At 62.5% G+C, this 56627-nt stretch carries 52 protein-coding genes, 1 tRNA gene and 1 pseudogene (1 of these 54 running past the window's edge); 20 read left to right on the forward strand and 34 right to left on the reverse strand.

From position 1 onward, the window contains the following. Positions 1-441 precede the first annotated feature (441 nt). The 6 genes from VB618_RS16795 to VB618_RS16820 all read right to left on the reverse strand — a co-directional run bounded on the left by VB618_RS16795 (position 442) and on the right by VB618_RS16820 (position 8804). Positions 442-3681, reverse strand: coding sequence for a hypothetical protein (locus VB618_RS16795; RefSeq protein WP_329797878.1), 3240 nt, complete (start codon positions 3679-3681; stop codon positions 442-444). 624 nt (positions 3682-4305) lie between these two features. After that, positions 4306-5895 (reverse strand): recombinase family protein, encoded by a 1590-nt coding sequence (locus tag VB618_RS16800; protein ID WP_329797879.1) that lies wholly within the window; start codon positions 5893-5895, stop codon positions 4306-4308. Further along, the gene (locus VB618_RS16805; protein ID WP_442931834.1) at positions 5892-6050 is read right to left on the reverse strand and encodes a DUF2924 domain-containing protein; all 159 of its coding nucleotides are present in this window, start codon (positions 6048-6050) and stop codon (positions 5892-5894) included. Before VB618_RS16805 ends, VB618_RS16800 begins: the two co-directional genes overlap by 4 nt. After that, positions 6047-6445 carry a DUF2924 domain-containing protein gene (locus VB618_RS16810; protein WP_329797880.1) on the reverse strand — a complete coding sequence of 133 codons (399 nt, stop codon included), beginning with the start codon at positions 6443-6445 and terminating at the stop codon, positions 6047-6049. Before VB618_RS16810 ends, VB618_RS16805 begins: the two co-directional genes overlap by 4 nt. After that, the gene (locus tag VB618_RS16815) at positions 6445-6978 is read right to left on the reverse strand and encodes a DUF3489 domain-containing protein (protein ID WP_329797881.1); all 534 of its coding nucleotides are present in this window, start codon (positions 6976-6978) and stop codon (positions 6445-6447) included. Before VB618_RS16815 ends, VB618_RS16810 begins: the two co-directional genes overlap by 1 nt. A 734-nt stretch (positions 6979-7712) precedes the next feature. Then, complete coding sequence (locus VB618_RS16820) at positions 7713-8804, reverse strand: ComEC/Rec2 family competence protein (protein WP_329797882.1); 1092 nt, start codon at positions 8802-8804, stop codon at positions 7713-7715. Between the two features lie 75 nt (positions 8805-8879). Between VB618_RS16820 and VB618_RS16825 the strand changes: the two genes are divergently transcribed. Then, positions 8880-9635 (forward strand): hypothetical protein, encoded by a 756-nt coding sequence (locus VB618_RS16825; RefSeq protein WP_329797883.1) that lies wholly within the window; start codon positions 8880-8882, stop codon positions 9633-9635. Between the two features lie 560 nt (positions 9636-10195). Here the strand turns inward: VB618_RS16825 and VB618_RS16830 are convergent. The 3 genes and pseudogenes from VB618_RS16830 to VB618_RS19835 form a co-directional block, all read right to left on the reverse strand. Next, positions 10196-11209 carry an LPD7 domain-containing protein gene (locus tag VB618_RS16830; RefSeq protein ID WP_329797884.1) on the reverse strand — a complete coding sequence of 338 codons (1014 nt, stop codon included), beginning with the start codon at positions 11207-11209 and terminating at the stop codon, positions 10196-10198. Between the two features lie 74 nt (positions 11210-11283). Then, entirely contained in the window at positions 11284-11550 is a 267-nt protein-coding gene (locus VB618_RS16835) for a hypothetical protein (RefSeq protein ID WP_329797885.1), read from the reverse strand. A 490-nt stretch (positions 11551-12040) separates the two neighbouring features. Continuing rightward, a pseudogene (locus VB618_RS19835) lies at positions 12041-12415 on the reverse strand (relaxase/mobilization nuclease domain-containing protein); the annotation flags it as partial. Positions 12416-12453: 38 nt separating this feature from the next. On the opposite strand from VB618_RS19835, the gene VB618_RS16845 reads away from it, so the two are divergent. The 4 genes from VB618_RS16845 (at position 12454) to VB618_RS16860 (ending at position 14604) form a co-directional block, all read left to right on the forward strand. Next, entirely contained in the window at positions 12454-12615 is a 162-nt protein-coding gene (locus tag VB618_RS16845; RefSeq protein WP_329797887.1) for a hypothetical protein, read from the forward strand. Between the two features lie 272 nt (positions 12616-12887). After that, on the forward strand, positions 12888-13220 hold the full coding sequence (locus tag VB618_RS16850; RefSeq protein ID WP_329797888.1) for a hypothetical protein: 333 nt from the start codon (positions 12888-12890) through the stop codon (positions 13218-13220). A gap of 204 nt (positions 13221-13424) precedes the next feature. After that, positions 13425-14156 (forward strand): DUF1223 domain-containing protein, encoded by a 732-nt coding sequence (locus VB618_RS16855; RefSeq protein WP_329797889.1) that lies wholly within the window; start codon positions 13425-13427, stop codon positions 14154-14156. A gap of 79 nt (positions 14157-14235) precedes the next feature. Beyond that, positions 14236-14604: a hypothetical protein gene (locus VB618_RS16860; protein ID WP_329797890.1), complete on the forward strand. Its 369-nt coding sequence runs from the start codon at positions 14236-14238 to the stop codon at positions 14602-14604. A gap of 192 nt (positions 14605-14796) precedes the next feature. Here VB618_RS16860 and VB618_RS16865 read toward each other — a convergent pair whose 3' ends face one another. Then, a complete protein-coding gene (locus VB618_RS16865) occupies positions 14797-15270 on the reverse strand; it encodes a c-type cytochrome (protein ID WP_329797891.1) in 474 nt (157 codons plus the stop codon). A gap of 96 nt (positions 15271-15366) precedes the next feature. Further along, positions 15367-16122 (reverse strand): DsbA family protein, encoded by a 756-nt coding sequence (locus tag VB618_RS16870; protein WP_329797892.1) that lies wholly within the window; start codon positions 16120-16122, stop codon positions 15367-15369. Between the two features lie 325 nt (positions 16123-16447). Here VB618_RS16870 and VB618_RS16875 point away from each other — a divergent pair, with 325 nt between their 5' ends. Together VB618_RS16875 and VB618_RS16880 are read left to right on the forward strand one after the other, a co-directional pair. Further along, positions 16448-17797 carry an Nramp family divalent metal transporter gene (locus VB618_RS16875; RefSeq protein WP_329797894.1) on the forward strand — a complete coding sequence of 450 codons (1350 nt, stop codon included), beginning with the start codon at positions 16448-16450 and terminating at the stop codon, positions 17795-17797. 26 nt (positions 17798-17823) lie between these two features. Further along, positions 17824-18270 carry a Fur family transcriptional regulator gene (locus VB618_RS16880; RefSeq protein ID WP_329797895.1) on the forward strand — a complete coding sequence of 149 codons (447 nt, stop codon included), beginning with the start codon at positions 17824-17826 and terminating at the stop codon, positions 18268-18270. Positions 18271-18299: 29 nt separating this feature from the next. Here VB618_RS16880 and VB618_RS16885 read toward each other — a convergent pair whose 3' ends face one another. The 6 genes from VB618_RS16885 to VB618_RS16910 form a co-directional block, all read right to left on the reverse strand. After that, positions 18300-19025 carry a cytochrome c biogenesis CcdA family protein gene (locus tag VB618_RS16885; RefSeq protein ID WP_329797896.1) on the reverse strand — a complete coding sequence of 242 codons (726 nt, stop codon included), beginning with the start codon at positions 19023-19025 and terminating at the stop codon, positions 18300-18302. A 78-nt stretch (positions 19026-19103) separates the two neighbouring features. Next, entirely contained in the window at positions 19104-19766 is a 663-nt protein-coding gene (locus tag VB618_RS16890; RefSeq protein ID WP_329797898.1) for a DsbA family protein, read from the reverse strand. After that, a complete protein-coding gene (locus tag VB618_RS16895) occupies positions 19759-20235 on the reverse strand; it encodes a disulfide bond formation protein B (protein ID WP_442931835.1) in 477 nt (158 codons plus the stop codon). Before VB618_RS16895 ends, VB618_RS16890 begins: the two co-directional genes overlap by 8 nt. A gap of 3 nt (positions 20236-20238) precedes the next feature. Next, positions 20239-20871, reverse strand: coding sequence for an SCO family protein (locus VB618_RS16900; protein ID WP_329797899.1), 633 nt, complete (start codon positions 20869-20871; stop codon positions 20239-20241). A 9-nt stretch (positions 20872-20880) separates the two neighbouring features. Then, positions 20881-21384, reverse strand: coding sequence for a copper chaperone PCu(A)C (locus VB618_RS16905; RefSeq protein WP_329797900.1), 504 nt, complete (start codon positions 21382-21384; stop codon positions 20881-20883). A gap of 190 nt (positions 21385-21574) precedes the next feature. After that, on the reverse strand, positions 21575-21958 hold the full coding sequence (locus VB618_RS16910) for a hypothetical protein (RefSeq protein WP_329797901.1): 384 nt from the start codon (positions 21956-21958) through the stop codon (positions 21575-21577). A gap of 213 nt (positions 21959-22171) precedes the next feature. On the opposite strand from VB618_RS16910, the gene VB618_RS16915 reads away from it, so the two are divergent. The 3 genes from VB618_RS16915 (at position 22172) to VB618_RS16925 (ending at position 23841) form a co-directional block, all read left to right on the forward strand. Next, a complete protein-coding gene (locus VB618_RS16915) occupies positions 22172-22687 on the forward strand; it encodes a hypothetical protein (protein ID WP_329797902.1) in 516 nt (171 codons plus the stop codon). 122 nt (positions 22688-22809) lie between these two features. After that, positions 22810-23475, forward strand: coding sequence for a transglutaminase-like cysteine peptidase (locus VB618_RS16920; protein WP_329797903.1), 666 nt, complete (start codon positions 22810-22812; stop codon positions 23473-23475). Between the two features lie 192 nt (positions 23476-23667). After that, complete coding sequence (locus tag VB618_RS16925) at positions 23668-23841, forward strand: hypothetical protein (RefSeq protein WP_329797904.1); 174 nt, start codon at positions 23668-23670, stop codon at positions 23839-23841. Positions 23842-23955: 114 nt separating this feature from the next. On the opposite strand, the gene VB618_RS16930 is transcribed toward VB618_RS16925, so the two are convergent. The 4 genes from VB618_RS16930 to VB618_RS16945 form a co-directional block, all read right to left on the reverse strand. Then, positions 23956-25125 (reverse strand): murein L,D-transpeptidase family protein, encoded by a 1170-nt coding sequence (locus tag VB618_RS16930; protein ID WP_329797905.1) that lies wholly within the window; start codon positions 25123-25125, stop codon positions 23956-23958. Positions 25126-25304: 179 nt separating this feature from the next. After that, positions 25305-25958 carry a methyltransferase family protein gene (locus VB618_RS16935; RefSeq protein ID WP_329797906.1) on the reverse strand — a complete coding sequence of 218 codons (654 nt, stop codon included), beginning with the start codon at positions 25956-25958 and terminating at the stop codon, positions 25305-25307. After that, entirely contained in the window at positions 25955-26443 is a 489-nt protein-coding gene (gene lspA, locus VB618_RS16940) for a signal peptidase II (RefSeq protein ID WP_329797907.1), read from the reverse strand. The genes VB618_RS16935 and lspA overlap by 4 nt, the downstream gene beginning before the upstream one ends. Further along, positions 26443-28713, reverse strand: a complete 2271-nt coding sequence (locus VB618_RS16945) for a heavy metal translocating P-type ATPase (RefSeq protein ID WP_329797908.1) — start codon at positions 28711-28713, stop codon at positions 26443-26445. Before VB618_RS16945 ends, lspA begins: the two co-directional genes overlap by 1 nt. A gap of 92 nt (positions 28714-28805) precedes the next feature. Here VB618_RS16945 and VB618_RS16950 point away from each other — a divergent pair, with 92 nt between their 5' ends. Continuing rightward, a complete protein-coding gene (locus VB618_RS16950) occupies positions 28806-29222 on the forward strand; it encodes a MerR family transcriptional regulator (RefSeq protein ID WP_329797909.1) in 417 nt (138 codons plus the stop codon). Positions 29223-29410: 188 nt separating this feature from the next. Here the strand turns inward: VB618_RS16950 and VB618_RS16955 are convergent, their stop codons facing one another. From VB618_RS16955 to VB618_RS16970, 4 genes are all read right to left on the reverse strand, one after another. Further along, positions 29411-30301: a hypothetical protein gene (locus VB618_RS16955; protein ID WP_329797910.1), complete on the reverse strand. Its 891-nt coding sequence runs from the start codon at positions 30299-30301 to the stop codon at positions 29411-29413. Between the two features lie 744 nt (positions 30302-31045). Beyond that, positions 31046-32458, reverse strand: coding sequence for a DNA cytosine methyltransferase (locus VB618_RS16960; protein ID WP_329797911.1), 1413 nt, complete (start codon positions 32456-32458; stop codon positions 31046-31048). Positions 32459-32628: 170 nt separating this feature from the next. After that, the gene (locus VB618_RS16965) at positions 32629-34119 is read right to left on the reverse strand and encodes a hypothetical protein (protein ID WP_329797912.1); all 1491 of its coding nucleotides are present in this window, start codon (positions 34117-34119) and stop codon (positions 32629-32631) included. A gap of 256 nt (positions 34120-34375) precedes the next feature. After that, positions 34376-34451, reverse strand: a tRNA-Ile gene (locus tag VB618_RS16970). 223 nt (positions 34452-34674) lie between these two features. Between VB618_RS16970 and VB618_RS16975 the strand changes: the two genes are divergently transcribed. Continuing rightward, a complete protein-coding gene (locus VB618_RS16975; RefSeq protein ID WP_329797913.1) occupies positions 34675-35661 on the forward strand; it encodes a glutathione S-transferase family protein in 987 nt (328 codons plus the stop codon). Here VB618_RS16975 and VB618_RS16980 read toward each other — a convergent pair. Next, complete coding sequence (locus VB618_RS16980) at positions 35649-36824, reverse strand: adenylate/guanylate cyclase domain-containing protein (RefSeq protein ID WP_329797914.1); 1176 nt, start codon at positions 36822-36824, stop codon at positions 35649-35651. The two genes, VB618_RS16975 and VB618_RS16980, sit on opposite strands and share 13 nt — an antisense overlap. A gap of 171 nt (positions 36825-36995) precedes the next feature. Here VB618_RS16980 and VB618_RS16985 point away from each other — a divergent pair, with 171 nt between their 5' ends. From VB618_RS16985 to VB618_RS16995, 3 genes are all read left to right on the forward strand, one after another. Then, complete coding sequence (locus VB618_RS16985) at positions 36996-37616, forward strand: TIGR02466 family protein (protein WP_329797915.1); 621 nt, start codon at positions 36996-36998, stop codon at positions 37614-37616. Between the two features lie 85 nt (positions 37617-37701). Beyond that, positions 37702-38757 carry a bifunctional transcriptional activator/DNA repair enzyme AdaA gene (locus VB618_RS16990; RefSeq protein WP_329798076.1) on the forward strand — a complete coding sequence of 352 codons (1056 nt, stop codon included), beginning with the start codon at positions 37702-37704 and terminating at the stop codon, positions 38755-38757. Positions 38758-38765: 8 nt separating this feature from the next. Further along, entirely contained in the window at positions 38766-39530 is a 765-nt protein-coding gene (locus VB618_RS16995; protein ID WP_329797916.1) for an isocitrate lyase/PEP mutase family protein, read from the forward strand. 11 nt (positions 39531-39541) lie between these two features. Here VB618_RS16995 and VB618_RS17000 read toward each other — a convergent pair whose 3' ends face one another. After that, positions 39542-40765: an MFS transporter gene (locus tag VB618_RS17000; protein ID WP_442931837.1), complete on the reverse strand. Its 1224-nt coding sequence runs from the start codon at positions 40763-40765 to the stop codon at positions 39542-39544. A 275-nt stretch (positions 40766-41040) separates the two neighbouring features. On the opposite strand from VB618_RS17000, the gene VB618_RS17005 reads away from it, so the two are divergent. After that, positions 41041-42246: a CAP domain-containing protein gene (locus VB618_RS17005; RefSeq protein WP_329797917.1), complete on the forward strand. Its 1206-nt coding sequence runs from the start codon at positions 41041-41043 to the stop codon at positions 42244-42246. Positions 42247-42316: 70 nt separating this feature from the next. On the opposite strand, the gene VB618_RS17010 is transcribed toward VB618_RS17005, so the two are convergent. Next, positions 42317-43585, reverse strand: a complete 1269-nt coding sequence (locus VB618_RS17010) for a dicarboxylate/amino acid:cation symporter (protein WP_329797918.1) — start codon at positions 43583-43585, stop codon at positions 42317-42319. Between the two features lie 196 nt (positions 43586-43781). On the opposite strand from VB618_RS17010, the gene VB618_RS17015 reads away from it, so the two are divergent. Further along, on the forward strand, positions 43782-44870 hold the full coding sequence (locus VB618_RS17015; protein WP_329797919.1) for a serine hydrolase domain-containing protein: 1089 nt from the start codon (positions 43782-43784) through the stop codon (positions 44868-44870). Between the two features lie 56 nt (positions 44871-44926). On the opposite strand, the gene VB618_RS17020 is transcribed toward VB618_RS17015, so the two are convergent. The 3 genes from VB618_RS17020 to dnaG all read right to left on the reverse strand — a co-directional run bounded on the left by VB618_RS17020 (position 44927) and on the right by dnaG (position 49602). Next, a complete protein-coding gene (locus VB618_RS17020) occupies positions 44927-45418 on the reverse strand; it encodes a DUF1801 domain-containing protein (RefSeq protein WP_442931838.1) in 492 nt (163 codons plus the stop codon). Between the two features lie 92 nt (positions 45419-45510). Continuing rightward, on the reverse strand, positions 45511-47514 hold the full coding sequence (gene rpoD, locus VB618_RS17025; RefSeq protein WP_329797922.1) for an RNA polymerase sigma factor RpoD: 2004 nt from the start codon (positions 47512-47514) through the stop codon (positions 45511-45513). A 195-nt stretch (positions 47515-47709) separates the two neighbouring features. Next, a complete protein-coding gene (gene dnaG, locus VB618_RS17030; protein WP_329797923.1) occupies positions 47710-49602 on the reverse strand; it encodes a DNA primase in 1893 nt (630 codons plus the stop codon). Between the two features lie 219 nt (positions 49603-49821). On the opposite strand from dnaG, the gene VB618_RS17035 reads away from it, so the two are divergent. Next, positions 49822-51960 carry a M10 family metallopeptidase C-terminal domain-containing protein gene (locus VB618_RS17035; RefSeq protein ID WP_329797924.1) on the forward strand — a complete coding sequence of 713 codons (2139 nt, stop codon included), beginning with the start codon at positions 49822-49824 and terminating at the stop codon, positions 51958-51960. A gap of 256 nt (positions 51961-52216) precedes the next feature. Here VB618_RS17035 and VB618_RS17040 read toward each other — a convergent pair whose 3' ends face one another. Continuing rightward, on the reverse strand, positions 52217-54385 hold the full coding sequence (locus VB618_RS17040; RefSeq protein WP_329797925.1) for a PAS domain-containing sensor histidine kinase: 2169 nt from the start codon (positions 54383-54385) through the stop codon (positions 52217-52219). Positions 54386-54666: 281 nt separating this feature from the next. Beyond that, entirely contained in the window at positions 54667-54963 is a 297-nt protein-coding gene (locus VB618_RS17045) for a hypothetical protein (protein ID WP_329797926.1), read from the reverse strand. A 112-nt stretch (positions 54964-55075) separates the two neighbouring features. Between VB618_RS17045 and VB618_RS17050 the strand changes: the two genes are divergently transcribed. Next, positions 55076-55840 carry an invasion associated locus B family protein gene (locus VB618_RS17050; protein WP_329797927.1) on the forward strand — a complete coding sequence of 255 codons (765 nt, stop codon included), beginning with the start codon at positions 55076-55078 and terminating at the stop codon, positions 55838-55840. 68 nt (positions 55841-55908) lie between these two features. Here VB618_RS17050 and VB618_RS17055 read toward each other — a convergent pair whose 3' ends face one another. Next, positions 55909-56343: an Lrp/AsnC family transcriptional regulator gene (locus VB618_RS17055; protein WP_329797928.1), complete on the reverse strand. Its 435-nt coding sequence runs from the start codon at positions 56341-56343 to the stop codon at positions 55909-55911. A gap of 116 nt (positions 56344-56459) precedes the next feature. On the opposite strand from VB618_RS17055, the gene VB618_RS17060 reads away from it, so the two are divergent. Continuing rightward, on the forward strand, positions 56460-56627 hold the 5' portion of the coding sequence (locus tag VB618_RS17060; protein WP_329797929.1) for a cysteine hydrolase family protein. Its footprint extends 465 nt past the window's final position; 168 of the gene's 633 nt are visible here — the first part of the coding sequence; it begins with the start codon at positions 56460-56462; its stop codon lies beyond the right edge, outside the window.

Below are 56627 nucleotides of genomic sequence, written 5' to 3' on the forward strand. Positions count from 1 at the left end.
GATGCCGACGGCACCGGCTCATCCGCTCAGATCCAGATCGCCACCCTCTCCAAAAACCTCAAGATGACCCACAAGGACTTCTTCGTCATCTAAGCAACAGGACCGAAGCTCAGGCGAGAGCCCCTGGGCCTGCGGTCTCGTGAGGCCCTGCCAGACACTCCCCTGGCAGGGCTTTTCATTATGCTATCCCAATAAGAGTTGCTGCTTGTTCCTGTCCCATTGCTCAAGCACAACGGCGTAGGATTGTAGCATGATCGGCAGAGATGCCGCGCTCAACCATCACCTCCACGAGATTTCTTAAGCTGCGATTTTAGGCTGAAGTAGAAACGGTACGATCTCGATCTCCTAGAAACTAGCTTCGCCGCCATCTTATCAGCGTCAAAGACGAGAGTGCCGCCCAGCTTTCACCGGGCGGCACATGCTTGATACGTTCTCGTCCGTTTAGATGACGAAGAAGTCGTCGAACTTGAGGGTCGTCTTGTTGTTGATTGTGGCGATCTTCACCTGGACCGAACCGCCGGTACCATCCTTGTCATAGTACAGCGCACCCGTCTTCTTGTCGTAGACAATCCGATCCTCTCGGTCTTGAGCCCTTTTGCCCTCTACGAACATGTCGGACTTGAACTTCTTTGGACGAGCTGCCGTGCCGGAGCCTAACTTGGTGAAAATCGCATTATCGAGATGGAACGTGTCATCCTTGGACTTGAAGTCGTAGATCTTGTCCACGTTCTTGGTCTTGTTCAACCGCGTATCGAACACGAAGGTGTCCCGGCCTGTGCCGCCATAGAGCTTATCGTTGCCGAGCATGCCGTAAATCATGTCGTTGCCGCCATTGCCCTTCAGGGTGTTCGCGACTGCATTGCCTTTCAGGACGTTGTTGCCATTCGTCCCCTGCACATTGAAGGTGAAGCCATCCGCCACGGTGATGTTGAACGAGCCGCGCAGGTTGTTCGGGTCAAGCTGAACGGACGTCACGACCGTGTTGTTGCCGAGATAGTCTTCGACCACGTCCCCAACGTTGTCGACAACGTAGACGTCGTCCCCTGCTCCACCCATCATCGTATCAGCACCGACACCGCCATCGATCCAGTTACCGGCCGCATTGCCGGTGATCCTGTTGTTGAGCTCGTTGCCAGTCAACATAAGAGCAGCGCCGCCAGTACCCTCCAGATCTTGGAGATTGGCGCCGAGGGTATAATGCGTATCGGTGAAGACCTTGTCATTGCCTGCATTGGCCCCTTCGATGATTACGTCCCCGGCGCTGACATAGTAGACATCGTCGCCATTGCCGCCCTGCAGAACGTTGGCGGCGCCGTTGCCGATAAGCGTGTCCCCAAACTGCGAGCCGATGACGTTCTCGACCTCCGCGTAGGTATCGTCTTGTGCCTCGCTGCCGGAGCCGCTGCCGGTGGCGAGATCGACCTTCACGGCACCCCCGGCGGCCGAGTAATCGACCGTGTCGATTCCGCCTCCGCCATTCAGCACATTAGCCTTGGCATCGCCGATCAGCGTATCATTGAAGTTAGAGCCAATGGCATTCTCAATACTCACATAGGTGTCACCCTTAGTGATACCCTGAGCATGCCCGCCCGATCCAGACTTGGCCGCGAGGTTCACGACGACACCAGCATTTGAGCCTGCATACGAGACGGTGTCGTTTCCATCGCCGCCTTGGAGGGTATCTGCTCCTGCACGGCCTTCGAGAATATTGTCCAGATTATTACCAATGAGGATGTCATTGCCAGATCCGCTGATCAGGCCCTCGATCCCGTTGTAAGTATCCCCTACCGCCTCTTCTGTATTCGGACTTGGGTTCGTCTGGCTCGAGTTTACTAACGATACTGTCACGCCCGTTGTCGTGTTCTGGTAGGAAGCGAAATCGGTGCCGGCGCCACCTACAAAATCATCGGCACCCCCGCCGCCTTGAAGGGTGTCGCTGCCATCGCCACCATCCAAATAATCGTGAGCTGATCCGCCAATCAGCGAGTCGTCGCCCTTAAGACCCCTGAACTCGTTGTATTTGTTCCAACCAATTAAGGTATCGGCATAGTTGCTTCCAGAGAAAGCATTGATGTTTATGAAAACGTCATCTTTCGCTTCGCCAGTGCTTTTATTTTCGAGCAGATCAAGTGTGATGCCGACACCAGCTTCCGAATACTCGAAAGTCACACTATTAAAGCCGCCGCCGCCGTCGAGCGTATCGCCCACAGCACCTGCACCGCCATAGAGCCAATCATTGCCTTCAAAGCCAAAAATGTAATTTTTGCCAGCGTTACCACCTAAGACATCATCGCTACCTGTGCCATGCAATCTCTCGATGGATTCGTACTTATCACCGGCAGCATCACCTGTGTTGACGAAATCACCACCCAGACTCGCGGCAAGTCCCGCGCTACCAAAGTAGTCGGCAATATCGTTGCCTGAACCGCCGTTGAGAAGATCTGCATCTGCGCCGCCGTTGAGGATATCGTCTCCAGCATCGCCGTAGAGTTTATCATTACCGCCGAAGCCATACAAACTGTCGACGCCATGTTCGGAGCCGTAGTAAATATCGGCCCGCTCTGTTCCTTCGACTGTGACAGGAGCAATCCGCGGATCGACGATTGAAGTCATAATAGTTGACCCGCCCTTAGTAGGGTCATGCCACGTGATGGCCAGACGCCCATCTGCCATTTCAGAAATTGCGGGTGCTTTCTGTTGCGAAAACTCTTCTAACTTTAAATCGTTGATGAGAATTTTGCCGCCCAGAGGCAGAGTCCCGTCTGCATTAATGATTTGTACGAATATGTCGCCGAGATCGTCTCTACCATTCGGATTCGGCCTGGGAACTTTTTCGCTGAATATGACAGCAACTCTCCCACCCCTTAGTGCAGTTGCACCGACGAAGTCATCCTGGTTCAGTCCTTGAGATGTGATCTGAACACCGGTGTCGCTGATGGTGTCGAACTTTGCTCTGATAGTTGATCCGTCATTATAAATAACAACGAAATTACCTGTTGGAATGCCCGCATCATTTTTAAGAGCGACGACATCGGACCGCATTCCTGTGGCTTTTAGATCAACTTCGGTGAGGCTGGTACCACTGAGAGACATCACACGGTAATATTGCTTATTGCTTATAGAATAGCTGACCACAAACTGGTCGTCGCCTATGGCAGCAACATCGACGTATTTAGCAGTCGAAACAACTCCAACCGATTTCGCAGCGAGGATGATGCCATCTTCATTATGCACCGATAACTGAATGCCGCTACTTGTAGGGTAAGCTGTGACGAAACCACCATCCACCTTGTTTGCAACTGCAGGCCGGTCCCAATCACTTAGGGACTGCTTTGTCGCTAGGGTCTGCGTCTGTTGAACCGTCCCATCCGCTTTGAAGACACGGGATTTGACACTCCACTCATTCGCGCCGGCAGACTCCTGCCAACTCACGACAAAGTCGCCATCCGAACCGTAAGCTTGAATTTCTGAATCGTACTGTTTGTTGCCTGCTGTATCGACAGCCACTCTTGCGCCGTCCATTTGACCGGCGCCATCATATCGTTGGAGATAAATCCGACCTTCCAGCGAATCTGTCCAAGACACGACATAACCACCGTTCGGCAGATATGTAATATTGCTTTTAGCTAAACCGGACTTTGCAGAGACAACGCTCTCGTCGCGCCAAATCTTAAACGTCATATTTTATCCTTCTCTTGACAATTGGATTCCGATCCGCCTCTGGTCGAATCGGAATGCCAGCCCTCGTAGAGAATGAAATGGCACAAATGACGTTGCGTCTCCCTATCTGAACAACTAGGAAGATGCCGAGTAATGGTCTCTTATTGGATCGATGTGCGCTGGCGCACTCATTCCGCTGACTAAGTGGTACTTAGCCGGCCCCGCGATAGACGCTTTGTGGGAGGAGCAGCACAGAATTAAATTAGAGCGGATGGTTCATATTGTCGCGCTAAGCCTTTCGTTAGTCGCAACGTGCGAATTGAGCATCAACCGAACCCACATCGTGCCGTTCTGGCTCATGCACTCAAAGGCATACTATCGATCATGCTGTTCAAAGATCTATTTCTAGTGCTTTGCACCCTTCAGGAAGGCGCCTTAGATCTCGGCCGAGAATACATGTAAGCCTTGGCTCACCTCACGAGTGCATACTTCCAGTTGAACCTACGGCGATAGGTATTCAAAGATAATCAAAGTCCGACCTGACTGATCCAACGACTAGACGCGCAGCCCTTTCCGTTCACCCCAAATCACCGAAATGCTCCTGGGAATTTCGCACGGCGGGTGAGAGCCTGACCTCAGGCCTTCCTAAGGGGAGGCTCCAATCAGAGACCTTTGTTGCTCGGTCCAAGCGAGCGGAGCATCGATGAGTCTCGACAGCCCCGCTCCGTATGGCAGGCGGCCCTCGACGGCTGCCTTGACAATGGCCGGTGAGAGAAAAGCAAGATTAATCGTCATGCGCACGGACCGCTCGCTGCAAGCCTTCCGTGCTGCGATCGCATGTGTGTCCTTCACATCGCCACTGAGCAAATCATTCAGCCACTGCCTTGCCTTCGCAATAGCTTCAACAAGCCGTGCCCGCGTTTCCGACCGAAGGGGCCGCGTCGCACTAGTGGCTTCCACACCAATAATCTCACGCCGACACCGACGTGAGACCGGCGACCAAGGCACAATGATAGGTGCAAATTGTTCTTCGCCTTCTGATGCCCGGCGCACAATCTCAATCGTACCCCGCCTCACGATCACCCTATCGATGAGGGTTGCCATGAGTTCTGCACCACTAGCGTGATCTCTGTCTCCGTTGTTCTGAGAACATGCGCTGTTTCCGTCAGCGATGGCCTTCAGAACCATAGCCTCAAGATCAGGTGCTGGCACCCGCGAGACAGAGCCCGCTTCATCTTTACGTCCCTGCTGCAGGGCCGCCGAGGTGTAGTAGCGATAGCGCGCTCCACCCTTGTTGGATGTGGTCGGCGTCATGCGGTTGCCGCGGTCATCGAAGAGGAGTCCGACCAGAAGGGAGGATCGGTTGATGCGCGGCGTGCCCCGGTTGTGGGCTTTCACTGAGAGTTCATCTTGAACGGCGTCGAACAGGTGGCGCGACACAATCGGCTCCTGCTCGCCAGGATAGTGCTGCCCTTTGTGGATCACCTCACCGACGTAAGTTCGGTTGCGCAGCAGATAGGCCAGCGGCCCCTTCGTGAAAGCAATCCCGCCACGGATCGAGCCATCCCGTCGGCGGGACACCTTGGTGACGATGCCGCGCTCGCGCAGATCCCGAGCCAGAGCGGTCAGACACTTCAGCTCCAGGTATCGGCTGAAGATCAGACGCACCTGCTCGGCCTCGGGCTCATGCACGACGAGCTTCTTGTCTTTCACTTGGTAGCCGAGCGGCACTGGGCCGCCCATGCGCATGCCCTTCTTCTTGCTGGCCGCGATTTTGTCCCGGATGCGCTCGCCGGTGACCTCACGCTCGAACTGCGCGAACGACAGCAGCACGTTCAGGGTCAGCCGACCCATGCTGGACGTCGTATTGAAGCTCTGGGTGACGGACACGAACGAGACCTGGTGCCCGTCAAAGAGCTCAACCAGCTTGGCGAAGTCAGCCAGGGAGCGGGTCAGTCGATCGACCTTGTAGACGACGATGACATCAACCTGCCCCTGGCGAATGGCCGCGAGCAGCTGCTGGAGCGCAGGCCTGTTCATTGACCCGCCTGAGAAGCCGCCATCATCATAGCGGGCCGGCAGCAGCGTCCAGCCCTCATGCTTCTGGCTGGTGATGTAGGCCTCACAGGCTTCCCGCTGCGCATCCAGCGAGTTGAACTCCTGCTCGAGCCCATACTCTGTCGAAACCCGGGTGTAGACCGCACAGCGCAGCCGCTTCGCGGCTTTTGTTGTCATAGGTTCTCCCCGCCTGCCCGGCCCCTCTCCAGCTTGTCGCGAAGGCCAAAGAAGCGAGGTCCGTTCCAGCGCGTGCCGGTGATCAGGCGAGCAACTTCGGACAGGCTGCTGTAGGTAATTCCCTGCCATGCAAAGCCCTCCTGTGTGACCGTCACGCGATGCATGGTTCCGTTGAACTCGCGGGCGAGGAGCGTGCCGGGTTTGAGCCCGGTGTTTGTGGGTACGGGTGGAATGGTGGAGGCGCTTTGACATTCTGCCTCCCGTGCTCTGCCTTGCGCTTTGCACTCTCACGAGCAGTACGGTTGAGATACCGCACTGTCTCGCGATCAAGATCACCGTAGGCGCGCGCCTGCAGCCGATAGGCGAGCAGGCGCAGCAGAAGAGGTCGAGACAGCTGAGGTGGCTGAGTGCGCAGAAGCTTGCGCCAACACACCCGCAGGTCCTGAAGGTGAAGAGTGCTCAACTCAGCAAGCTGTTGATCGACACTGATCTGGCAAGCGGCGTCAGCAGCGGTTTGCCGATGATCGGGAGATTTGAAGTAGGTGTCCATCAGCACACCTCCTCGGCAGCAGTGTCGACCCGGTAGATGGATCCAGCCGTGCTGATTGCTCGTGTGAGATGATAACCCTTTCTGCGCAGGCCCGTGAGGGCAGCCCGGGTGGTGTGGGGCAGCCAGCCTGTGGCGGCCATCATGTCGTTGATGGTGGCCCCCTGTTCCCGGCTCACGAGCTGCAGCAGAAGGTCCTGCTTGGTGCCTGCTCTTGGGGCAGCCTGATGTTGAGGTGGGATGGCAGGCTGATCATCGGGTGTAGCCTCATGGTCGGACTGCTCAGTCGGATCAAGGCCGAGTGCCGCCAGACCAGCGGCCGTGATCCGCAGCCCGATGAGTTGGCCTGCCTCATCTATGCGCCAATGTGGCTGCTGAGCGGAGACGAGCCGCTCCTCGACCAGTCTCCGGCGGATCAGGGATGCCAAGGCACTCTGGACCGCCCTGCCCTTCGGCGTTGCAGGCGGGGTGACGAGGTGTTCCGCGTGCTGAGCGGCAGCGCTGAGCAGGACGAGTTGGGTATCGGTGAGGGTCATAGAGGATCCTTGTGGTGTTACGACGGTCTTCGCCGTCACCACCGCAGCCCCGCGTGCGGCCAAAAGCCTGCGGGGCACCGAATCCCTTGGGCTCACCGGCCTGTCAGGACACCCCCATCACTGCTTGGAGGGCAGCTGAAGTCCAGTCGGAGATACAGGAATGTTGCTTCGACTGGCTGGCTCATCCCCAAGCCAAGATCGATTCGGCTCGGCGGTGCGAACCCCAGTCTTTAAAATCAGCGAACCAGTCTCTGAGCGTGGGCCAACTATGAGCTGGAAAGGGCAATTGTCAGCTGGGAGAATTAGGCCAGACACGGCCCACAGGAGGACCCAGATTATTTACTGGAGACTCGGGTCTGTGCCAGCTGATCTCAACTAAGCCTTTGATATCAGGCCTGTCTCTGGCACCATCTGGAAACAGCGCGGGATCGGGAGAATGGGTGGTGGGCCCGGCAGGACTTAAACCTTCTCACCCTGCAAGTACCTGACGAACCAAGAGGTTTTTTCTGAGGCCGGCTCATGTTTGAGTCGAATGTGACCAGGAATGTGTACGAACCCATCCAAGGCATTGTCAACGGTTGACGGTTGACACTACCTCCAGCGCAGCAACCAAGCGAGGGAAAGCTCTCGCGCCTGACGAGATTGCTACCTCTTGGAGAGGCGCTACGCTCTCGTACTCCGTACCTGCCATCCGGTCCGCTGACATCGACCTGAGGCAGGTGAAGTCGGGCCGTTCAGTCATACTCCTCGACCGAAGGCGCCATCTGGAGTGTCGGCGCGGTGGTCCACCCTTGCCGATCTTGCATTCCATGGACGAAACGGGTCGTATTCCCACGCGTCACAGTTGGATTGAGGCCGCGTCTCACCAACGCGTTGACGACGACCTGTCGAGGATGGGTGGGATCATTGGCACCAGCCGATATTATACATCCTGCTGGATGAAACTGGCCTGGCAGAAGCACAGGACCGACAAGCCGATTAAGAACGCCTGGTGACACATTATTTCGGCTCCCATGGTGGGGCACCTGGAATAGGCTCAGGGAGTGGCCGAGCGGTAGCCCAACGGCGTCGGCATAATTGGCTGCTGCCGTCAGGCCCACAATACCCGCATCGGCTGTGAGCAGAATCGGTCCCGCTCCAAGATCCCCGTACAGCACGACGGAGCTTTCGTTCTCCGCTGCCGTCGTGCCGGCCTCGCGAAGCGTCTCGGTCCACCAATCCTCTTGTACCGCGTAGCGGATTGCTTGACTGAAGCGTCGGCCAACTCCCGAAATGAGGTGGCCGAGTGCTGCAAGGATCCCTCCGTCGTATTGCGGAGTGTCGCGGAACTGAGGAAGCAGTCCGTCGTACATCGCCAGCGTTGGCGAGAGCACTGTAAACGGCCCGATCCGGGCACCCTGAAATGGTCCATCGATCTGGGTGCCCTGAGCCGTAGCCAAGTTAATCAACTCCTCGACCACCGGGTACGCTCGCCGCAGGGCATTAGCCAGGTTTTCGACCTTCCACCGATCACTCCGGAAGAGATGAATAATCCTTGCGGCATGAAAGTGCGGGACGTGGAGCCAGAGTTGGCCAACGCTCATTTCCGATAGAATAACCCGAAGACCACTTATGTGATCGTTATCGGGATGTGTACTGACCACGTAGTCGACGTGATTGGTTCCGTAGAAACTACGAATGTGATCACGGACCTCTTCTCCGGTTGCTTGATACCCGCCATCAATCACCATTACTCGCCAGGCAGATCGGTCCCAGTATCGGAGCGTAATCGCGTCCCCGGATCGTTCGCCGTCGCCGACTGGGTGAAACTCTATTTCGTAAGGCATCGATACTCCCAACACTGGAGAACATCTATATAGAGGGCCGGTTGGCTGATTTCGCTGGGGCAGCATATGCAGGCTGTGGATACCTATGACTACCGAGCGCGGCACCTTCCCGTTGTCTTGGCGGGACTGCCCGTGCTCTGGACATTGGCGATTGTCATCGTGGACTTTGGCTTGTCGCTTTCTTGGCCGCTCTTAACCGCCTCAGGCGTCACAGCAGCCGTATTCATGCTGTTTGGACGCTTCGCCCGGGCCAAGGGCCGTGAGGTTCAAGTGAACCTGTCCAAGGATTGGGGTGGCATGCCCGCGACGGCAATGCTGCGGCATCGTGATACCCGCTTGAATCCGCATACGAAGGCTCTCTACCACGAACGCATACGGGCGCTCGGGCAGCCATTCAGGATGCCGACCCGTGAGGAAGAGGACGTCGACCCAGCCTCCGCCGACAACCTCTACGGAGCTGCGGTGGATGAACTGAGGCGGCGTGCCAAGGCCGGGGACAACAAGGCCGTTGCCCGCGAAAATGTCGGATATGGATTTGCCAGAAACCTTTACGGCCTCAAACCCTACGCCCTTGGACTCGCCGGGCTGTGCTTCATAGCCCTTGCTGCCTTGGCGCTGTGGCGTTCTGGTGGCGCCTTGGCCGCGGTGCGTCCTATCGATGCCCTCGCACTTGCCGCACTGGTCGGCTATGCAGGGGTGTTCGCATTGATCGTAACACCATCATTCGTCCGGCATCATGCCGAAGGATATTCTGCGGCGCTTCTCGAAACGGCCGCAACTCTGCCAGCACGTCCCCGCCGCACAAAGTCGAAATCGACAGATCCCGCATGAGGGAGCCGATCGTCAATGCAGAAAGAAACGCGCGTAATTATAAGCCTGTAAGTCGGAGGCTCCGGGTCGGCTCGGACTCAGGAAGTCGGACTCCGCTCATCCAGAATGTCCGCTAGTCAGGAGACTACGTGGGCCAGTGCCGCGTCGTGTTGGCCACCCGGCAAGCCTGCCAGGCGGCGGTCGGTCTCCGGAAGGGTTGGCTGCCATCGCAGCGATGATCCGCCGTCCGGACTCCCGCCATCGCCGGAGGCAATCGCTTGGTCGGACGCGCACGGCGGCAGCAAGGCGGGACCAGCCGTCTGCCTCGATCGTCTCGAAAAAGGCTTGCAAGGCCACATCGGCAGCGACGCCAATGCGGTTGCCAAGGACCGGGCACCACAGGGCACCCGGCTTGCGCAGACACCGTCGGTACTGGGCCGTGCTGGCCGTCCGTTCGTCGCAGTACAGCCACGCGCCCAAGGCGGGCTCGTAGCGTACCCACTCGGCAGCGGGAACACGTCCGGCCGCTCTTTCGATCACGTACCGCCGCAGCAGCAGGGCCTCCGCATCCCACATACCCATTATTCCAGCACCGGTGCCAAGTCATTGGTGGCCGGATGAGGGTCGGACTTGAGAGGCTCGGACAAAGTGGACTGATTGCGCTTGGCATTGCGGTGCTCAATCCTGGCCAGCTCCTCGCGCCCGAGAGTGCGGAAACGCGAAAGCTCCGGGACGACATCTGCCGTCTCTGATGTCGCGAGTTCAGCGCGCTGGTCGTCATCCAGGTAGCTTGTAACAAAGGCCCGGAGTTCGGGCGGCAGCCTGCCAAGCCCAGCGGGGTCGCCCTGCGCCGCAGCACGCAAGGATTCAGCCTCGCGGGTGCCGACCCGCACTAGGCTCATGGTCTGGGTGTGCACTTCAGTGGTCGCCTGTTCCCGCTCCCACATCCGCCGTACCGAGTCGGACGGCTTACATCCTTCAAGTTGGACGCCGTGACGTTGCGCCTCGATCCAGATGCGATCCTGGTCCCGTTGTGACCATCTGCCTGTCAGTTCTGCGGCCCCACCCCAGGCTTCCTTCGCCTTGATAATAGTCGCACGGATCGCTTCATCGGAGACTGGGCCATGGATTTCCATGTGATCGCCTGTGTCCCTGATCCGGGAGGTCCCGGCCTGCACCCAACAGCCGTCCGGTGCGGCGGTAGCCGAGTAGCCCCGATCCTGCCACCAGTGGACCAGCGCCTCAGCCTGTATCTCGGTCAGGCGTTCGCGGCGCGGAGCATCAGGGCTGCGAGCGATCGTGGTGGTTCGCTCCAGGCGCTGGGTTTCCCAATCACCCGCTTCAGCAAGTGCAGCCGCTAGGGCATCTGCGCGGCCGCGTGTACCCCACGTCCGGACGATTTTGCCGGACCCGTCGATCTCGCACCAGCCGCCATCCCGCAGCAGAATGCGTGTTGTAGGCTGGCCAGGTGAAGGCTGCTTGATCATATGCAGGTCATCGCGCCACGCCGACGCATCGAACCCCTGTGGAGCAGCGTCGGCGAGGAGCTGTGCTTTGAAATCCAGTGCCCGCGCCGTCTTGAATCCTCGTGCCATGCTGTCCTCCCTCAGTGAATCGAGTTCATTGTGTGCCCTATGGCTGCCGGCGGCGAGCGCGGCTGCTTGAATCGTCAGATTGCCGATGTCGAGGCGGCCGAGGGCGGCGGCAGCGATCCGCGCGCGAACGCGGTGTCGAGCCGAGCGAGGATTTCGGATTGATGCCGCAAGACGTCCAGGGTCGAGGTAAGGAGGGCCTTGATCTCGTCCAGCGGGCTGCCCTCGGTCGGCTCCTCCTCGAGGAGTGACAGCAGCGGGTGCAGTCGAAGCACGTCCTCGCGCGTTGCTTGCTGTTCCTGGAACAGGTCGCGGGGTGTCAACGGAGCGGGTTTGTCGGTCATCTCGAACCTCCTCGATGGTGGGAACGGCGAGCCCGGCGAGCCGGGCGCGGACAGCGGCTGCCGTGATGCGGTCGCCGTCCCTCCGGGCGGCGGCCGACAGGCTGCGTGTAAGGGAATGGATTGATCCAGAACGGTCGACCAGGACAGGACCACGGTCGCCTTGGGCGAGCCGCAGGTTCATCATCTGCAAGGCCGCCGCGAAGCCGTGGCCGTTGTCGCTGGAGCGCCACGCGGCCAGTGTGCGGGTCCTCACCTCGGCGAGTGGGACCGCAGTACGTTCGGCCTGAGCGCGTTCGCGTGGGGTAGACTCGGCAATGCGAGGGTGGCCGGCAAGCAGTCCAGCCGCCTCCATCGCTTCGGCGACGTCGGCGCGGCCGTCCCTCCGCAATGCCGTCGCCACAGCTCTGTTGTGTTTGCCTTTCGTCCACGGCAAGCCACGCTCAAATTCCACGAGGCGAGATACTTTCTCTCTGCGCGCATGGTCGTGCCGCAAGTCGACAGTACGACCGTCCGGCCGAACCAGACTCCAGACCACGTGCCAGTGGGTGCGGCCGGCTTTTTCGTGGCGCACGCCGCACCGCGGAGAGTCTTCAAGTCCGAATTCCCGTTCGTAGTGCCTCATGAAAGCTTGCATCACCGCTTCCGGATCGTCGCAACCGGGCGGTGGATCAATGTGAACGTGATGCACAGGGCGATCGGTACGGCCGTGTGCGGCCGATGCAACCAATTCGCGGAGCTGCTCAGGGAGATCGGCGGCGGCGAGGTCGCGCGGCTCCATGACCTCGACATGCTGCCCACCCTTCCGCGACAGGAGATGACGAGCGAGAGCCGGGCCGCCTAGGCCCCGGGTCGCGCCGGCAATCATGATTTCCCCTCACCGTGTGCGCTCGCTGCGGCGCTGATATGACGTCGCAGGGCACTCGCGACTTCGACGAGCTGGGCCTGCAAGGACCGCAAGTCCCGCAGTACCAGTTCGGCATCCCCGTGGGCTGGATGTCCAGCCTCACGAAGCGCCCTCGCGAGTTGGATCGTCGCCCCGGAGCAAATGCCGACGGCACCGACTAGGCGCGCAACTACTGTCACATCCTCCGGTGGGATCGTAGTGGGCCTACGCCTTGGAGACGGCGGCAGTGAATGGATTTCACTATGAGCCGGGAGCGCACGAACAAGAACTGCGCGGACCCAGCCGGTCGGACTAATCCCCTCCGCCGTTGCAACGGCTTCCAAAGCCGCCGCATGATCGGGAATGAGACGGACATGGATCGCGCGGAGCGTCACGCTGCTGTCCTCTTTCCCTGCTCTGCACCGCGCGCTCGATGGGCTTGGAGCCAAAGCGCATGCACTTCCTTCCATCGGGCCTGAGCCGCATCACGTCTGGCTTCACTGACAAAACCGAGAAGGAAGTGATGCTCGGCAATCATCGCCTCATCGATGGCCTCTCTCATGAGGCCATCAAGAACCTCAATATCGGCGTCACACATCATTGCTTGTTCCTTTTACTGGCCGGATCGGCTGCCGTGGGGTCAACGGGGAGGCATGCCTCCCCTTGCCAGTTTGGGGATCTGCGGAGCGGATATCACCATGGCTGGCTATCCTACGGTGACTGCCGGCGAAGAACGGCACAAGCCATGGTGATATCGATAGCCGCCATCGTTCCTTCATCAGCGTGACGCTTGGCTGGAAGGATGCTTATAGCGCGAGCACCGCCCTGACTCTGATCTGCCATTGGGGCAGGCCCGTTCAAGGGCCGTGAGTTAAATTGGTTGAAAACCTCGCCCCAGATCGGGAGGAGTTGGTGAGGTTGACAAAGGCAGCGGGCCTTGATCGAGGGAACGTGACTTCCCTGAATTCCGCGCGGCGTGTTGAGTGACGGCATGCGACACCGACTGAAATCCTGGCTCGGCCTTCTCCCCTTCGCCTCAATCCTCATGGCGGCGCCTGCCACGGCCTCGCCGGAGCCGCACGCGGTCCTCGAGCTCTTCGTGAGCCAGGGCTGCTCGGCCTGCCGGCCCGCGAACGAGCTCATGGCGGAACTGGCCCGCGATCCAGGCCTCGTCGTGCTGAGTCTGCCCGTGAACTACTGGGACTACATGGGCTGGAAGGACACCCTGGCCGATCCACAGTTCACCGTGCGGCAGAAGGGGTACGCGCTCGCACGGGGCGTCCGCCGCGTCTACACGCCCGAACTGGTTGTCAGCGGCTTCCTGTCCTCCGTCGGCTCCGCGCGGGACCAGGTCATGGGCGCGATCCACCATGCCACCCACGGCCAGGCTCCCGTTCCCGTCGACGTGCGTGAGGAGGACGGCATGATCATGGTCGACGTCGGCGAGGGTGCCGGGGACGCCACGGCCTGGCTGTTGCCCGTCCGGCGGAAGATCGAGGTGCCGATTCATCGCGGGGAGAACGCAGGCAAGACGGAGACGTACGTGAACGTCGTCCGAGGGCTGATCTTCCTCGGGCCCTGGTCGGGGGCCCCGGCCAGCTTCCGGGTGCCGCTGGAGGCCATCGCGGTGCAGGAAGCCGATGCCTACGTGGTGCTGCTCCAGCAGTCGCAGGACGAAAAGCCCGGCCGGATCATTGGCGCGGCCAAGGGGTCGGGCCTGTAGGACTGCCGGTCACCACATTGGGAGTTGCCGGAATCCGCGAACGGCGCGAACTTGCGCGGAGTCATTCCGGAGGAACGCCATGAGAAAGCTCACCCTGGCCATTGCCGCAGCGGCTGGCTTCGTCGCCGCCCCGGCCCTCGCCTGCCCGATGCACCAGGCCGCGGCCCAGACCACGGGATCGACCGCCACGGCCGGCCCGATGATGTGCGGCACGCCGACGGCCACAGCCCAGGCCCAGCAGCCGGGTCAGACCACCCAGCCCGCTCAGCCGGGCCAGTCCGCAGGCGGCATGTGCCCGTGCTGCCGGAACATGGCCATGATGCAGCCCCAACAGCCGGGGGGCATGCAGGACATGCCCGGGATGCGGAGCATGCCCGACATGCAGCAGGGTGCGCCCACAAGTCCTCCGGCACCATCCCCGTCACCCGAGACGCCCAGGCGGAATTGATCCTCTGGGATTTCACCACGCCTGATCGAGCATTGCGACTGGCCGGGCTGAGCGGCCATGGCGGATCCGGTGGGCACGGACCTAGCGCGACGGCGTCAACGGCCTGCCTCGATCCGCGGTCCCCGCCTGATGCAGGACGGCCGTCGGGATGGCTCATGACGGGGCCATGCAGTGCGGACTACCGGGCACGGCCTAGTATCCTCGCTCGCCTCCCGGGGTTCGGAACCTTTCATGGCAGGCGAGACAGTGGCGCCGCACCACGGTGAATTGCTGACGCAGTGCGGGCAGGGTCCTTGTGCCTGCGGCCTCGACGAGCCTTTCTGTGGCGGCATCGTAGGCCCGGGTTAACTGCTGGAAGCCGTCCCGCTGTGTCCAGATCTCCGGACGGGCATAGGTGTGGCCCTGGTCGCTGCCGGGCGGGAACATGGCGTGGAGGTCGTGCGCGAGCGCATGGATGCGCTCCGCCCGGGCACGAAGGTCCGCATCATCCGGCGATGATGCCTTCAGGGCCCGGTCGAGGGCCTTGGCCTGGGCTGCGGTGTCCTCCATGGCCTTCATCCGCGCGGCCACGATCCCGGTCGCCTTCTCGTGGGCGACCGCTGTCCCGGCGACGAGCAGTGAGAGTGCCGCGAGCCTGAGGCGGAACCTTGTGGACGTGGCGGCCATGCGGGGGAACCTGGGTATGGGGAACGACCTTGCCCGAAAGTCACGTAGGCCAAGCCGTGGTGCCTTCAATGCCTGCCTGGCGCTGCCCGCCCAGCCCTATTTTCGCGTGTTCGCGATGACCTGCCTCAAGGGTTCGGCCCCGACCGCGCCGGCAATGACCTCGTTGCCGATGACGAAGCCGGGCGTGCCGTTGATCCCCAGCCGTTCCCCAAGCGTCATGTTCTCCTGGAGCGTGGCATCGATCTCGTTGTTTTGCAGGTCCTTTTCCAGGCGGGCCATGTCGAGGCCCATCTCCTTGGCCACGGCCTTGGCGGATTCCCCATTGGCCTGCCCGCGTCTCTCCATCAGCCTGGTGTGGAACTCGTAGGCCTTGTCGCCAGAGAGCTGGGACTTGGCCGCCAGTGCGACGCGGCTGGCCTCAACCGACCCTGGGCCGAGCACTGGGAAATCCTTGATCACCACCCGCAGCTTGGGATCGGCCTTGATGAGCGCCTTCACGTCGGCGACGGCCCGCTTGCAGTAGCCGCAGTTGTAGTCGAGGAACTCGACCATGGTGACGTCGCCCTGCGGGTTGCCGATCACGAAATCGCGGGGCGAGTTCTCGAGCTTGGCACGCTCGGAGGTCAGGACCTCCGCCCGGCCCGCCTGCTCGGCCTCCTGCTGCCGCTGCTGAAGCTCGGTGAAGGCCTCCTGCAACACCTCCGGGTTCTTGAGGAGATATTCCCGGATGACGCCTCCGATGGCGTCGCGCTGCTCCGGCGTGAAGGTAGCCGGCTGGGCCACCGCCTCCAGGGGTAGGACGAGCGCGGCGAGGAGCGCAACGCGTCGCATGACAGGGGCATTCAAGGGCATGGCAGGAGATCCTTGCGTTCGGGCCGTCCCGCTCGCGAGTCCGCGATGGGCGCGTCACCCACGTGCCGACTGCAAGCTCCCCGAGGACTACCGCTTCGGATCCGCGCTGTCGATCATGAGACCTGGCCTCCGACCCTGCGGAACGCCGTGCAGGCGGCATGCGGGGTTGGCCGACCCCCGGGATAGGCCGGAGGCCCGGAGCCGATCCAGTGAACGCCACGTCGCAGGTTCATCCAGCCGCCGCGGAGGTCACACTTCACAACCGGGGCGAACTGTGCCATTTTCTTGCAAATCACTTGCAACTGCAATAACGCCGGAGTTGACCATGGACGCCCGAGCCCCCGATCTTGACGACGGACTGACGGGCTGGCGCCAGCCGCGGCGGGACGCACCACTCTCGGAGGTCTATCGCACGGTGGCGGTGCCCCGGATCGGGGGCAACCTGCGCAAGCTTGCCGCGTTCGTGGGCCCGGGGTACCTCGTCTCCGTGGGCTACATGGACCCGGGCAACTGGGCGACCTCCATCGCCGGTGGCTCGAAGTTCGGCTACACGCTCCTTGTCGTTGCACTCGTTTCGAACATCATGGCCATCGTGCTGCAATCGCTCTGCGCGCGTCTCGGCATCGCGTCAGGACGTGATCTCGCTCAGGCCTGCCGCGATGCCTTTCCCAAGGCCATCGCCATGCCACTCTGGCTCCTAGCCGAGCTGGCCATCGTGGCGACCGACTTGGCGGAGGTGATCGGCACGGCCATCGGCCTCAACCTCCTGTTCGGGATCCCGCTCGAGATCGGCGTCATCATCACCGCACTCGACGTGTTCCTGATCCTCTACTTGCAGAGGCTCGGGTTCCGGTACCTGGAGGCCTTCGTGATCGCCTTGCTCGGCGTCATCGCCGTCTGCTTCGGCGTGCAGATCGCGCTGGCGGATCCGGATTGGGGCGGGGTGATCCGCGGGTTTGCTCCCACAACCCAGATCGTGACGAATCCAGAAATGCTCTACTTGGCGCTTGGCATCCTGGGCGCCACCGTAATGCCCCACAACCTCTACCTGCACTCGGCCATCGTGCAGACGCGTTCGTACGGGCGCTCACTGCCTGAGAAGCGCGAGGCGCTGAAGTTCGCCACCATCGACTCGACGGTCGCGCTGATGTTTGCGCTTTTCATCAATGCCTCGATCCTGATCCTCGCCGCGGCGGCATTCCACACAACCGGACGCCCCGAGGTGGCGGAACTCGGGGAAGCACACAGCCTCCTCTCACCGCTCCTGGGCGCCGCCATCGCGCCGACGCTGTTCGGCATCGCGCTTCTCTGCTGCGGCCTCAATTCAACGGTCACCGCGACCCTTGCCGGCCAGGCGGTTATGGAGGGCTTCCTCAACATCCGCCTGCCGGCGTGGCTGCGCCGTTTGGTCACCCGTTTGGTGGCGATTGTTCCGGCAGCCATCGTGACGATCTGGTACGGTGAGAGCGGCACCGCCCAGCTCTTGATCCTCAGCCAGGTCATCCTGAGCCTGCAACTCTCCTTCGCCGTGATCCCGCTCATCATGTTCACGTCAAGCAAGGCGAAGATGGGCGCACTCGTCGCTCCGGTGTGGCTCGTGGGCTTCGCGGGGATCATAGCCGCGGTGATCGTGACCTTGAACGTCAAGCTCCTGGTGGATTTTGTGGTAGGCTGACCTCGGCCACCTGGGAGTCAGTGCATATGACCAACAGGATTGAAGCTCAGATCCGGGCCAAGGGCCTCCGGCTTACGGGCCAGCGCAAGCTCATCGCGCAGGTTGTTGCCAGCGCCCACGACCATCCCGATGTTCCCGAACTGCACCGCCGCGTTGCCGAGGAGGACGATCGTATCTCCCTCGCGACTGTCTACCGGACCATGAAGCGTTTCGAAGAACTTGGCATCCTTGAGCGACATGAGTTTCGGGACGGGCGGGCGCGGTACGAACCAGCCGCAAAGCGGCACCACGACCACCTGATTGATGTGGATACGGGCACAGTGATCGAGTTCCGCTCCGAGGAGATCGAGCGGCTTCAGGCTGTGGTCGCGCGGGAACTCGGGTATGACCTCGTCGGCCACCGCCTGGAACTCTACGGCCGAAAGACGACCCGCGAAAGGGTTCCTGAACGCCGGGAAGCAATCGGCACCTGACTCGTCCATTGGGTGGTTTCCGCCGGACCTCAGCCCAACGTCGCAAGAGCCGGGAACGTCTCCAGGAGCCAGTACGACATGTTGGTGATCCAGCCCGTCAGGAAGGCGATCCCGGTCAGGACGAGGAGGACGCCCATGACCTTCTCCACCAAGGGAAAGCGCGAGCGCATCCGCTTCAGGAGCGCCACGAAGGGCTTCATCGCGAAAGCGGCGAGCAGGAAGGGAATGCCGAGGCCCGCCGAATAGGCAGCGAGCAGCAGGGCCCCCTGCGCGACGCTCTGCTCCGATCCGGCCACCGTCAGGATCGCGGCCAGCACCGGGCCGATGCAGGGCGTCCAGCCGAAGGCGAAGGCGAGTCCCATCACGTACGCGCCCCAGAGACCGACGGGCCTTGTCACGCTGAACCGTGCCTCGCGGTAGAACAGCCCGATCCGGAACACCCCGAGGAAGTGCAGCCCCATCACGATGATCGAGACCCCGGCAATGGTGCTCAGGACATCGAGGTATTGGCGGATCACTTGTCCGAGCGCCGAGGCGGTCGCGCCGAGCAGTATGAAGACCGTGGAAAAGCCCGCGACAAACAGGAGCGCGGCCAGAACCGCCCGCCAGCGAACGGCGCTGTCGCCCGCATTCAGCCGGTCGAAGGTTGTGCCCGCCAGGAACGATAGGTAGGGCGGCACCAGCGGCAGGACACAGGGGCTCAGGAAACTGATGAGGCCGCCGAGGACCGCAGCCGGAATCGAGACGCTGAGCATCGAACCTTCAATCTATCATGGGACCGCCGCACAAAGCCGCGGCGGTCGTCCTTGCGGAGCACGTGAGCATACGGCGGATCAAGATCCCTTCCGCACCTGGTCGACCTCGCGTTGCACCAACTCGCGGAGCTGCTGCGGCCCGAAATTGGTCAACGGCTTGCCGTTGACGAAGAAGGTCGGCGTCTGCTGGACGTTGTTGGCCTTCACGTCGGCGATGTCCGTCTCCAGCATACGACCCATAAGGGGTGTGGATGCCAACTTCTTGCCCTGCTGCACATCGAGGCCCGCGGCCGCGGCGAAGCGCCAGGCCTTGTCGAGATCCGGCGCGCCATGTGCGGCCCATTCCGGCTGGTTCGCCAGCAGGGTTTCGAGAACCGGCTCAAACTTATTTTGTCCTCGAGCCGCCTCAAGGATGAAGACTGCGATGTCGGACCCTTCATGGAAGGGCGTGTACCGCAGGACCAGGCGCACGTCCTTCGGGAAGTCCGCGAGGATCTGCTTGACGATGGGATAGAAGGCCCGGCAGGCCTCGCACATCGGATCGAAGAACTCCACGATGGTGACCGGGGCCTCTGGTGGGCCGATGACCGGCGAGTGCGGCCGGACCAGGGTGCCGTTGGCGACGGTGGCCGCGGAGGCAGGCTCGGCGCCCTTGCCGGAGCGGTCATACAGGAACGCGCCACCGGCGAAGGCGGCGACCACGATCAGGGCGGTCAGGATGACGAGGAGGCGCTTAGACATTGGAGACCTTTCGGCGAATGGGGGCGAGAAGAACGGCGATGGCGGTGAAGGCCGCGAGCGACAGGTAGGGAAGCGGCAGGCCCAGAACGGTCATGTCGGCGCTGGAGCAGGACGGACCCTGTCCGCAGGGCTTGATCGCCTCGGGAATGATCCCGGCGTAGAGCAGCGAGTGGAAGGCGGCGATGAGCCACCCGAGCGCGGCGATTGGCAAGGCGTAGCGCCAGACGCCGGTATCCTCGCGGAACGTCGCCACGGACAGGATGACGGCGAGCGGGAACATGAAGACGCGCTGGTGCCAGCACAGGTTACAGGGCGCCTGCCCCATGACCTCGCCGATGAACAGGGCCCCGAAGGTTGCGGTAAGCGCGATGATCCAGGCGGCGAACAGGTACGCCCACGTGTGACGGCCTGAGGTTGTGAGCAGCCCATCGGGCATGGTCACGTGACGAGTGGTGGCGGTTTGGCTCATGTCCTATCCCCGGATCGCTCGTTTGAGTTTCGCGAGCGCCGTTGCCTTGTCTTCGTGGTAGTCGATCAGGCTGACGAACCCGCCCTGTGCGTCCGTGACGATCACTGAGGCCGAATGCTCCATCGTGTAGTTGCCGCCCTCGGTGGGGACCTTGCGGTAGGCGACGCGGAAGGCCTTCGTCGCCGCGGTCACTTCCTCCGGCGTGCCGGTGAGCGCGACGATGCGGGGATCGAAGCTTTCCATGTAGGTCTTCAACAGCTCGGGCGTGTCCCGCTCCGGGTCGACCGTCACGAAGACGACGTTGAGGCGGTCGGCATCGGGACCGAGATCCTTCAGGTGCTGCGTCATCTCGAACAGCGTCGTCGGGCACACCTCCGGGCAGTGGGTGAAGCCGAAGAAGTAGACCGTCGGCTTGCCCTTGAAGGTGTCCTGCGTGACGCGTTCCCCCCGGTGGTTCACCAGCGAGAACGGGCCACCGACGTCCGGAACTCCGGTCGTCGTGATGATGGGTTGGGCGAACCGAGAACCGGACGTCTCCCCGCGGTACCAGTGCCAAGCGAAGAAACCGATCTGGAGCAGCAGGACGGTGATGAGCCCAAATGCGATCCAGCGAATGATCTTGAGAGTTGATGACATTGCACCGCCTCAGTGGCCCTGGTGAACGTTGGCAGCCGCCGGGGCGGCCTGTGCCCCGATGCCGCCGACCCGGTATTCGATCTTGAGCACGCCCGCCTTCTCGAAGATGAGCATGCCCTTCACCGTGTCGCCCGGGTTCAATCCCTGCCGCAGGTTGACGAGCATGGCGTGCAGCGCGCCCGGCTTCAGCTCCACCGTCTGACCGGGGCCGATCTCCAGGCCTCCGGTGACGGGCTCCATGCGGGCGACGCCCTCGACGACCGTGGAGCGGTGCACCTCGAAGCGTTCGGCAACAGTTGTGGAGCCGCCGACGAGGCGGTCGGGCTCCGACCCGGTGTTCTTGATCCGCATGTAGCCGCTGCCCACCTTGGCGCCACCGGGCGTGGCACGGGACCAAGGCGCCTCCACCACGATGGCTCCGGCGCGATAGGTTTCAGCGACCTGTGCCATCGCAGACGGCATGCTGCCGATGGCCAGGGTAGATAGGAGAGCAACGAGAAATCGCTTCGTCATTTTGATGTCTTTCGCCCCTCGTTGGGGACTTCATCACATTTGCAACCAGGTAACGGGGTCGGTCCGGTACCATGGGAACGGGCAACCCGAGAGAGCGTGCCCAGGGTTGACGGCGGCCATGACATGAAGGGGCCAGCCTCGGCGCGCAGTGACGGCCGCGCGGCTTCCGGCACTTGCGCCGGCGGTATCCTCAGGCTTGTGGGGGCCGTGCAGGCGGAGCCTGGGCCAGTGTCTCCGGAGCGGCATCATCCCCGGGAACCAGAGCCTGTGCGGGGCTGAACCAGCGCACCACCACGCTGGCGATCGAAACGCCCTCGACGATCTTGGCATGGCACAGGGCCGCAAGCGGGCAGGCCATCGAGCCTTCAGGCATGGACGGCCGCTCTGGCATGCAGCACGGCACCTCGATCGTCGTCACGCCATGGCCTGACGCCACCGATTCCATCTGGGTGCCGGCTCTCGTCATGGGCGCAGTCATCTCGCCGGCCACCGCGGGAACGGTGAACGGGGCAAGCACGAGCCCAACGATCGCAAGGATCGAGAGCAGACGTATGATGGCGAGCCACGGCTTCATGCCGGGAACCTCTCACATGCCCCCTGAAATGTGAAGCGCGGCACAATCAACAGCTTGTGTCCGGCGGAGAGGTAAAACGACCCATTGCAACCGGGACATTGCAGCCGTTGAGCCGTGCTCAATTTTTACGGGGAAAACGGCATCCGAAATGAAAGGTGGGTCATGCGCGTGCCATGATGCTCAGGTGGCATATCGGCAGTATTCGGAGGGGCCATGCGACCAGTCCTTGCCTTTTCCATAGCAACGTTCGCCCTTGCGTCCCAAGCCACGGCCGAGCCGTTTGATGGTCCGCCGTCGACGTATGCGGAAACTGTCAATCCGGCGCTGCGACAGGTCGGCACCGATCTTCGTGTCCGGCAAACCTCATGTGTAGCCAGCAGCCGCTGCCGTTTCGCCGCGCGTCAGGTCGACATCGAAGTGGTTGGCCCGCCGGACCGTCCCGGCACCGAGCGGATCATGATCGCGGCCACGTTTCGCCAAGGAGACAATGCGGCGGCGACGAAGCTCGTCGACGACACCCTGACCGTGCTCGGGGCGACCATGGTCGTCTACGATCCCGGGATGGTTGCGGACCGACGCAGTGAGGTTCTTCTTGAACTGGGCGACGCCGCTCTCACGGTTGGCGAAGCGCACCAGGACAGCACGGACGTCCACTATGCCCTTTCATTCGATGACGTCAGCGGGCGTCTGGAGATCACCGCTGCGACATTGCGCGCAGGACATGGTTAACGAAATCTCCGGAACGAAACAGGGTGCGACCAGTTAACTCTCGTTTAACTTTTGCCTTGAGCGGCTCCGGCCCGTTGTGTCAGGTTTGATGAACAAAACCTTAACGGCACATCGGTGGGGCAATGCGGCAACCTCTCTTCGGGTCTCTGAACACTCGGCCTTCTCTTCGGAACACGCTTCGCCTTGCGGGCTTCGCCTTGGGCCTTGCGTTCATCGGCACCGGGGTGCAGGCGCAGACCGTAACCGCCATGCCGTCCGTCTCAAAACCCGTCGCGATGGTCGGCACCGCGAAGCCGATCGTGGGTTGGGTGCGCCTTTGCGAGCAGAACCCGTCCGAATGCGCCGTCGATGTTTCCGAACCAACCACGATTACCCTTTCGGCCAAGGACTGGCAGACCCTGAACCGGATCAATCGGCAGGTGAACGCTGAGATCAAGTCCAGAACCGACAAGGACCACCTCGGCGTCGAGGATCTCTGGGGCTACGCCGAGGATGGCTACGGTGACTGCGAGGACTACCAGCTCGTCAAGCGCAAGCGCCTGGCCGAGGCTGGCTTCCCCCGCCGCGCGCTCCGGATGACCGTGGTCATCGACGAGGAGGGCGCGGGGCACGCGGTCATGATGGTTCGCACAGACCGGGGCGACCTCATCCTCGACAACAAGCGCGACGCCATCCTGCCCTGGCACAGGACGGGCTATACCTACATCAAGCGCGAAGGCGACAATGGCTCGACCTGGGCCTCGCTCGGTGGCGCGTTCTTCTCCCCGACAGCCACCGCAGGTCAATAACGGCATCGTTCGCTTCCCGAGGGCAGTTCGGGTCATCCGCCGAGCTGGCCCTCGCCTCCGGCGCCCAGACCCGGCGGCTTGCATTCCCGTGCCTGCCGGCAGGGCCAGCGCCCTGTTCCGGAAAAGGGCCTTGAACCTCTGCTGGCTTGAGGTGCTAGGTCCGCATGCCCGATATGCCGGAGGGACGCGAAGATGGACGACTGGCAGGAACGGAGACGTCGCAGGAATCTTGCGTTGGCCCTGACGCTTCTTGGCCTGGTCGTCATGCTTTACGCAGTCTCGTTCGTGAAAACCCGTGAGCTTGAGGACCAGCGCCATCGGGAGGATCCGCAGGCCCATTCCCTTGCCCCCAAGGCGCCCCCCTAGGTCGAGGGTGCCCGGCCACGACACAGTGCCATTCCGGAAACATTGAAGCCGCACCTGTTGGGGCGCGGCTCCTGTGTCTGGTTTTGCGGGGCAGCCTCTTTCGCGGATGTCCGGCTAGCCGCCGAAGAACGCGAGCACGCGCCCGAAGGTGGAAGGCCGCTCACCACCTGAGGCAGGAGCCGCTGGCTCAGGCGCTGCCGCGGCAGCAGGTGTCTGCCATCTGCCGGACTGTTCCGCTGCGCGGGCTTGGCCTGCGGCCGGCTTCTGCGAGGCATAGGCCAGTGCCGACGGGGGTTCCTGCCTCGGCTTCCCATTGGCGGCAAGGACGATCTCCTGCGGCCCCGCGGCCAAGGCCTCCGGCCGGCTCACGTCTCCAAGGCGGTTTCGGGCGCTCACGTCGACGGCAAGCGAGCTACCGTCTGCCGAGGTGTCACCGGCAAGCGCCTGCCGGAAGGTCTGGTGCTGGCCGCCGTCGTCGTAGACGAGCCTGATCGGTTGCACACCCTTGGCCACCAACTCGGCAACCTCCTGCTCGTCCTCCTGGCGCTTCTGCGCGACCGCGGCCATCACGGAGGCGTTGCCCCCGAACGCATACTGCCGGTTAGCAACAGAGACCTGCGGCTCCTCCTTAGCGACCTCGAAGATATCCGAGCCCTCCTTGAGGTTCCTCCAGAACGCGATGTTCGGGTCGTAACGGTGCTTGGCCAGGTTCTCGGCGGTCATCCGGAACGGAAAGCTCTGGAACTGGAAGCCGCGCTGGCCGCTGGCGAAGGACTCCCGCGCCAGGGCGTAGACCTCGGAGATGGCCTCGTCCGTCATGGCGAAGCACCCCATCGACGAGCACGAGCCATGCACCATCAGGTGGGATCCCGTCCGGCCATGGGCGCGGTCGTACGCGTTCGGGTAGCCGAGGTTGAACGACAGGTAGAGCTGCGAGTTCGGGTTCATGGCCGCCGGGGTGACCGTGTAGAAGCCCTCGGGCGCCTGGCGGTCGCCCTCGCGCACCTTCGGCCCAAGCTGGCCCGACCAGCGGCACATCGGGTAGGTCTTGAGGAGCGCATACTTGCCATCACGGCCGCGCTTCCAGACCTCGATCTCGGACTCCTTCTTGAAGGACCGCATCAAGATCGGATCGTCCTTGGACATGCCCTTGGTCGACATCAACGCCATGGTGGCGGGCGGGATCGGCGCCAGGTGGCGCGTGGAGCTTACGGAGCCGCCCTCGCCTTGGCAGGCGGCGAGCGCGAGCACGAGGCTCGCAGCCATTGCGATACGCTTCATCATGGGGATCCCCGCATTCCTTGACGATCCGCCCGGACGTTTCTCCTGGACGGTTCCCCGCTTCACTTAACCCATCCGCCTTAACCCTGCCTTACCGCAAGGACATCGACTTGCGGAAAGCAGGACCTTGTGACGCACAGACTGCCTGTAAGTCAGGCAGGATTGAGGCATTCGCCTCTGTCTCATCCAGGATTCACAGATTGGTCCCTCTCCACCCGCGCTGCGCCCAATATCCCACGCGGGAGTATCCAGCGCGGAACGGCGTCTCTGTACCGTTCGTAGTCGGCACCGTGCATGCGCAGCAGATGCTCCTCTTCCATGCGGATCTGCACCGAGAAGGAGATCCATGCGACAGTGACGACGGACGCGGTAACGGCTGTTGGTGCGACAAGGAACACGCCTGACACCACCACGAGCATGCCGAGGAATGTCGGGTTGCGTGACCATGCGAACAGGCCAGTCGTTACGAGGCCCGTTCGATCCTGATCGAGGCCGATGCGCCACGACGTGCCCATCTGCACCTGGGAGATGAGGATGATGGCGCTGCCGCCGACCATGATTGCCAGACCGCTCCACGCGAGGAGCGGCCGCGTCAGCCCCGGGATGAGGCCGGCGAGGCCGTCCGCCTCCGGAATTGCCACTCGCGCCATCATGAAGAGGAACAGGACGGAGCCGCCGACGCGGTAGACCCGCCCGACGAAGTCATGAGCGGTGTCGCCCCTGCCGAACCTGTCCGCCGAGCGGCCGAGGCGCTGCGACACGCGGCGCGTGAGCACCGCGAAGGCCGCACCGAGTCCGACGAGCAGCAGGACGGGAACGATGGCGGGAGGCATCATGCCGCCTCCCTCCGGCGGGCACCGATCCCGAGGCTGTCCGCCACGAGCCATATCGCGCCGAACGTGATGGCGATATCGGCCACGTTGAACGTCGGCCAGTGGTAGCTCGCGACATGGAGATCGATGAAGTCGGTCACCATGCCGTCCCTCACCCGGTCGATCAGGTTGCCGACGGCGCCGGAAAGGATCAGGGCCAGAGCCATACTCTCCTGCCAGGCCTGTGCCCTGACGCTCCAGACAGCCATGCCGATGGTGATGAGGACGGTGATGCCAATCAGGGCAAGCACTCCCCACGCCTCGTCGGCCGGCAGCAGGCCGAAGCTGATCCCCCTGTTGAATCCCAGCCGCAGGTTCGCGAACGGCAGGATCTCGTGGACTTCGCCAGGCGTGAGGGATGCCCGGGCGAGCCCCTTGGCGACTTGATCGAGCACAACCACAGGGACCGTAACCTCCAGGAGGCGGCCGATCCTTCTTGCGACCGCCATCACACCCGTCCCCCCGCTGCGAGCAGGCGCATGGCGTTGGCCGTGACCAGCACCGTCGCGCCCGTGTCGGCGAGGATCGCGGGCCACAGACCCGTGATGCCGAGGATGGTTGTCACCAGGAACACGGCCTTGAGGCCGAGCGCGATGGTGATGTTCTGGCGGATATTGGCCATGGTGTCCCGCGACAGGCGCACCATGCGAGCCACGTCCGTCACGCGGCCGTGCAGGACGGCGGCGTCGGCGGTCTCCAGCGCCACGTCGGTGCCGCCTCCCATGGCGATGCCGACGTCGGCGGCGGCCAAGCCCGGGGCGTCGTTGATGCCGTCGCCAATCTTGGCGACCACCTGCCCTTGGGCTTGGAGCTCGCGGACGATGGCCTGCTTGTCCTGCGGCAGCAGCTCGGCCCGTGGCTCGATTCCGAGACCAGCAGCGATGGCCTGCGCCGTGCGGCGGTTGTCGCCGGTGACCATCACGGCCTCCACGCCGGCCTTCTTCAGGGCCTCGAGGCCGGCCTTGGCGTCGGGCCGCGGCTCGTCACGCATGGCGATGAGTCCCGCGACCTGATCCCCGGCCAGGAGAACCGAGACGGTCTTGCCTTCCTCCTGCAAGGCTGCGATCCGAGCCTCAGCCTCGGGCGGGAGCGCGACCTTCTCGCCCGCGGCCTTGGGCGAGCCGAGGAACAGCGACACCCCACCGACGCTGCCGGTCACGCCCTTGCCGCCGACGGCGGCGCCATTGGCCGCCGGAGGGATCGGGGCCTTGGCCTCCGCGGCCTTGGCCAGGATCGCCGTGGCGAGCGGATGGCTCGATCCGGTCTCTAGGGCCGCCGCCAGCGACAACACCTCGCGTTCGGAACGTGCCATCGGGATCACGTCCGTGACCTTGGGCCTGCCCTCGGTCAGCGTGCCGGTCTTGTCGAAGGCCGCTATCGTGATCTTGCCGAGGCTCTCCAGCACGGCCCCACCCTTCATGAGCAGGCCCCGGCGGGCGCCCGCCGACAGGCCGGCGGCGATGGCAGCCGGGGTCGAGATGACGAGCGCGCACGGGCAGCCGATCAGCAGGATCGCCAAACCCTTGTAGACCCACTCACCCCACGGTGCGCCGAAGAGGAGCGGCGGCACGATGGCGACAAGGGCGCCGACGACGAGGACGGCCGGAGTGTAGTAGCGCGAGAAGCGGTCAATGAAGCGCTCGGTCGGGGCCTTGGCCTCCTGCGCCTCCTCAACGAGGCGCACGATGCGCGAGATGGTGTTGTCCTGAGCCGCCGCCGTGACGCGCACGCGCAGCGCGCCGTCGCCGTTGATCGTGCCGGCGAAGACGGTGTCATCGACGCCCTTGCGCTTGGGTACGCTCTCGCCGGTGACGGGCGCCTCGTCGACGGCGCTTTCGCCCGAGACGATCTCACCGTCCGCGGGAACGCGGTCGCCAGGGCGCACCAGGATGACGGAGCCAACGGCAAGGCTCTCGGCCTGGACCTCCTCGGTCCTGCCGTCGCGCTCCAGCAGAGCGGTCTTGGGGACCAGCTTGGTGAGACCCTGGATGCTTGCGCGCGCACGCCCCGCGGCAACGCCTTCGAGGAGCTCGCCGACGAGGAACAGGAAGACCACCATGGCCGCCTCCTCGGTGGCGCCGATGATCACGGCGCCGACGGCGGCGATGGTCATGAGCATCTCGATGGAGAACGGGGTGCCGAAGCGGGCTGCCACGAGCGCGCGCCGAGCAATCGGCACCAGTCCTATGGCCATGGCGGCAAGGAACGCCCAACGCTCCGTTGCCGGCACGAGCTGCCCGATGACATAGGCCGCCACGAGCGCCAGACCGCAGGCGATGGTCAGGAGGCCGCGCTGGCTCCTCCACCAGGGCCCTTCGGCGGCGCCATGATCATGCATGTGCCCATGCAGGCCGGCCGTGGCCTCGGCACCGTGATCGTGGTCACCATGAGCATGATCGTGATCATCACGATCATGATGACCATGATCGCCGGATTTCGATGGCGAAGCCGCGACATCCGCGGGTCCTTGCCCCGTGACCTTGTACCCGAGCGTCTTGATCTTCTGGGCCAAGGCTGCCGGGACGACCGTGTCGTCATGGGCAACGGTCACAGTCCCAGCCGGAACCGACACGTTCACGTCCGCGACGCCCGGGGTGCGCCGCAGGGCGTTGTCGATCTTGGCGGCGCAGGAGGCACAGTCCATTCCGGAGACCCTGTAGCGGGTGCGCTGTTCCTTTGGGGGCCCAGCCTCGGTCTTCTCCTCGGCGGCGCTGGGCATGTTGCATGCCTCACACATCACAAACCTCTTCACTTTGATTCGCCCGCACGCTACATCCTCTAGCGGCTAGAGGTTCAAGAGGTTTTTTTTCGATGTCCCTGACGATTGGCGAGCTGTCCCGGAAAACTGAGGTGAAGATCCCGACCATCCGGTATTACGAGCAGATCGGACTGCTAGCCGAGCCGACCCGGACTGAGGGCCAGCAGCGGCGGTACCGTCCCGAGGACGTCCGCCGGCTGAACTTCATCCGTCATGCCCGCGAGCTCGGGTTCGAGGTCGAGGCGATCCGGCAGCTTCTGGGTCTCGCCGGGGATCCCGACCGCTGCTGCGGCGAGGTGCATGACATCACTAAAGCCCATCTGGATGAGGTGAAGGATAAGATCGCACGCCTGACCGCCCTTCGCGACGAATTGGAGGCCATGGTCACCTGCGACCATCGACAGATCTCCGAGTGCCGGATCATTGAGGTCCTTGCGGATCACCGGAAGTGCCACAACACTCAGCACTGAACCTAGCCGTTGGGGTGCTGCTCAGGTCAGTGATTGACTGTGCCTCGCCCCCGGGAAGCTAGGTAGTGCCGCTCGAATGGTCCTATTCTTCAACCAGCCCATTGATATTGATATAAAGAAAACGGGACACGATGCGGAATCATATTCGATATCAATAAGTTACTCGTTCCATACCTGTCACGCGCATCCTAAAAAGGTATGTCGTCCCGGACTTCGAGGGCATTCCTGTACACGGGCTCAGGCTTGAGGACGTGCCCGTCCGCGGGCGTCCATTGCCCAGCCTCTTCAGCCCGAGCAAGCTGCCTGCACATTGCAATGGCAGCCTTGGGATTTGTACTGTCGTCCTGCTCCCACATCGCCTCGATAATCGCCCCCAACATGCCTATGCGGGTACGGGCATCCTCGCCAACATGCTCCAGGTATCTCGTCTCTCGTAGAGCCGTGTCCAGAGCATCGGGTGCAGGCCGCCCCCAATATCCATCCTCGGTAAGCATGTGGACGCTGTTGGCGAGCTTGCGCAGTGGTATGGCCAAGTAGCGGCGTCTATCCTTCCATCGCGGCTTGTAACGGCGTCTTACATTCCGTGGCTCAAGGAGTTCGGAAGCCTTGCGACGCACCCGCTCCAGCATGTCATCCCGGGAGTACTCTGGCTGGCTGTAGCGCCACATGATGTCTAGCAGCGGTTGAGGGTCGATCACGAGCCTATGGGCATGGATAAAGCGACCGAGGTCGAGGTACGGGAGTCGCTCCTGCGCTGCCACCCGCAGCATGGTCATCACATCCAGCACTTCGGGCGATGTCCAGAATGGTCCGCCGATCGCGCGCTCTGGAAGCGCATCGCTCGGGTAGAGAAGGTTGGGCGAAGCCTCGGCCGCCGCTAATGTGGCTTCCGCCTCATTGGGTTTCCAACGGCGTCCCCGTCGCACGGCGGCAAGTGCAGAGGACGTGACAATGTTGAGGCCCAGACCAGCCTTATCGATCTGGGACAGTGCATCACTGAGTCTCTTCCGGTGCTGCCGGATCGTTGCAGCATTGGCAGACTTCTGCCAGATCCTGCTGGCGAGATCATCGAGCCTCACTGTAGTGTCCCGTTCCCGGGGTAGCATGACTTCCAAGGTTTCAAGGACACGACGGGCCGTTGAAGGGAGAGACGCTTTCCGCCGATCGCGAACTGGAGCAATGCCTTCACGAACGAGAAATCTTCCGGCCTTGCTTTTCGAAGAACCCATGTAGTCAGCAACGCGCCGGACGGTGGGCCGCTTTCCCTGCTCTTGAATGTCCTCGACGGCCAATGGTGACGCTAGCTGCTCGGCTAAACGCTGGTCCCGCGTCGTCCTGGATGGCGCCCGATGCGGCTCGTACTTGTGAGATACGAAACGAGCTACACTTCGGGCCGTCGCGGTAACCTGGGAGGAGGCCATCTCGCTACCCTCCGGATGTTTTTCTAGCCAAGCCTGTAGTGTTTGCATGCACCACGCTTCAAGCGTCTCTTCCTCGCGGCCAGAGTCACCGCAAGTCCTCGCATGCACATAGGTCCGTTTCCGGAGCCAGTTGAACGCCTCCACATCGATACTCACGGCGTATCCGTCACTAGGTGCGATTTGACCATGATGATCTTCCATCACGACCCGTCGCCAATGAATTACCTGACACAGGGCGTCCCTTTCAGGGGAGTGCCGAACCGCGCAAGGGTCAAGCCCTTCCCCTGAGATGAGTTACTACTATTGATAGGAAAAACGGGACACACTCGGATAACTGGCGCCCTATCAATGACTTGGTGTGCTCTCGCCTGTCACGCAACGCCCGTCAGCGCATGGCTTGCGCTACCTATTGAGATCCGCATCGCACTCCGCGTAAAGCCGCAATGCACTGCGGAGATTCGACTTCCTTGTCGTACCCAAGGCCTTGAACTCAGGAACCGTCTCAAGGAACGACAGTGCCGCGTCGACGTCTGCGAACTTGCGTTGTCCAACAAGCTGCTGAACGGCCTTGAATTCGGAGAGAATCTGTTTGCGGCGCCCCTGGTCCATAGGCTTGTTTCTTCGGAGCCAAGTCACGAAGGGCTTCGGTACTGTCATGTCGATCACGGCTGGCCGCTCACCCTTGGAATGAGCCATGATGCACCTGCCAACGGATGCCGCAAGCGGCGGGGGAACCGCATTTGCTAAGGCTTGCATCCGCGCCGATTCTGATTTCACCGGGGACCAATCCCAACTTGCGGGAAAGCCGCCGATGAGTGCAAGTTGCTCGAATGTGGGGATTGGTAGCTTGTCCAATTCAATGACATCGCTCTCCTTCGGCCGATAGCTTGCCCCAGGGCGCTCGCGTACTCCATGTGAGATCGTCGGGGCAGGTTGATCCGTTCGCCGCGTTCCGGCGCTACTCATCCCACCTGGCATAAGCCAGAAAAGGCGGCAGGTCTCCTGAAGCTCCGCTTCATTAAGCGTATCAAGTACCCGGATATCAGCCTCCCTTAACGCATACCCGGCATCACCAGCACTGCGCCTGAACGTGGAGGTAATCGATGGCGCCGGCTCAGCCGAAGACCACAGGGAACGTCGCTCTCCTTCGTTGTGACCACGGCGAAAATAGATGCGGCCGAAATCCGGACCGAGCACGTCGGCGACGGTCATCTGCTTGGGCGATTTCGCCGCGTCGAGATGATCAAGAAGCCAGCCGTCTGCTTCACCAAGACATCCCGCCAAAATCAGCCTCTTGCGCTTTTGTGCGACGCCGTATTGCGACGCGTCGAGGACTTGTTCAGTCAATCCGTACCCAGCATTCCGGAGGATCGCGGTTATGCGCTTGAAGATAGCATAGCGCTGGAGACCCTGCACGTTCTCCATAACGAAGTACTTGGGCTTCACCAACGCTACGATGTAGGCAAACGCATCGGTAAGCTTCGCTCGCTCGTCTTCTTCCCCTTTCCGCTGCCCAGCCGAGGACCACGGCTGGCAGGGAGGGCCACCAACGATGATATCGGGGGCCAACTCCAGGATCTCTGGGATGATAGTGAGAATGTCTCCGAGTTCCGGGGCTTCTCCGTCGAACCGCCCTAGGTTGGCCTGTCGAGTCTTTTTATACCCGTTCACCTTGCGGAGCAGGGATCCCAAGTTCGCCTCGTGGATATCCAGTGCGGGCTGCCAGTAATCGTAGCCTCTTAAGATGGTGAATCCCGCGCGCTTGAAGCCGAGCGACATCCCTCCAGCGCCGCAGAACAATTCAACCAGTTTCATCTTATTTTCTTTCTGATAGTGAGAGCTCGTAATGAAGGCTGTTCACTGCCGAGCGTGACGGAAGCTTTCGTCGCAGAGCGGTAGGGCGGCAGTGAATACCACTCACTGCCGTAGAGCATCGCTGAGAGCAACAAAGCTATAAATCGCTTCACAGGGATTGTTCGCTCTGGCTATGTGCTGCGGTTCAGGTAAGGCGAGAAATCCACCTTCCGGGGCAAGGGGGCCTGCATGATCTGCTGCACTTCCTCAGGCTCAAGAAGCCGAAATCCATAGTTCGCGCCCACCCCTGTAGGAGCGTGCCCGCATTGGAAGTCCGCGTTGCGATCACCAATGTGGATGCGCAGCCATGCCTTGGTATTGTGACGTAACGAGTGAAAGACGCCACTCTGCCGGGAGTGGATTCCGAGTTCCTTCATCCAGTACGCCATACGTTTTTGGGCGGCATCGGCGGGATCCTTGGCGGTGTGGAAGACATCGAACAGCCATCCCTCTCGATGCATTGCCCACTCCACGAAGCCAGCGTCATGAAGAAGTTGATGCAAGGCAACGAGCCTTCGCGACGTCTTCGTCTTTAATGGCCGAGGCTGTTTTCGGCCGTTAACTATGATTGGCTGGCGGAGATCGATGACCACATTACCTTCAACCTCCACGAAGTCCGTACCTTGGAGGAAAACCAACTCTCCTAGGCGCATGCCCGTCATGAGACCAACAAGAGGCAACCAATGGAAATGAGGTTCGGATAATGGGCGGCTGGCTGCTGCTGCTAGCCAAGGATTCAACTTGTCTGGTCGCAATCCTTCGCGGTCGACGGAAGGCGCAGCGGATCGAGGCATGGTAATCGATACCGAGCCTAGATCTCGAACTTCCTTCACGCTCGCAGTAGCCCGTCGCCAGATGGACCGGATCTCAGCTACATATCCTTCAACAGCGGTTTCGGCCAAGCGAGCGCGGGGCTCCTTGAGCCTGTCGTTCGCATCCGCCATCTCGCGCAGCGACATCCCCGTAAAGGCTCGGATCTTCGTCCGGTTGGCTGGAACGCGACCTAGGACAGTGGCGAACGTCTGAAGATCACCAGGTAGGTAATCCTTGAGGGGCTTGTCACCAATGATATCGATGAACGCCCGGAACGACGCATCCAGTCGGTCGGCATAACGGCTGCGTTCGCCACCCGATTCTAACGCTTCGCGGCGCCCACTGAGGACAGGAGCGGCCGCAACACTGAAGAGGGTATCTCTGGTGATTCCCTGGGACGCGGGTTCAGGCGAGGGAGGAGATGGAGGCGCCGACAAGAGCTGAGCGGAAGACGTCGGTTGCGGGGGGACCACTGCCCTCTCCAGTGTGGCGAGAGTTGAGACCACGCGATCATATGTGGAACGCTCCCCTTCCCATGCCGCACCATCATGGTCGAGGGCAATTCCAATGACTCCAAGCCTCTCCCGGAAGGCTCTGATGGCATCCCGTCGAGCCAGACCTCGGGCCTCCTGCAAACGGGCATGTTCTATCCGGTCGGGATCACCGGACCATCCCCCTTCGGTCTCATCATCTATTGCAGTCTGAGCGTTCAAGACCGTAAAGGTAGCCCTCCGCTCTTCACGGCGAAGCATCTCCAGCTCGGCTGCGAGCGCGCTGAGGCTCTTGGTCAGGGTCTCGCGCTTAGTCATTGTTTCCATCCATACCGTTGCATGCCCTGCAAGGATGCGAGCGCGATGGCGTGCTTCGACAGCGTCGATCGGCCCCAACCTTAACCGGAGGGGAGTACTACCGAAGAGGTAGATAAATCGTGAAGGGATACGAAGTTGGAAAACCCAGCCAGAGGGACGGCGCCAGAGATGCATGAGACAGCTCGCTGTGTACGTTGTGGTGTACGTTCCGAGCCAAAATCAGATCATTATCTTGTTTTGTCAGATACTTAGGGAGTGGTGGGCCCGGCAGGACTCGAACCTGCAACCAGACCGTTATGAGCGGCCGGCTCTAACCATTGAGCTACAGGCCCTTCCAGGGAAGGAGGGCGACCTTCTGTCCAAGAGGAAGCCCTCCTAGCCGTGCCGGAGCACGTCCGGCGCCCTTTCATGTTCCTGTAATACATCGTGTCCCCCGTCAAGCCGGTTCTGCCATGGCGGCCCAGTCCCGGCTGTCGCATGGTCTCTTGCCGGACCGGCTCTTGATCCGGGCGGAATTCGACCATCTGTCTGGTTTCCTGGCCGGTGGAGGAAGAAATGGGGCTGCTTGTCGACGGGGTCTGGCAGGACCGGTGGTACGACACCAAGAGCACGGGCGGCCGCTTCGTGCGGACGAATGCGGTGTTCCGCAACTGGGTCACCGCAGACGGATCCCCGGGCCTGACCGGCGAGGGCGGGTTCAAAGCCGAGGCTGGTCGCTATCACCTCTACGTGTCGCTCGCCTGCCCCTGGGCCCACCGCACCCTGATCATGCGCAGGCTGAAGGGGCTAGAGGCGATGATCGGCGTCTCCGTCGTGCATTGGCGCATGCTGGAACACGGCTGGACCTTCGAGGATGGTCCCGGTGTCATCCCGGCCCCCATCCATGGCGCCCGCTACCTGCATCAGGTCTACACGGCCGCCAAGCCCGACTATTCAGGGCGCGTGACGGTGCCGGTGCTCTGGGACAAGACGAGGGGCACTATCGTCAGCAATGAATCCGCCGAGATCATCCGCATGATGAACGCGGCCTTCGACGGCATCGGAGCCAAACACGGCGACTACTATCCTGAGGATCTCCGGCCTGAGATCGACGGCCTGAACGCGCGCATCTACGATCATATCAACAACGGCGTCTACAAGGCGGGCTTCGCGACCGCGCAGCAGGCCTACGAGGAAGCCGTGCGCCCGCTCTTCGAGGCCCTCGACACGCTCGACGAGCGCCTGTCCTCACGCCGCTATCTCTGCGGCGACAGGCCGACCGAAGCGGACATCCGGCTGTTCACCACGCTGGTGCGTTTCGACCCGGTCTATGTCGGCCATTTCAAATGCAACCTGCGCCGGATTGCGGACTACCCGCATCTGTCGGGCTACCTACGCGATCTCTACCAGACGGATGGGATCGCCGAGACGGTGAACATGGCGCATATCAAGGGGCACTATTACGAGAGCCACAAAACCATCAATCCGACAGGCATCGTGCCGGTCGGGCCCATCCTGGAACTCGATGCGCCTCACAGTCGTGAGCGGCTTCAGGGCCGATAGACCTCGATCGCTTCTGCGAAGCCTTCCACCGCGTGAGCTCCGAGCGGCGAAGGGTTGCCCCACAGGTGCTCCACGAAAGGCTTCGACATGAGGAGCGGCTCACCCAGCCGCTTGTTCAGTTCGGCAATGCGGCTTGCGAGATTCACGTCGCGTCCGATCACCGTGAAATCGAGGCGCTGGCCGGACCCCACATTGCCATAGGCTGCATCGCCGTGATGCAGGGCGAAGCCCACGCTGATCGGCACCGGGAAACGCCCCTCGCTGTTCGCCACCTCGATGCGGCGAAGCGCATGGGTGGCTGCCGTTAGGGCCGCTTGCGCCGCGCCGCCTGTGTCATCGCCCTTGTCGCGCACGATGGCGAGCACGCCGTCACCCAGATATTTCAGCACTTCACCGCCTTCATCCTCAATAGGCGGCACGATGCAGTCGAAATAGGTGTTCAGCAGCTCGACTGCACTCTCGGGGCTCAGGGTCGATGAGATATGCGTGTAGTCGCGCATGTCGGCAAACAGAATGGCCGAGCGGATGCGCGTCACCTGCCCACGCTGAATGGCACCGGAGAGAATGGCCTTGTGCGGGTCGTCGCCCACATAGATGCGCAGCACCTGGTCGAGGCGGTTGCTGGTTGCGCGCAGTTCGGTGACGAGTGCGAAAGAGGGCATTACTAGGCGCAGGATCGTCAACTCCCGCTGGCCAAACCCGCCCTGCGTCCGGGTCGCGAACGAGATCGCGTTCTCGGCGCCGTTGGTGAACAGGATCGGGACCGTGACGTATTGCCGGTAGCCGGCCTCCTTCAACTCCGGAACGACCGGGAAGAGATCGTCGCGGGTCTCGTCGAGATTGATGATGAGCCACTCGCCAGTGCGGTTCACGTAGGCAAAGGGACTGGCCTGATAGATGGTCTCGCGACGGTCGCCATGCGGCAGGTAGCGCACGACCGTGCCCTCCTCCCGGGTCCAGAATCGGCCGATGCCGGCATATTCCGTATGCAGCGCCTCGATGGCCGAGACGGCCCGATCGATGGGCAGCCCCAGATCGATCAGCCGGTTAAGGAAGCCCGTCAGGACCTCGTTCGAATCCTCCATCCGGGCCCCGATGGTGACGATCCAGTCCCGCAAGGCAACGACGCGCGACAGGCTTTCGGCGTCCAAGCTGCGGGCCATGGTCAGGAGGTCGTCCGGGACGGCTATGGCGGGAGGAAGCATCATAAGGCCAAGGTGTGGTGTCCCCATTAAACCTTCAAGTCGGGGGAGGCATTCGCCCGGGAAAGCTGCTATGCGCCTCAATCGGGCAAACATTTTGACAAGGGGCCAAGCCCCATACAGAGCCGAGCCATGGCAAGCATCGATACGCTTTTCGTCACCAAAGTCTACCGTGCCGAGTTGACCGGCACCAAAGCCGAACAGCGCAATGCCGAGCTTGAGGCAGCCTCCCTGTCCATCGCCGAGGACGACGAGGCCGGCCAGCGCTGGTGCGCCAAGAACGGCTATCCGGGCTATACGTCCTATGCGTCTCTCAACGACCTGCCTTGGCGGGTTCCGGTGTTCGGCGACCTCCTGAAGGAGATCGACAAGCACGTGGCGGCCTTCGCCAAGGAGCTGGAATACGACCTCCAGGGCCGCAAGCTCGTCATGGACAGCCTCTGGATCAACATCCTGCCTCCCGGCGGCATCCACACCTCGCACATCCACCCGCATTCGGTGATCAGCGGCACCTATTACGTAACGATCCCGGAGGGCGCGAGCGCCCTCAAGCTCGAGGACCCGCGCCTCGGCTTCATGATGGCGGCCCCGCCGCGCAAGGCCAAGGCGAAGCCGGAGAACCGGCAGTTCGCCTATATGAAACCGGTCCCAGGCACGGTGCTGCTGTGGGAAAGCTGGCTGCGGCATGAGGTGCCCCTCAACGAGGCGGAAGCCGAGCGTATCAGCATCAGCTTCAACTATTCCTGGCAATAGAGGCATCAGGCGCGGCAAAAGAAAAATAGACGCCTCGTTTCCGGCGACACGTTCCCGGTCTCTGCGCTAAAACATCGTCATGCCCATGCTCCGTGACGACGACACTCTCTTTGCCGCCCTGATCGCCCGCGATCCCTCTTATGAGGGGTTCGCCTATGTGGGCGTGAAGACGACCGGCATCTTCTGCCGCCTGACCTGCCCGGCCCGCAAGCCGAAGCGCACCAACGTCGTGTTCTTCGCCTGCCGGGACACTGCCCAGGATGCGGGCTTTCGCGCCTGCCTGCGCTGCAGGCCTCTCGACATCAAGCCGCCTGTGAGCGAGGTTCTTCACAGCTTAAGAGAGCGGATCACGGCGGAGCCCGACAGGCGGTGGAGCGCGGGCGACCTGAAGGCGCTGGGCTACGATCCCTCGACCGTGCGCCGCGCCTTCCAGCGCGAATACGGCGTCACCTTCGCGCAATATGCCCGGTCGCAGCGGCTGGGTCTTGCCGTCGGCACCTTGCAGCAGGGAGGCTCGGTGATGGATGCCCAGCTCGATGCCGGCTATGAATCCGGCAGCGGCTTTCGCGAGGCCGTCAGCAGGCTCATCGGCGATGCGCCGATCCGCATGGCGGCGCACCAGATCCTCACGGCGCAATGGCTCGACACGCCCATCGGGGCGATGCTGGCCGTGGTGGACGATGCCGGCGTCCACCTGCTCGAATTCGCCGAGCGCAAGGCGCTCCCGAATGAGATCAAGCGGCTGCGCGAGCGTGTCGGACCGATCCGCTTCGGACATCATCCGACGCTCGACAGGCTTGCCGGTGAAGTCGAGCAATATTTCTCGGGACAGCGGGCAGATTTCAACGTGCCCGTCGTTCAAAAGGGAACGCCTTTTGAGGCGGCCGTCTGGAATGCCTTAAGGCAGATCCCGACAGGACAGAGGCGCAGCTATAGTGCGCTTGCCGGCGCGATGGACCGTCCCAACGCGGTGCGGGCGGTGGCAAGGGCGAACGGTGCCAATCAGGTGGCGATCATCGTCCCCTGTCATCGCGTGATCGGCGCCAACGGATCAATGACCGGCTATGGCGGTAAGGTCTGGCGCAAGCAATGGCTGCTGAATCACGAGCAGCGCATGGCAACATCACAATCGCAGACCTGAGGTTACAGATGTCCGATCAAGTCACGAAGGCCCAAGCGTTCAAGGCACTCCACGTTCCGGGAAGTCCTATCATTCTGTTCAACGTTTGGGATGCGGGCAGCGCCAAAGCCGTTGCGGCAAGCGGTGCGAAGGCGCTCGCGACCGGCAGCTGGTCCGTTGCGGCGGCGTACGGCTTCGAAGACGGCGAGCACATGCCCCTCGATCTCGCCCTCGCCAATCTGGAACGCATCACAGCTGCCACCGATCTTCCGGTGACTATCGACCTGGAGAGCGGCTACGGCGCGAACCCTGATGAAGTCGGCGCGACCGTCGCCCGTGCATTGCAGGCCGGCGCCATCGGCTGCAATCTCGAGGACAGCTCGCGCGAGACTAAACCCTTGCGCGAAGTCTCAGAGCAGGCCGCGCGTCTCAAGGGAGCACGCCACGCAGCCGATCGGCTGGGCATCCCGGCGTTCATCAATGCACGCACGGATGTATTTCTCATCGCACCGGCAGATGCGCATGAAGGCCTCGGTGCGGAAGCCCTCGAACGCGGACGGGCCTATGCCGATGCCGGCGCGGATGGCTTCTTCGTGCCGGGTCTCGTCAACGAGGCATTGATCGCGCGTGTTGTGGAGAGCTCACCTCTGCCGGTGAACGTAATGTTCAACGCAGCCATGCCGCCGGCTGCGCGCCTTGCAGAACTCGGCGTCGCCCGCATCAGCCACGGGCCGGGACCGTACCGGATGATGATGAAGGCGCTTGAGAACGCCGCGAGAGAAGCCCTGCTATGACAGGGCTGCCCTCACCTCAAGCGCGCTGTCTCGATCTTCGGCAGAAAGTAAGCGAGCAGGCCAATGGCCGGCAGGAACGAGCACACCTTGTAGACGGTCTCGATGCTCGTCAGGTCGGCGAGATACCCCAGGGCTGCGGCGCCTAAGCCGCCCATGCCGAAGGATAAGCCGAAGAAGAGGCCGGCGATCATGCCGACGCGGCCGGGCACGAGCTCGGTCGCATAGACGAGGATGGCCGAGAAGGCGGAGGCGAGCACAACACCGATGATGACGCTCAGCACGGCCGTCCAGAACAGGCTGGCATAGGGCAGCAGGAGCGTGAACGGCAGCACGCCGAGGATCGAGATCCAGATCACGTAGCGCCGCCCGATCCTGTCGCCGACCGGGCCGCCGAGAAGCGTGCCCGCCGCGACGGCGCCCAGGAAGATGAACAGGTAGACCTGCGCATCCTGCACCGACACTTGGAACTTCGCGATCAGGTAGAAGGTGTAGTAGCTGGTGAGCCCCGCCATGTAGAAGTTCTTTGAGAACACCAGCAGCACCAGAATCGTGATCGATAGGGCGATGCGCCTGCGCGACACGTGCGACCTCTTCTGCGCTGCTTTCGGCTTCGCCCTCAGCTCCACCAGCTTGTCCCGATACCAGCGCCCAACCGCGAACAGGATCAGCATCGCCAGCAGCGCCACCGCGGAGAACCACGCGATGCTGCCCTGCCCGAAAGGCACGACGATGAAGGCGGCGAGCAGCGGCCCCAGGGCCGTGCCGGCATTGCCGCCGACCTGGAACACCGACTGCGCCAGCCCATGCCGTCCGCCCGACGTCATGCGGGCAACCCGTGAGGATTCGGGATGGAAGACCGACGAGCCCATGCCGATCAGCGCGGCACCCAGAAGCAGCAGCGGATAGGAATGGGCTTGCGAGAGCGTCAGCAGGCCGACGAGGGTGAAGCCCATGCCGACCACGAGCGAGAAGGGCTGCGGCCTGCGATCCGTGAACATGCCGACCAGCGGCTGCAGCAGCGATGCGCTCATCTGGAAGGTGAGTGTCAGCAGGCCGATCTGGCCGAAGTCGAGACGGTAATTGTCCTTCAGGATCGGGTAGATCGCCGGAAGCAGCGACTGGATCAGGTCGTTCAGCATGTGGGACACGCTGATGGCGGCCAGGACGGGTACCGCGACCCTCTCCGCCGAAATCTGGAGGGGGGCAGCGGGCATGAGGGGTGATTTGGTGTCCATGGCGTTCTTTTATGATCGGACCAAGCCTGAAGCTTAGGCGTTCTGCGGCGTTTCCGATTCTCCTATAGCCTAGAACCGGACGTCGATCCCCTTCCGATCCTGCAATCCAGGGCTACGGCGCAGGCGGGGCAAGATCTCTGTCCCGACAGGGCATTGGAGACGATGCAACAAAATAACACATGTGCCACAACTTTTTCCCATTTAAGCTCTAGGTAAATGACACCAAGCAATAAGCCCGGCAACTGGGACAATCGAATAGTAACAAGGGGTACTTCATGTCTCAGGCCACGTCCTACGAGCAGTTGATGCTCGAACTGGTGAACCGGGAGCGTGCGAAAACCGGCGCACAGCCGCTCGCCTTCAACGGGGATCTCAACGAATCGGCGGACGCGCACAGCAACTGGATGATCTCGGCCGATATCTTCAACCACACGGGATTGGGCGGATCGTCCCCGCATCAGCGGATGATCAACGCGGGCTACAGCTTCACGGGATCCTATGCCTCGGGCGAGAACATCGCTTGGGCGAGCCTCCGGGGGCCTGCCGGGCTGCAGGACGAGGTGGAACTCCTGCACACCAACCTCATGAACAGTCCTGGCCACAAGGCCAACATCCTCAACGGCAACTTCCAGGAAGCCGGCATCGGGTTTCAGAACGGCGGCTATCTGACCTGGGACGCCGCTTTCGTGACGCAGAACTTCGCCCGCTCAGGAACCAAAACCTTCCTGACCGGCGTCACCATGGACGACAAGGATGGCGACCGGTTCTACGATATCGGCGAGGGGCTTGGCGGCCTCACCGTAACGGCCGTCAGCGGGACCGGGGCCAAGTACACGACCACGACGGGAAGCGCAGGCGGCTACAACCTGGCCCTGGCGGCCGGCACCTATGCGGTCACGTTCTCAGGGGGCGGCTACGCCGCAGTCACCAAGCAGGTGACCATCGGCAGCACGAACGTGAAGCTCGACCTCATCGATCCGACAGGCGGCACAACCACCAGCAGCGCGATCAACGGCACGGCGGCGGCCAATACGCTCTCCGGCACCTCGGCGGCCAACACCATCAAGGGCTTGGGCGGCAACGACAAGCTCTACGGAAAATCCGGCAACGACAAGCTCTATGGCGGCACAGGCAGCGATGCTCTTGCGGGCGACAGCGGCAATGACCGGCTCTATGGCGAGAGCGGCAAGGATAGGCTCAACGGGAGCAGCGGCAACGACATTCTCTCCGGCGGCTCCGATGCGGACACCTTCCGCTTCACGGGCAAGTGGGGCGCCGACAAGATCACTGACTTCAGGAACGGTGTCGACCGCATCGACCTGCGCGGCAACGGCCTGAGCTTCCGCGAACTCAGCATTGCGAAAGGCAACGGCGACAGCGACGGCAGGGCGGACGATGTGATCATCAAGGCCGACGGCCAGTCGATTGCGCTGCTCAACGTGAAGGTTTCGCTGATCGGCGCGTCGGACTTCCTGTTCTGAGTTCACCAGCCTCGACAAAGAAAAAGGCGGGCTTTGGGCCCGCCTTTTTGCTGGTCGGCTGTCGCGATCCTTACTCGGCTGCGACGAGAACCGTCTCTCTTGCAGGAGCGCGCGTCTCGATGGCGCCGTCATAGGCGGCCTGATCGAGAATGCCCTCCTCCTTCGCCACGAGCACGAGAACCTGACCGGTGACGTTGGTCATCGTGCGCATCATATCGACTACGCGGTCGATGGCGATGATGTAGCCGATACCTTCCAGCGGCAGACCGGCGGTGCTCAAGGTGAGCGTCAGCATCACGATGGATGTGCCGGGCACGCCGGCCGTGCCGAGCGAACCGAGAACTGCCGTGAGGCCGATGAGCACATACTGCGTGACCGTGAGATCGAGCCCGAAATACTGCGCGATGAAGATCGACGCGATGGCCGGATAGATCGCCCCGCAACCGTCCATCTTCACGTTGGCGCCGAGCGGCACCGCGAAGCTTGCATAGCTCTGCGGCACACCAAGCTTTTCGACCGCAACACGCAGGGACATCGGCAGGGTGGCAAGGCTCGACGAGGTCGCGAAGGCCATCTGCATTGCAGGCGCTGCGCCGCGGAAGAAGCGGCCCACCTTCAGGCCGTGCAGCTTCAGCAGGCCGCCATAGACCACGATGATGTGGAACAGGCAGGCGAGATACATGGCGGCGATGAACTTGCCGAGCGGCAGCAGCGACGACAGGCCGTAGCGCCCCACCACCCAGGCGACCAATCCGAAGGTGCCGATGGGTGTGAGCTGCAGCACCCAGCGGGTGATGCGAAACACCAGCGTTGCACCCTGATCGACGAGGCTGCGGATGCCGGCGGTCTTCTCGCCAAGCGATACGAGGGCTGCACCGACGATGCCGGAGAAGAACAGCACCTGCAGTACGTTGGTGTCGGCCATGGCCTTGATCGGGTTCGTCGGAACGATGCCGATCAGCACCTCGAGCGGGCTCGGAATCGTACGCGGCTTCACCTCGCCGAGCGGCAGGTTCGACAGGCCCATGCCTGGATCGATCAGGTGGCCGAACGCGATGCCCACCAGCACGGCAATCGCCGAGGTGGCCACGAACCAGAACAGGGTCCGCAAGCCCAGCCGCGCCACGTTGCCGGCTTCCGCGAGCTTTGCCACGCTGGACGTGATGGTGAAGAACACGAGCGGGATGACGATCATCCGCACGAGATTCAGGTAGATGTCGCCCAAGGGCTTGAACCAGACGGCCGCCTGCTCGCCGGCGAGGACGCCCGCAATGATGCCGAGGGCAAAGCCCACCGCGACCCGCTGCCAGAGCGGCCGGGTAAACCACGACTGCAGCATGTGAATTGCCTTATATTTACGAATGCATGTGCAAATAATATGCGGCAGGGCGGAGCACAAATGTCGCGGGCGCAGGGCAGAGGCTGTCCAGGTGCATGGATAGGCGCGGCTCACAATGGTGTGTGGCAGCTTGTGGTCGAGGAACGCGGTCCCATCTCGGGTCTTGTCCGACGGCAACAGGATATCCGAAGTGACCATGCCCTCTTGTCTTCATCTCGGCTTCCGAAAAGCTGGATTGACGCTCCTGCTCCTGGTCGCCGGCAGCGTCGGTGCCTGGGCCCAACCGGCCTCCCCTCCACAAGTCGCCCCCGACATTCGGTTGATCGAGGAGACCGTCGAGCGCGCCAAAGACCTGCCCAACCTCCGCTCGCTCATCGTCACCCACAACGGCACCGTCCTGACGGAGCAGGCGCTCGGCGGTGCGAGGCTGGACCGGCCGACGAACATCAAGTCGGCCTCCAAGACCATCATGTCGGCGCTCGTCGGCATCGCCATGGAGCGCGGGGTGCTGCAGGGCGTGGAGCAGCCGGTGGCGTCGATCCTCGGCCAGAGCATCCCGTCCGATGCCGATCCGCGCGTGAGGCAGATCACCATCGGGCATCTGCTCTCCATGCAGGCTGGGCTGGAACGCACATCGGGCCGCAACTACGGCGCCTGGATCAGCAGCGGCAACTGGGTACGCGACGCTCTCTCGCGGCCGTTCGTGGATGAGCCCGGCGGGCGCATGCTCTATTCCACCGGCAGCACGCATCTGCTCTCCGCAGCGCTCACCCGCGCCTCGAAGCGCAGCACGCTGGAGCTTGCCCGCGAGTGGCTTGGTGAGCCACTTGAGATCACCATTGCGCCCTGGACCCGCGATCCGCAGGGCATCTATCTCGGCGGCAACGAAATGGCGCTCTCGCCCCGCGCACTCCATCGCTTCGGCGAAATGTACCGCCAGGGCGGCACCATCGACGGCAAGCGCGTGGTGTCGGAGACCTGGATCAGGGAGTCCTGGACGCCACGCACCGCCTCGGTCTTTACAGGCGACCGTTATGGATACGGCTGGTTCATGCGCGACATGCGCGGGTACACGGCCCATTACGCCTGGGGCTTTGGTGGCCAGATGCTCTACGTGATCCCGAGCCTCGGATTGACGGTCACCATGACCTCCGACCCGACGGAGCCGTCACGCGAGGACAACTACATCGGACAGCTTCACGCGCTTGTGGCGGATGGCGTGGTTTCAGCCTTTCTTCCAAAGCCGGAGGATAAGACCGGCAGTTTGGGATCGAAGAATCTGTAGCCCCTCAAGAAGCCGCTCTAAGTGCTGATCTCTCCGGAATGCTTGGCCTGCTCCACTCACAATTTCTCGCCAGGCAATTGGCTGGCTTGCTTCACCCAAGCGGTGAACTGAGCCTCATCGACCCCATCGTTCTCGTGGATGTGGAAGTAGCGAACTTCCTTCTGCTTGGACTCGCCAGGAGGAACAGGATTCAGCGACGTGCCGCGGAAGAAAGCGACCTTGATGTATTTCGCGAAACAATGGAGGCCGAGGAACCATCCCTCGACTTCCAGCCCGTAGAATGGCGAGTTCCATTTGACAGCCTTGTACACGCCGGGGACGGTGCGCGTGATGAGCGCATCGAGGCGGCGACCGACATCGCTCTTCCAGCCCGGCATGGCGGCGATGTAGGCCTGCACGGGAGCATCGCCATAGCCTTTCGCGATCTGCGGGTTGCCGCCCGAGAGAAGAACTGGCTGCTCGGTCGTTGCAGAGACTGGCTCCGTCTCAACCGTCTTTGTAACCTTCATCGATGCCCTGGACGGTTTTTTGAGCGCAGGATCGGTCATCGGCTCACAGCCCCTTAGCGACGTGCTTCATATTATGAAAAAGGCGGGCTCTTAAAGCCCGCCTTCGAAACACCAGTCAGAACCGAATTGTCTTAATTGTCCAGGAAGCTCCGTAGCTTCCGGCTCCGCGAGGGGTGCTTCAGCTTGCGCAGGGCCTTCGCCTCGATCTGACGGATGCGCTCGCGGGTCACCGAGAACTGCTGGCCGACCTCCTCGAGGGTGTGGTCGGTGTTCATGCCGATGCCGAAGCGCATGCGCAGCACCCGTTCTTCACGCGGCGTGAGCGAGGCCAGCACACGGGTCGTGGTCTCGCGCAGGTTCGACTGGATCGCCGCGTCGATGGGCAGGATCGCGTTCTTGTCCTCGATGAAGTCGCCGAGGTGCGAATCCTCCTCGTCGCCGATGGGCGTCTCGAGGGAGATCGGCTCCTTGGCGATCTTGAGAACTTTCCGCACCTTCTCCAGCGGCATGGCAAGCTTTTCGGCCAGTTCCTCCGGGGTCGGCTCGCGGCCGATCTCGTGCAGCATCTGGCGCGAAGTGCGGACGATCTTGTTGATCGTCTCGATCATGTGCACCGGAATGCGGATCGTGCGGGCCTGGTCGGCGATCGAGCGGGTGATCGCCTGCCGGATCCACCAGGTGGCATAGGTCGAGAACTTGTAGCCGCGGCGGTACTCGAACTTGTCGACCGCCTTCATGAGCCCGATGTTGCCCTCCTGGATCAGGTCCAGGAACTGCAGGCCGCGGTTCGTGTACTTCTTGGCAATCGAGATCACGAGGCGCAGGTTCGCCTCGATCATTTCCTTCTTGGCCTGACGGGCCTCGCGCTCGCCCTTCTGCACCATCATGACGATGCGGCGGAACTCCTGGATCTCCAGGCCGGTCTCGCTCGCCAGATTGTGGATGTTCTCGCGCAGGTCGTGGATGCCGTCCTTCGCCTTGGCGACAAAGTCCTTCCAGCCCCTGCCGCCGAGCTTGGAGACGCGCAGCACCCATTTCGGGTCGAGTTCCCAGCCCTGGTAGTGCTTGAGGAACTCCTCGCGGGCGACACCATGGCTCTCGGCCAAGCGCATCAGGCGGCCCTCATGGGAGATGAGGCGCTTGTTGATGTCGTAGAGCTGCTCGACCAGGGCCTCGATGCGGTTGTTGTTCAGCGACAGCGACTTCACCGACGCGACGATATCCGCCTTGAGCTCCTTGTACTTGCGCTCCTGGGCCGGGGTCAGCTGCTTGTTCTGCATGCGCTGTTCCACATGCTCGACCTGCAGGCGGCGCAGCTTCTTGTAGTTGTCGGCGATGGAGTCGAAGGTCTCGAGCACGCGCGGCTTCAGCTCGGCCTCCATGGCCGAGAGCGACACGTTGTTCTCCATGTCGTCGTCGTCGAGATCGCCCTCGGGCGGGGTCATGCCCTCCTCGGTCTCGGGCGTCTCTTCCTCCGCCTCACCACCCTCGCCCAGAGCGTCCACCTTGGGGGCGCCCTTGCCGTCGGGGCCCGCATAGGTGGCCTCGAGATCGATGATGTCGCGCAGGAGCACCCGGCCTTCGACGAGCTCGTCGCGCCAGATGATGATGGCCTGGAAGGTCAGCGGGCTCTCGCAGAGGCCTGCGATCATGGCCTCGCGGCCGGCCTCGATGCGCTTGGCGATCGCGATCTCGCCCTCGCGGGAGAGAAGCTCCACCGAGCCCATCTCGCGCAGGTACATGCGCACCGGGTCGTCCGTGCGGTCGGTCGGCTCCTTAGCCGTGGTCTCGCGCACCGCAACGGTGCGGGTCTGGGAGGCCTCGACGAGGTCGCCGCCCTCAGTCTCTTCCTCTTCAGCGGCCTCAGGCTTTTCGCCCTCTTCCGCTTCTTCCGATTCGACGACGTTGATGCCCATCTCGGAGAGCTGTCCGAGCACGTCCTCGATCTGCTCCGAGTTGAACTCCTCCGGAGGCAGGACCTCATTCAGCTCGTCATAGGTCACATACCCGCGCTTCTTCGCGAGCTTGATCATCCGTTTAACGGCGGCATCGCTCAGGTCGAGCAGAGGCCCGTCGCTCGTTTGCTCCGGAGCTGCCGTCTCGCCTTCGTCCCGTTCGGTTGCCTTCGTTGCCATGCTTTGCTCAACTCCAGCGCCCCGCCTGTCCCCCCTACAGGACCTGCGCTGCGCGAAAGGGCGGCAAGCCTTGAGAGCTCCGCCACCCGAAATTCATTGCCAAGTATAAACAGTGAGTCGCTTGACTAACCGTTAACCATCCCCTGCTCAACCTGCGGCAGCCGCCCTGCCCGCCGCATTCTGAAATCAGAACCGTCAGTGACCCCCGGGGATCGCTGCATCGTCCATGTCAGCCTCAGCACCCTCGACGGAAGACAGCTGGTTCTGGACCTCCCGCAGCCAGGCGAGATTGGCCTCATTGTCATCCTCGGCGAGTGCGCGCTCGGCCGCTCGAAGCTCGCTATGTAACGTGCGTGCGCGGCGATGCAAGGTGATGGCTTGCCTCAATGCGTCCCCAAGACGCAAGGGGTCCGCGTGAGGATCCAGCATCCACCGGTCGCCAGGACGGACCAGAGCCGTCAGCCTGTCGGCCTCGGCCGTCAGACCAGCCCTCTCGAGGCGGGCCCTCATGACCGTGAGGTCGGCAGTTTCGCCGCTTGCCGCTCCATCGAGCAGGAGATTACGCAACATCTGGGTGGAGCGGCGCTCAAGTTCAAGGTCTGCAAGGGTTTCTGCGTGATTTTGAAGGAGCTCAGGGTGGGCCAGGAAGGTGCAGAGGATCATCGCTTCCCGCGGACTTTCGGCCGTCCCCCCGGCAAAGAGCGCAGAGCGGGCGAGCATCGGCGAGACGCTTAAGGGGGAGCTTGGCGTCATCGGTTGAGGCTTCTGGAAATCCCGCCGGGGGCCGCCACCTTGGCGGTTGAAACGGCTCAGTCGGGTGTCGGGACTCAAGGCCGCCAGACGGCTCTGCACCTCCTCCCGGTAGTATTTCTTCAGGGTTTCGTCGCGAATCAGCGCAAGTGATTCGCGCAGGCGCCGCTCAAGGGCCGCCCGCCGCTCAGGGGTATCGAGGGGTCCGGCCTCAAGCTCCCGGGTCCAGAGCACGTCCACCAGGGGCTTGGCCGAGCTAAGCACCCGCTCCACGGCTGCAGGCCCGCTGGCGCGGGCGAGGTCGTCCGGGTCCTGCCCCTCAGGCAACATGGCAAAGCGCAGGGATCTCCCCGGCATCAGGTTCGGCAGGGCCACGTCGAGAGCCCGGTAGGCCGCCCGCTGGCCGGCCTTGTCGCCGTCGAAGCAGAGGATCGGTTCTTCTGCCAGGCGCCAGAGCAGCGTGAGCTGGTCCTCCGTGAGCGCCGTGCCCAGCGGCGCCACCGCATGAGGAAAGCCCGCGACGTTGAGCGAGATCACGTCCACATAGCCTTCCACGGCGATCACAGTGCCCCGGTCATGGGCCGGCTGGCGGGCGAGATGGTAGTTGTAGAGGAGCCGTCCCTTGTTGAAGAGCGGCGTGTCGGGGGAGTTCAGGTATTTGGCCGGCACGTCGGCGCTCATGGCGCGCCCGCCGAAAGCGATCACCCGGCCGCGCAGGTCGCAGATCGGGAACATCACCCGGTCGCGGAAGCGGTCATAGGGGACTTTCACCTCCTCGCCCGCGATCAGGAGACCCGCCTCCACCATCATGTCGATGGGCACGCCCTTGCCGGCAAGATGGTCCCGCAGGGCAAACCGTTCGGGTTGGGCGTAGCCGATGCGGAAGCGCGCCTGCGTGTCCCGGCTTAAAGTTCGGCCGGCAAGATAATCCCGCGCCTTGGTCCCGACCCGGTCCTGAAGCGAAGCCTCGAAGAACGCGGCCGCCAGCTCCATGACGTCATAGAGGCTCTTGCGCTTGACCTCCTCCTGCCGGTCCTCCTGGGACAGCTTTGGCAGGGGCACCCCCGCTTCGCCTGCCAGCCGCTCGACGGATTCGGGGAAGGAGAGCCCCTCGGTCTCCATGAGAAAGGTGAAGATGTCCCCGTGCTTGCCGGAGGAGAAGCAGTGATAGAACTGCTTCTGGTCATTCACGTAGAAGCTCGGCGTCTTCTCCGCGTTGAAGGGCGACAGCCCCTTCCACTCCCGCCCGGCCTTCTTGAGACGCACGCGCTTGCCGACCACAGCCGAAACCGGCAGCCGGGCGCGGATCTCTTCAAGAATTTGGGGTGGGTATCGCACGAGGCGTCGGTCTCCAAACCTCTTACATAACCTAGGGCGGTGACGGTGGAGTAAGAAAGCGAACGGCCAAGCTTTTCTTTTGCCCATAATCCACAGGCATGGCCTTCTCTCTGTATGACCTTAAGTCGACGAGCGAATTGATGCAGAAAATTTAACAGCCCTGTGCCAGCCTGAAGGCATTGCAAGAGCAATAACAAAGTTCTTTTGGAGCTTGGGGCAATGCCCGCTGTTACAACAATCAATTCGTCTGGCGACATTTACACCGACGGCCTTCTTGGAAACCTGAAATGGGCCATCAACGATTTCACCTACAGCTTCCCGACGGGCTCCTCCCTCTACGGCACCTCCTACGGCGAGGGAGAGACCGCCACCTTCGGCACCCTCACCTCGCTCCAGCAGACGACTGCCCGCACAGCCCTGTCGATGGTCGCCTCCGTGGCGAATCTCACCTTCACCGAAATCACCGAGACGGCGACCGCCCATGCCGACCTGCGGTTCGGCCTGTCCAACCTGCCCAGCACCGCCTGGGCCTACTTTCCGACCACGGATGCCGAGGGAGGCGACGCCTGGTTCAACAAGTCGAGCGGCGCCTACAGCAAGCCCGTGAAGGGCAACTATGCCTTCGTGACCTTCATTCACGAGATCGGCCATGCCCTCGGGTTGGAGCATCCCCACGAGGCCGGCCTGCCGGGCGACCGCGACTCCATGGAGTACACGGTCATGAGCTACCGCTCGTATATCGACGCTTCGACGACCGGCGGCTATGCGAACGAGGCCTGGGGCTATGCCCAGTCGCTGATGATGCTCGACATCGCGGCCCTGCAGCATCTCTACGGCGCCGACTACACCACCAACAGCACCGGCACGGTCTATCGCTGGAGCACGACGACCGGCGAAATGTTCGTCGACGGCATCGGCCAGGGAGCTCCCGGCGGCAACAGGATCCTACTGACGATCTGGGACGGCGGCGGGAGCGACACCTACGACTTCTCGAATTACGGCACCAACCTGAAGGTCGATCTGCGGCCCGGGAACTGGACCACCACGGCCACGGGCCAGTTGGCGAAACTGCGCTATGACGGGTCGCGATTGGCCGCCGGCAACATCGCCAACGCCCTCCTCCATCAGGGCGACACGCGCTCCCTCATCGAGAATGCTTTCGGTGGAACGGGCGCAGACGTGATCGTCGGCAATCAGGCCGCGAACACGCTCAAGGGTAATGCCGGGAACGACAGGCTCACCGGCGCCGAAGGCAACGACCTGATCGATGGCGGAACCGGGAGCGATACGGCGATCCTCGGCGGTCGTCGCTCCGATTCCGTCGTCACCCTGCTGGCCGATGGATCGCTGCAGGTATCAGACCTGCGCACAGGCGCATCCAATGGCACGGACATCATCCGAAACATCGAGATGCTCCAGTTCAGCGACAGAGCCTACTCGCTTGCCGAACTGACCGCCCCCTCGCAGACGGTGATGACTGAACCTCCCATCGTGGAAATCGTCGCGGAGGAGCCACCTGTAACGGACGAGCCGCTCGTATTGGACCGACCGCCGGTCACGGTGGATCTCCCGGCCAAGCAGGATCTCGTGCTCACTGGCACCGGTGCTGCCGACAGGATCAATGGCGGGACGGGAAACGATACCATCGACGGCCAGGGAGGAAATGACATCCTGACCGGCGGATCGGGCGGCGATATCCTCGATGGCGGCACCGGTACGGACACCGCCAGCTATGCGACATCCGGGACCGGCGTCACGGCGGACCTCATGGCCGCGTCACGGAACACGCGCGATGCCTCCGGAGATAGATATGCCAGCATCGAGAACCTGACCGGCAGCGCCTATGCGGATGTGTTGAAAGGCAACAATGCCGCGAACGCTCTCGGCGGCGGCTCCGGGGCGGATTCTCTCTATGGCCGTGGCGGCTCCGACCGGCTCGACGGGTATGACGGCAACGACAATCTCGAGGGCGGTGGCGGCGCCGATAGGCTGTACGGCCGCAGCGGTCGCGACACCCTGTATGGTGGTGCCGGAGCCGATGTCTTGTCTGGCGGAACGGGAGCTGATCTCTTCGTGTTCAAGACGCGGGGCGAATCCACATCGGGCGGGCGCGATACGATCCAGGACTTTGTATCCGGCACGGACAGGATCGATCTGCGCAGCATCGATGCCAGCACGAAGAATTCGGGCAACCAGGCATTCTCGTTCATCGGCGGCGATGCCTTCACGGCTAAGGCCGGTCAGCTGAAATTCCGCGACAGCCTGCTGTCCGGCGACGTCAACGGCGATGCAGTGGCTGATTTTCAGATCCGTCTCTCGAAGGTCTTGTCCCTGAAGTCGGCGGATTTCTATCTTTGACGGGAGAGAGTTTTGAGCGAGTGGGTTGACTTCGATCGGTGGAAGGAATGCCAGCAGCTCGAGCGGCCCGGCTTTGTCTTTGAAGTCAGGAATGCGGAAGGACAAAGTCTCTTCACCGCGTGCGATGTCCCTCTGAGGCTGCCCTCCGGTTGGACATCCGCTCCCGTGCGGTTTCGGCTCGTGGAGGCTCCAAAGCCGCGGCATTCGACCCCGATCCCCAAACCACGCTCCTGAGCAGGTGAAAGCCGGACAAGGCCTAAGCCATGCCCTCCGGCAATGGAGCCTTGACCGTGCAGACAACACCCGTGGGAACGTAGGCGAGGCTCACCTCGCCGGCGAGTTCCTGCGCCAGGCTTCGTTCGATCAGCCTCGTGCCGAACCCCTTGCGCTTAGGGAACGCGACGGGTGGGCCTCCCTGCTCCTGCCAGCATAGGGTCAGCTGTCTCGGGTTGCCGGGCAGGACCGACCAGGAGATCGAAACCTGCCCTGTCGAAACCGACAAAGCACCATACTTCGCCGCATTGGTCGCAAGCTCATGAACGGCCATGGACAGAGCCAGCGCCATGCTCGGGGTCAACCGCACACGAGGTCCATCGATATCGCAACGCCCACTGGATTCTCGGCAATAGGGTTCGATCACTTCGCCGACGATGTCGCGAAGCTCGGCGCCTTCCCAGTTGTCACGGGTGAGAATGTCATGGGCGCGGGCCAGGGCGAACAGGCGCTCCTGGAAGGCCGTGAAGTTCGGCCCGCTGGAGGCACCCACATCGCGGAAGCTCTGAGCCGCCAGGGATTGCACGGTGGCGAGCGTGTTCTTCACCCGGTGGTTCAGCTCGTTGATCAGCAGGTGCTGCCGCTCTTCCCACAGCTTGCGCTCGGTGATCTCGAAGGCAACGCCTGTTGCCTTGATGGAAGCGGCATCGTCCGCCCCGCGCGTGACCTCCAAGTCTGCCCTGAGAAGCAGCCAGTGACGGGAGCCGTCTGGCCAGATGATCTCGAGCTCTTCCTCGGCATAGCGCTCACCCCGTCCGAGCGCAGCGGCCGCTGCTGTCCGGAGCTGGTCCTGAGCCCCCGGCGCATAGCGAGCCCTGATCTCCTCGATGCTCGGAGACGCATCCTCGGAGAAGCCCAGAAGACGGTTGAGTTCGGGAGAAGTCCTCACGGAGTTGGTGCGGCTGTCGCTTTCCCACACGGCCATACGGCCGGCGTCGAGCGCAAGCCGAAGACGGGACTCGCTCTGGCGCAGGGCCGCTTCAGCCTCACGGCGGGCCGTGAGGTCGATGCTCACCGACGCCATCGTGTGGGCTTGTCCAGCCGCGTCGTGGATCAGGGTCACGGTATTGCTGACCCAAACCTCCGAACCGTCCGGTCGAATGTAGCGCTTCTCGATTTCAAACGGCTCGCCGCTTTCGATGGCCTTCTGAAAGAGAGCGAGGTTTTCTGGCAGGTCGTCGGGATGGGTGATGTCCTGCATCCGCCGACCGTTCACGAGTTCCTCGCGGGGATAGCCGGTGATCTCACAGAAGCGGTCATTCACCCGGAGAAGGCGTCCCGTCAGATCGGCCTCCGAGAAGCCTGCAGCGGATTGGTCGAAGATCGCCGCGAAGTGAGCCTCGCTCTCACGTAAGGCGGCCTCGCGCCGCTTGCGCTCGGAGAGATCGCGGGCCAGGCCGATCCGCACATTCTGACCCTGCCATGTGCTGGGCCGGCCCACGAACTCGGCCGGAAACACGGAGCCGTCCTTGCGGACAGCCTCGATCTCGTAGGGTTCTTCGTTGCCCAGAGCCCCCTTCTCCTGAAGAAGCGCCGCACTCTTGCGGGTCACGAATGCCGTGCTGGGCAACCCGATCACCTCGGCGACACTACTGTACCCGAAGATGCGGGCGTAGGCCGGGTTGCAGTCGAGAATGACCTCGCCGTTGTGGATGACCACGCCCTCCCGAGTCTCCTCCGAAAAGAGCCGGTACCGGGCCTCGCTCTCGTTGAAGGCCGCCTCGGTCTCGACCTGCTGAGTGACATCGAAGCCCTGGGCAAAGATGCCCGTCACCTGGCCTCGGTCCTCCACCACCGGCTGATAGACGAAGTCCATGTACCGGGTTTCCGCCGGAGCGTTCGCCTGTCGCTGAAAAGCAACGGGCATCCGCCGTCCGATGAACGGCTCCCCAGTCGCATACACCTTGTCGAGGAGCGCTACGGTGCCCTGCTCGTCCAGTTCCGGCAGAACATCGCGCACCCGCTGGCCGACGACCTCGCGCCGGCCGACGAGATCGAGATAGGCCGTGTTGGCAAACTCGAAGACGTGATCCGGCCCGCTGACAATGGCGATCATCCCCGGAGCCTGCTGAAAGAAGAACTGCAGGCGGTCTGTCGGAGCGTCTTCTGGAGCGCGCGTTGGCGCTTCGGGCTTACCGTGCATCGCGCTCATCGGTGGCATGATCCCCTTGATCGAGGCAGCCTTCGTGCCAGAGGCTCTGCGGTGCTATCAGGCGGTTGACGGTCTTAATGTCTCTTGCACGGTGATCCCGACCTTGCCCCACCCTGGCGATGGACAGGGTCAGCATATGGGTCAGGGAGGCGGTGATGATTGACTGCAAGGACATCGGGGAGAGGATAAGGTGATCTCGAACCTGCCTAGCAGCAATGCCGGGTCTTGAACATCAGACGATGGTGCCGGTCGCTGCGGCGCTTCGCCCTGATTTCAGTATGTTACAGGTTGAGGATAGGCAGGACCTTTGCGCTGCCATGCGCCTGGAGATCGAGATCATAAGCCAGGATCTCCTCGTCCGTGAGTTCACGCAGGGTTTCAGCGGAGGCATTTGGCCCTGCTGCCTGTGCGGCAACCAGCTCGGCATCGCGCTCGTCCCGGGCGATAACCACCAAAGGGGCGATCTTCGGTTCCTGGCCGTCCGGCTGTGCCACCGTTACGGTCACGCCAAATCCCTTGTTCATCCGCACGCTCTCCTGCAGGCAGGTCTTGGCGGCCCGCCATCCAAATTCTGACATCAACCTCACCGATAGACGGTCGATCCCCAAGGCGGGTTCCAGCCGAGTGTCACTTAGCTCCTGGGAGAGCCGGCCGATGACAACCCGTTCCAACGAGAGGAGAACTCCCGAAATGCCCAACACATTCCGCCTTCCCATCGCGATGATGGCTGCCGTGCTGGCGCTCATCCCCCTGCCGGGTCTGGCACAGACCTCAGGGCAGGCCCCGAAGCCGAAGCCGCCTGCCGCGAAACAGCAGCCCGCCAAGGAGCAGCCAGCCCCCAAAAATCAGCAGGCCCAGCCTCCGCGTGCTGCTCCCGTGGTGGTTCAACTCAAGGGGTCGCCATCCCAGCCGGAATGGACAAAAGTCTGCGGCAAGGATGAGCGCGCGAATGCCGAAACCTGCTACACCACACGCGATTTCGTGACGGACAAAGGGCAGCGCATCGTTGCCGTGGCCCTCTATGACGTGAAGGCCAAGAATGCGCCGAAGACCTTGCGAATCCTGATGCCGCTCGGCCTGCTCGTGCCGCCCGGCGTCCTGATCGCGGCGGAGAAGAGCCAGCCCGTGGCCGGCCGCTACTCCGCGTGTCTCCCGCATGGCTGCTTCGCCGAAGCGGCCGTGAAGGACGACCTCGTTGCCGCCCTCAAGAAAGGCGCGGCCTTGACCGTGAGTGCCCGGAACCAGGGAGGCAAGGAGGTAACCTTTGCCGTGCCGACGGACGGCTTCGGCAAGGCTTTCGACGGACCTCCGGTAGATCCGCAGGTTCTGGCCGAGCAGCAGAAGAAGATCCAGGAGGAGCTCCAGAAGCAGGCGGAGGACCAGCGCAGCCGCCGGATGGGCAATCCCGGTCAGGCTCCGGAGGCCAACCCGGCAGAAGCCGAGGTCAAGAACTAAACTGGGTTGAGCATTTCATCCCCTGCCAACAGCTCGAGATTCGCTCCGGGCTAACGGCAAGGGATGGATTATTCTCGTGCCCATTCCGTCGCGAGAACGATGTGGGTCGTGGCGGTGGCAATCCCGGGCGCGGAAGCGACTATGTCCCGGATCAGGTTGAGGGTGGCGTTGGAATCGCAGGCCACGCTGACCATCAGGTCGATGGAGCCGGTCAGGGAATGGAATGCAACGACCTCCGGGATGCCGGCGAGGCGGGGCACCACCTGCTTGCAGCGGAAGCCCGGCTCGAGGGTGACGGCGATCATGGCCCTGACGGTGGGATCCTCGGCCGAGGCCAGCTCCACCGTATAGGCCTTGATGACGCCGTCCCGCTCCAGGCGACGCATCCGCTCCTGGGTAGCGCTGCGCGACAGCCCCACGCTGCGGGCAAGGCCGACGATGCTCTCGCGCGCATTCTTCCGCAGGGCTGCAATCAGGATCTTGTCTTTCTCGTCCAGCACCATGCCCCGATTACCGCCCTATACGTCTTGCAACCGACACTTAACCGGTCGACCGGTCATCTTGTCTAGTGAAACCGGCAGCACAAGGCAGGAAGACATGGAGGATAAGGAGGTGCGCCATGAATTTCGCCCAGACCGTTCTTCTGCCCGTCGACATGCAGCAGGCCTTCGACGGCCCCTCCTGGCCGCACCGCTGGAATGGCGCCGTCGACCGCAACGGCCGTGCCATCCTCGGCGCCTGGCGGTCCCGAGGCCTGCCGATCATCCATGTGAAGCACGACTCGATC

The sequence above is a fragment of the Microvirga sp. CF3062 genome (assembly GCF_036314045.1).
Taxonomy (GTDB): Bacteria; Pseudomonadota; Alphaproteobacteria; order Rhizobiales; family Beijerinckiaceae; genus Microvirga.

Bases quoted from the DNA above. Each gene is read 5' to 3' on its own strand.
- VB618_RS17020 (WP_442931838.1), bottom strand. From the start codon at position 45,418: ATGACCGATCCTGCGCTCAAAAAACCGTCCAGGGCATCGATGAAGGTT.
- VB618_RS16920 (WP_329797903.1), top strand. From the start codon at position 22,810: ATGCGGCAACCTCTCTTCGGGTCTCTGAACACTCGGCCTTCTCTTCGG.
- VB618_RS17005 (WP_329797917.1), top strand. From the start codon at position 41,041: ATGTCTCAGGCCACGTCCTACGAGCAGTTGATGCTCGAACTGGTGAAC.
- VB618_RS16980 (WP_329797914.1), bottom strand. From the start codon at position 36,824: ATGGCCCGCAGCTTGGACGCCGAAAGCCTGTCGCGCGTCGTTGCCTTG.
- VB618_RS16800 (WP_329797879.1), bottom strand. From the start codon at position 5,895: ATGACAACAAAAGCCGCGAAGCGGCTGCGCTGTGCGGTCTACACCCGG.
- VB618_RS16815 (WP_329797881.1), bottom strand. From the start codon at position 6,978: ATGACCCTCACCGATACCCAACTCGTCCTGCTCAGCGCTGCCGCTCAG.
- VB618_RS16995 (WP_329797916.1), top strand. From the start codon at position 38,766: ATGTCCGATCAAGTCACGAAGGCCCAAGCGTTCAAGGCACTCCACGTT.
- VB618_RS16945 (WP_329797908.1), bottom strand. From the start codon at position 28,713: ATGCCCAGCGCCGCCGAGGAGAAGACCGAGGCTGGGCCCCCAAAGGAA.
- VB618_RS16860 (WP_329797890.1), top strand. From the start codon at position 14,236: ATGAGAAAGCTCACCCTGGCCATTGCCGCAGCGGCTGGCTTCGTCGCC.
- VB618_RS16835 (WP_329797885.1), bottom strand. From the start codon at position 11,550: ATGACCGACAAACCCGCTCCGTTGACACCCCGCGACCTGTTCCAGGAA.
- VB618_RS16985 (WP_329797915.1), top strand. From the start codon at position 36,996: ATGGCAAGCATCGATACGCTTTTCGTCACCAAAGTCTACCGTGCCGAG.
- rpoD (WP_329797922.1), bottom strand. From the start codon at position 47,514: ATGGCAACGAAGGCAACCGAACGGGACGAAGGCGAGACGGCAGCTCCG.
- VB618_RS16845 (WP_329797887.1), top strand. From the start codon at position 12,454: ATGACGTCGCAGGGCACTCGCGACTTCGACGAGCTGGGCCTGCAAGGA.
- lspA (WP_329797907.1), bottom strand. From the start codon at position 26,443: ATGGCGGTCGCAAGAAGGATCGGCCGCCTCCTGGAGGTTACGGTCCCT.
- VB618_RS16890 (WP_329797898.1), bottom strand. From the start codon at position 19,766: ATGTCTAAGCGCCTCCTCGTCATCCTGACCGCCCTGATCGTGGTCGCC.
- VB618_RS16930 (WP_329797905.1), bottom strand. From the start codon at position 25,125: ATGATGAAGCGTATCGCAATGGCTGCGAGCCTCGTGCTCGCGCTCGCC.
- VB618_RS17000 (WP_442931837.1), bottom strand. From the start codon at position 40,765: ATGGACACCAAATCACCCCTCATGCCCGCTGCCCCCCTCCAGATTTCG.
- VB618_RS16830 (WP_329797884.1), bottom strand. From the start codon at position 11,209: ATGGCACGAGGATTCAAGACGGCGCGGGCACTGGATTTCAAAGCACAG.
- VB618_RS17040 (WP_329797925.1), bottom strand. From the start codon at position 54,385: ATGAGCGCGATGCACGGTAAGCCCGAAGCGCCAACGCGCGCTCCAGAA.
- VB618_RS16895 (WP_442931835.1), bottom strand. From the start codon at position 20,235: ATGAGCCAAACCGCCACCACTCGTCACGTGACCATGCCCGATGGGCTG.
- VB618_RS16910 (WP_329797901.1), bottom strand. From the start codon at position 21,958: ATGAAGCCGTGGCTCGCCATCATACGTCTGCTCTCGATCCTTGCGATC.
- VB618_RS17035 (WP_329797924.1), top strand. From the start codon at position 49,822: ATGCCCGCTGTTACAACAATCAATTCGTCTGGCGACATTTACACCGAC.
- VB618_RS16885 (WP_329797896.1), bottom strand. From the start codon at position 19,025: ATGCTCAGCGTCTCGATTCCGGCTGCGGTCCTCGGCGGCCTCATCAGT.
- VB618_RS16795 (WP_329797878.1), bottom strand. From the start codon at position 3,681: ATGACGTTTAAGATTTGGCGCGACGAGAGCGTTGTCTCTGCAAAGTCC.
- VB618_RS17045 (WP_329797926.1), bottom strand. From the start codon at position 54,963: ATGTCAGAATTTGGATGGCGGGCCGCCAAGACCTGCCTGCAGGAGAGC.
- VB618_RS16925 (WP_329797904.1), top strand. From the start codon at position 23,668: ATGGACGACTGGCAGGAACGGAGACGTCGCAGGAATCTTGCGTTGGCC.
- VB618_RS16900 (WP_329797899.1), bottom strand. From the start codon at position 20,871: ATGTCATCAACTCTCAAGATCATTCGCTGGATCGCATTTGGGCTCATC.
- VB618_RS16965 (WP_329797912.1), bottom strand. From the start codon at position 34,119: ATGACTAAGCGCGAGACCCTGACCAAGAGCCTCAGCGCGCTCGCAGCC.
- VB618_RS16935 (WP_329797906.1), bottom strand. From the start codon at position 25,958: ATGATGCCTCCCGCCATCGTTCCCGTCCTGCTGCTCGTCGGACTCGGT.
- VB618_RS16975 (WP_329797913.1), top strand. From the start codon at position 34,675: ATGGGGCTGCTTGTCGACGGGGTCTGGCAGGACCGGTGGTACGACACC.
- VB618_RS16905 (WP_329797900.1), bottom strand. From the start codon at position 21,384: ATGACGAAGCGATTTCTCGTTGCTCTCCTATCTACCCTGGCCATCGGC.
- VB618_RS16880 (WP_329797895.1), top strand. From the start codon at position 17,824: ATGACCAACAGGATTGAAGCTCAGATCCGGGCCAAGGGCCTCCGGCTT.
- VB618_RS16850 (WP_329797888.1), top strand. From the start codon at position 12,888: ATGCACTTCCTTCCATCGGGCCTGAGCCGCATCACGTCTGGCTTCACT.
- VB618_RS16870 (WP_329797892.1), bottom strand. From the start codon at position 16,122: ATGCCCTTGAATGCCCCTGTCATGCGACGCGTTGCGCTCCTCGCCGCG.
- VB618_RS16855 (WP_329797889.1), top strand. From the start codon at position 13,425: ATGCGACACCGACTGAAATCCTGGCTCGGCCTTCTCCCCTTCGCCTCA.
- VB618_RS16960 (WP_329797911.1), bottom strand. From the start codon at position 32,458: ATGAAACTGGTTGAATTGTTCTGCGGCGCTGGAGGGATGTCGCTCGGC.
- VB618_RS16875 (WP_329797894.1), top strand. From the start codon at position 16,448: ATGGACGCCCGAGCCCCCGATCTTGACGACGGACTGACGGGCTGGCGC.
- VB618_RS17010 (WP_329797918.1), bottom strand. From the start codon at position 43,585: ATGCTGCAGTCGTGGTTTACCCGGCCGCTCTGGCAGCGGGTCGCGGTG.
- VB618_RS16865 (WP_329797891.1), bottom strand. From the start codon at position 15,270: ATGGCCGCCACGTCCACAAGGTTCCGCCTCAGGCTCGCGGCACTCTCA.
- VB618_RS16990 (WP_329798076.1), top strand. From the start codon at position 37,702: ATGCTCCGTGACGACGACACTCTCTTTGCCGCCCTGATCGCCCGCGAT.
- VB618_RS16950 (WP_329797909.1), top strand. From the start codon at position 28,806: ATGTCCCTGACGATTGGCGAGCTGTCCCGGAAAACTGAGGTGAAGATC.
- VB618_RS17015 (WP_329797919.1), top strand. From the start codon at position 43,782: ATGCCCTCTTGTCTTCATCTCGGCTTCCGAAAAGCTGGATTGACGCTC.
- VB618_RS17050 (WP_329797927.1), top strand. From the start codon at position 55,076: ATGCCCAACACATTCCGCCTTCCCATCGCGATGATGGCTGCCGTGCTG.
- VB618_RS16810 (WP_329797880.1), bottom strand. From the start codon at position 6,445: ATGGACACCTACTTCAAATCTCCCGATCATCGGCAAACCGCTGCTGAC.
- VB618_RS16915 (WP_329797902.1), top strand. From the start codon at position 22,172: ATGCGACCAGTCCTTGCCTTTTCCATAGCAACGTTCGCCCTTGCGTCC.
- VB618_RS17055 (WP_329797928.1), bottom strand. From the start codon at position 56,343: ATGGTGCTGGACGAGAAAGACAAGATCCTGATTGCAGCCCTGCGGAAG.
- VB618_RS16820 (WP_329797882.1), bottom strand. From the start codon at position 8,804: ATGCCTTACGAAATAGAGTTTCACCCAGTCGGCGACGGCGAACGATCC.